At 61.6% G+C, this 57,671-nt stretch carries 40 protein-coding genes and 1 pseudogene (1 of these 41 running past the window's edge); 10 read left to right on the forward strand and 31 right to left on the reverse strand.

Annotation, left to right across the window (positions count from 1 at the left end):
• The 8 genes from AC1DZU_RS21835 to AC1DZU_RS21870 all read right to left on the reverse strand — a co-directional run.
• The coding region (locus AC1DZU_RS21835; RefSeq protein ID WP_477288228.1) for an adenosylmethionine--8-amino-7-oxononanoate transaminase at positions 1-1,131 on the reverse strand (1,131 nt) is incomplete at its 3' end.
• The gene (gene bioD, locus AC1DZU_RS21840) at positions 1,131-1,766 is read right to left on the reverse strand and encodes a dethiobiotin synthase (protein ID WP_477288230.1); all 636 of its coding nucleotides are present in this window, start codon (positions 1,764-1,766) and stop codon (positions 1,131-1,133) included. The genes bioD and AC1DZU_RS21835, both read right to left, overlap by 1 nt.
• Entirely contained in the window at positions 1,763-2,902 is a 1,140-nt protein-coding gene (locus AC1DZU_RS21845; protein WP_477288232.1) for an 8-amino-7-oxononanoate synthase, read from the reverse strand. Before AC1DZU_RS21845 ends, bioD begins: the two co-directional genes overlap by 4 nt.
• Entirely contained in the window at positions 2,899-3,873 is a 975-nt protein-coding gene (gene bioB, locus AC1DZU_RS21850; RefSeq protein WP_477288234.1) for a biotin synthase BioB, read from the reverse strand. The genes AC1DZU_RS21845 and bioB overlap by 4 nt, the downstream gene beginning before the upstream one ends.
• A 127-nt stretch (positions 3,874-4,000) precedes the next feature.
• Positions 4,001-4,855: a carboxylating nicotinate-nucleotide diphosphorylase gene (nadC, locus tag AC1DZU_RS21855; RefSeq protein ID WP_477288236.1), complete on the reverse strand. Its 855-nt coding sequence runs from the start codon at positions 4,853-4,855 to the stop codon at positions 4,001-4,003.
• Positions 4,855-6,396, reverse strand: a complete 1,542-nt coding sequence (locus tag AC1DZU_RS21860; RefSeq protein WP_477288238.1) for an L-aspartate oxidase — start codon at positions 6,394-6,396, stop codon at positions 4,855-4,857. The genes nadC and AC1DZU_RS21860 overlap by 1 nt, the downstream gene beginning before the upstream one ends.
• A complete protein-coding gene (nadA, locus tag AC1DZU_RS21865) occupies positions 6,393-7,355 on the reverse strand; it encodes a quinolinate synthase NadA (RefSeq protein WP_477288240.1) in 963 nt (320 codons plus the stop codon). Before nadA ends, AC1DZU_RS21860 begins: the two co-directional genes overlap by 4 nt.
• A 68-nt stretch (positions 7,356-7,423) precedes the next feature.
• Complete coding sequence (locus AC1DZU_RS21870; RefSeq protein ID WP_477288458.1) at positions 7,424-8,374, reverse strand: NUDIX hydrolase; 951 nt, start codon at positions 8,372-8,374, stop codon at positions 7,424-7,426.
• Positions 8,375-8,505: 131 nt separating this feature from the next.
• Here AC1DZU_RS21870 and AC1DZU_RS21875 point away from each other — a divergent pair.
• Positions 8,506-8,881, forward strand: a pseudogene (locus AC1DZU_RS21875) (alpha/beta hydrolase); the annotation flags it as partial.
• Positions 8,882-9,026: 145 nt separating this feature from the next.
• Here AC1DZU_RS21875 and AC1DZU_RS21880 read toward each other — a convergent pair.
• Positions 9,027-9,728, reverse strand: a complete 702-nt coding sequence (locus AC1DZU_RS21880; RefSeq protein ID WP_477288242.1) for a hypothetical protein — start codon at positions 9,726-9,728, stop codon at positions 9,027-9,029.
• Between the two features lie 538 nt (positions 9,729-10,266).
• Here AC1DZU_RS21880 and AC1DZU_RS21885 point away from each other — a divergent pair.
• On the forward strand, positions 10,267-11,058 hold the full coding sequence (locus tag AC1DZU_RS21885) for a class I SAM-dependent methyltransferase (RefSeq protein WP_477288244.1): 792 nt from the start codon (positions 10,267-10,269) through the stop codon (positions 11,056-11,058).
• Between the two features lie 59 nt (positions 11,059-11,117).
• On the opposite strand, the gene AC1DZU_RS21890 is transcribed toward AC1DZU_RS21885, so the two are convergent.
• Positions 11,118-11,807 (reverse strand): class I SAM-dependent methyltransferase, encoded by a 690-nt coding sequence (locus AC1DZU_RS21890; RefSeq protein ID WP_477288460.1) that lies wholly within the window; start codon positions 11,805-11,807, stop codon positions 11,118-11,120.
• Positions 11,808-12,261: 454 nt separating this feature from the next.
• On the opposite strand from AC1DZU_RS21890, the gene AC1DZU_RS21895 reads away from it, so the two are divergent.
• Both AC1DZU_RS21895 and AC1DZU_RS21900 read left to right on the forward strand, forming a co-directional pair.
• The gene (locus AC1DZU_RS21895) at positions 12,262-13,698 is read left to right on the forward strand and encodes an MBOAT family O-acyltransferase (RefSeq protein WP_477288246.1); all 1,437 of its coding nucleotides are present in this window, start codon (positions 12,262-12,264) and stop codon (positions 13,696-13,698) included.
• A 2-nt stretch (positions 13,699-13,700) separates the two neighbouring features.
• Positions 13,701-15,209, forward strand: a complete 1,509-nt coding sequence (locus tag AC1DZU_RS21900) for an alginate O-acetyltransferase AlgX-related protein (protein ID WP_477288248.1) — start codon at positions 13,701-13,703, stop codon at positions 15,207-15,209.
• A gap of 60 nt (positions 15,210-15,269) precedes the next feature.
• Here AC1DZU_RS21900 and AC1DZU_RS21905 read toward each other — a convergent pair whose 3' ends face one another.
• Genes AC1DZU_RS21905 through AC1DZU_RS21915 form a run of 3 tightly spaced genes read right to left on the reverse strand, consistent with a single transcriptional unit; the run spans position 15,270 to position 20,690 of the window.
• Positions 15,270-18,056, reverse strand: coding sequence for a rhamnan synthesis F family protein (locus tag AC1DZU_RS21905; RefSeq protein WP_477288250.1), 2,787 nt, complete (start codon positions 18,054-18,056; stop codon positions 15,270-15,272).
• A gap of 17 nt (positions 18,057-18,073) precedes the next feature.
• On the reverse strand, positions 18,074-19,654 hold the full coding sequence (locus tag AC1DZU_RS21910) for a class I SAM-dependent methyltransferase (protein WP_477288252.1): 1,581 nt from the start codon (positions 19,652-19,654) through the stop codon (positions 18,074-18,076).
• A gap of 28 nt (positions 19,655-19,682) precedes the next feature.
• On the reverse strand, positions 19,683-20,690 hold the full coding sequence (locus AC1DZU_RS21915) for an NAD-dependent epimerase/dehydratase family protein (protein ID WP_477288254.1): 1,008 nt from the start codon (positions 20,688-20,690) through the stop codon (positions 19,683-19,685).
• A 364-nt stretch (positions 20,691-21,054) separates the two neighbouring features.
• On the opposite strand from AC1DZU_RS21915, the gene AC1DZU_RS21920 reads away from it, so the two are divergent.
• The 3 genes from AC1DZU_RS21920 to AC1DZU_RS21930 all read left to right on the forward strand — a co-directional run bounded on the left by AC1DZU_RS21920 (position 21,055) and on the right by AC1DZU_RS21930 (position 23,900).
• Complete coding sequence (locus AC1DZU_RS21920) at positions 21,055-21,849, forward strand: class I SAM-dependent methyltransferase (protein WP_477288256.1); 795 nt, start codon at positions 21,055-21,057, stop codon at positions 21,847-21,849.
• A gap of 11 nt (positions 21,850-21,860) precedes the next feature.
• Complete coding sequence (locus AC1DZU_RS21925; protein ID WP_477288258.1) at positions 21,861-23,021, forward strand: acyltransferase family protein; 1,161 nt, start codon at positions 21,861-21,863, stop codon at positions 23,019-23,021.
• 324 nt (positions 23,022-23,345) lie between these two features.
• Entirely contained in the window at positions 23,346-23,900 is a 555-nt protein-coding gene (locus AC1DZU_RS21930; protein WP_477288260.1) for an Lcl domain-containing protein, read from the forward strand.
• Positions 23,901-24,126: 226 nt separating this feature from the next.
• On the opposite strand, the gene AC1DZU_RS21935 is transcribed toward AC1DZU_RS21930, so the two are convergent.
• The 11 genes from AC1DZU_RS21935 to rocF form a co-directional block, all read right to left on the reverse strand.
• Positions 24,127-24,777, reverse strand: a complete 651-nt coding sequence (locus AC1DZU_RS21935; protein WP_477288262.1) for a hypothetical protein — start codon at positions 24,775-24,777, stop codon at positions 24,127-24,129.
• 36 nt (positions 24,778-24,813) lie between these two features.
• On the reverse strand, positions 24,814-31,269 hold the full coding sequence (locus AC1DZU_RS21940) for an RHS repeat-associated core domain-containing protein (protein ID WP_477288264.1): 6,456 nt from the start codon (positions 31,267-31,269) through the stop codon (positions 24,814-24,816).
• Positions 31,270-31,292: 23 nt separating this feature from the next.
• Positions 31,293-34,133: a leucine-rich repeat domain-containing protein gene (locus AC1DZU_RS21945; RefSeq protein WP_477288266.1), complete on the reverse strand. Its 2,841-nt coding sequence runs from the start codon at positions 34,131-34,133 to the stop codon at positions 31,293-31,295.
• A 64-nt stretch (positions 34,134-34,197) separates the two neighbouring features.
• Positions 34,198-36,318: an RICIN domain-containing protein gene (locus tag AC1DZU_RS21950; RefSeq protein WP_477288268.1), complete on the reverse strand. Its 2,121-nt coding sequence runs from the start codon at positions 36,316-36,318 to the stop codon at positions 34,198-34,200.
• Between the two features lie 20 nt (positions 36,319-36,338).
• Positions 36,339-38,384 carry a hypothetical protein gene (locus AC1DZU_RS21955; protein WP_477288270.1) on the reverse strand — a complete coding sequence of 682 codons (2,046 nt, stop codon included), beginning with the start codon at positions 38,382-38,384 and terminating at the stop codon, positions 36,339-36,341.
• A complete protein-coding gene (locus tag AC1DZU_RS21960) occupies positions 38,381-39,721 on the reverse strand; it encodes a hypothetical protein (RefSeq protein ID WP_477288271.1) in 1,341 nt (446 codons plus the stop codon). The genes AC1DZU_RS21955 and AC1DZU_RS21960 overlap by 4 nt, the downstream gene beginning before the upstream one ends.
• Complete coding sequence (locus AC1DZU_RS21965) at positions 39,718-43,566, reverse strand: coiled-coil domain-containing protein (protein ID WP_477288273.1); 3,849 nt, start codon at positions 43,564-43,566, stop codon at positions 39,718-39,720. Before AC1DZU_RS21965 ends, AC1DZU_RS21960 begins: the two co-directional genes overlap by 4 nt.
• Positions 43,563-44,891 (reverse strand): hypothetical protein, encoded by a 1,329-nt coding sequence (locus AC1DZU_RS21970; protein WP_477288275.1) that lies wholly within the window; start codon positions 44,889-44,891, stop codon positions 43,563-43,565. The genes AC1DZU_RS21965 and AC1DZU_RS21970 overlap by 4 nt, the downstream gene beginning before the upstream one ends.
• On the reverse strand, positions 44,888-46,018 hold the full coding sequence (locus tag AC1DZU_RS21975) for a hypothetical protein (protein WP_477288277.1): 1,131 nt from the start codon (positions 46,016-46,018) through the stop codon (positions 44,888-44,890). The genes AC1DZU_RS21970 and AC1DZU_RS21975 overlap by 4 nt, the downstream gene beginning before the upstream one ends.
• 368 nt (positions 46,019-46,386) lie before the next feature.
• Positions 46,387-47,442 (reverse strand): ornithine cyclodeaminase, encoded by a 1,056-nt coding sequence (locus AC1DZU_RS21980; protein ID WP_477288279.1) that lies wholly within the window; start codon positions 47,440-47,442, stop codon positions 46,387-46,389.
• 2 nt (positions 47,443-47,444) lie between these two features.
• Complete coding sequence (gene rocF / locus AC1DZU_RS21985) at positions 47,445-48,377, reverse strand: arginase (RefSeq protein ID WP_477288281.1); 933 nt, start codon at positions 48,375-48,377, stop codon at positions 47,445-47,447.
• A 132-nt stretch (positions 48,378-48,509) separates the two neighbouring features.
• On the opposite strand from rocF, the gene AC1DZU_RS21990 reads away from it, so the two are divergent.
• The 3 genes from AC1DZU_RS21990 to AC1DZU_RS22000 all read left to right on the forward strand — a co-directional run bounded on the left by AC1DZU_RS21990 (position 48,510) and on the right by AC1DZU_RS22000 (position 50,671).
• Positions 48,510-48,950: an Lrp/AsnC family transcriptional regulator gene (locus AC1DZU_RS21990; RefSeq protein ID WP_095197976.1), complete on the forward strand. Its 441-nt coding sequence runs from the start codon at positions 48,510-48,512 to the stop codon at positions 48,948-48,950.
• Between the two features lie 261 nt (positions 48,951-49,211).
• Positions 49,212-49,934: a glutathione binding-like protein gene (locus AC1DZU_RS21995; protein ID WP_477288283.1), complete on the forward strand. Its 723-nt coding sequence runs from the start codon at positions 49,212-49,214 to the stop codon at positions 49,932-49,934.
• Between the two features lie 41 nt (positions 49,935-49,975).
• Positions 49,976-50,671: an SDR family NAD(P)-dependent oxidoreductase gene (locus tag AC1DZU_RS22000; protein WP_477288285.1), complete on the forward strand. Its 696-nt coding sequence runs from the start codon at positions 49,976-49,978 to the stop codon at positions 50,669-50,671.
• Positions 50,672-50,712: 41 nt separating this feature from the next.
• Here the strand turns inward: AC1DZU_RS22000 and AC1DZU_RS22005 are convergent, their stop codons facing one another.
• The 7 genes from AC1DZU_RS22005 to AC1DZU_RS22035 form a co-directional block, all read right to left on the reverse strand.
• Positions 50,713-51,513: an SDR family oxidoreductase gene (locus tag AC1DZU_RS22005; RefSeq protein WP_477225656.1), complete on the reverse strand. Its 801-nt coding sequence runs from the start codon at positions 51,511-51,513 to the stop codon at positions 50,713-50,715.
• 17 nt (positions 51,514-51,530) lie between these two features.
• Entirely contained in the window at positions 51,531-52,178 is a 648-nt protein-coding gene (locus tag AC1DZU_RS22010; protein ID WP_477288287.1) for a glutathione peroxidase, read from the reverse strand.
• Between the two features lie 121 nt (positions 52,179-52,299).
• Positions 52,300-52,995 carry a 4'-phosphopantetheinyl transferase family protein gene (locus AC1DZU_RS22015; RefSeq protein ID WP_477288289.1) on the reverse strand — a complete coding sequence of 232 codons (696 nt, stop codon included), beginning with the start codon at positions 52,993-52,995 and terminating at the stop codon, positions 52,300-52,302.
• On the reverse strand, positions 52,988-53,410 hold the full coding sequence (locus AC1DZU_RS22020) for a hypothetical protein (RefSeq protein WP_477288291.1): 423 nt from the start codon (positions 53,408-53,410) through the stop codon (positions 52,988-52,990). Before AC1DZU_RS22020 ends, AC1DZU_RS22015 begins: the two co-directional genes overlap by 8 nt.
• Positions 53,407-53,754, reverse strand: a complete 348-nt coding sequence (locus AC1DZU_RS22025) for a hypothetical protein (protein ID WP_477288293.1) — start codon at positions 53,752-53,754, stop codon at positions 53,407-53,409. The genes AC1DZU_RS22020 and AC1DZU_RS22025 overlap by 4 nt, the downstream gene beginning before the upstream one ends.
• Positions 53,754-54,656 carry a hypothetical protein gene (locus AC1DZU_RS22030; protein WP_477288294.1) on the reverse strand — a complete coding sequence of 301 codons (903 nt, stop codon included), beginning with the start codon at positions 54,654-54,656 and terminating at the stop codon, positions 53,754-53,756. The genes AC1DZU_RS22025 and AC1DZU_RS22030 overlap by 1 nt, the downstream gene beginning before the upstream one ends.
• Positions 54,647-57,671, reverse strand: the 3' portion of a protein-coding gene (locus AC1DZU_RS22035; protein WP_477288296.1) for an amino acid adenylation domain-containing protein. It continues 326 nt past the right edge of the window; 3,025 of the gene's 3,351 nt are visible here — the last part of the coding sequence; its start codon lies beyond the right edge, outside the window; its stop codon occupies positions 54,647-54,649. The genes AC1DZU_RS22030 and AC1DZU_RS22035 overlap by 10 nt, the downstream gene beginning before the upstream one ends.

The raw sequence follows: 57,671 nt of genomic DNA on the forward strand, positions 1-57,671 counted from the left end.
GAGGAAAAAAGCGCGCAGTTTTGGCCCGATCTCGGCCAGATAGCCGGCTGAGCCGGCGTGCAGATCGAGGGCCGCGATCGTGCCGGTCACCCGACTGTCGGTGAAGTTGGCATTGTCGCGAAAGCGCTGAAGCCCGGCGGCCTGCATCCTGCTCAAGGCCGCGATCCGCTCGGCCACTGGTTCGTCGCGCCAGATCTCGACATTGGCGAGCGCTGCCGCGCAGGCAATCGGATTGGCGGTGTATGAGCTCGAATGAAAGAAGGTTTTCTTACGGTCTTCGGAATAATGGGCCTGGAAGATGGCATCGGTGGCGAGCGTGGCGGCTAGCGGGATGGCACCGCCGGTCAAGCCCTTCGAGGTGCACAGGATATCCGGAGAGATCGCGGCCTGCTCGCAGGCGAACATGGTTCCGGTTCGTCCCCAACCGGTCATCACTTCGTCGGCGATCAGCAGCGTGCCGGAGGCTTCGGCAATCTTCTTCAATTCGGCCAGAACCGAGGCCGGATACATCAGCATACCGCCGGCGCCAAGCACCAGCGGCTCGACGATCAGCGCGGCGGCGTGCCGGTCGCGGCTGACGGCCTCGAACCGATCCAGCGTCTCCTGCTCTCGCCCGGCGGCCGGGAAGGGGATGGTATCGACCTCGAACAGCAACGGCTCGTAGGCAGCGTTGAACACACCGCGGGCGCCGACGCTCATCGTGCCGATGGTGTCGCCATGATAGCTGTGCTCCATGACGACTATGCGCGAGCGCGGTGCGCCGATGTTGCCGAAAAAGCCGAGCGCCATCTTCAGCGCGACCTCGACAGAGGTCGAGCCGCTGTCGGAGTAGAACACCCAGTCAAGGCCGGCCGGAGCGAGGCCGACAAGCGCCTTGGCGAGGCGCTCGGCCGGCTCGTGGGTGAAGCCGGCGAAGATGATCTGGTCGAGGCTCGCCGCGGTCGTTTCGATGGCCTTCATGATATGGGGATGGCGGTGGCCGTGGGTGACGACCCACCAGGAGGAAATGGCATCCAGGATGCGCGTGCCGTCGGCCTTGTGAAGGTAGGCGCCGTCCGTCCGGACGATTTCAGGGATCGTCGGTTCGAGCGCGTGCTGAGTGAACGGATGCCACACACGGGACTGTGACATCATTCGCCTCCAGCGATAGCAGCGAGGTCGAAGCCGGCAACCATCGCTTCCCTCAGCGTTTCACTCGTCAGCGGATCGATGTGCGGCAGTCTGCCAAGCTGGCGCACGCCGCTGAACTCCACGATTGTTCGCTGCGTATCGGCCACCTCATCGCCGATGAAGGCAATGCCGATGAGCGGGATGGAACGGGCCCTGAGCGCTTCGATCGACAGCAGGGTGTGGTTGATCGTGCCGAGCGTGGTACGGGCGCACAGGATGACCGGCATCCGCCACTGAGCGAATATGTCGATGAACTTTGTGCGCCGGTTGAGCGGCACCATCAGTCCCCCGGCACCTTCGATGACGATCGGACCCGGCAAATCCGGAAGCGAGAGCTCTGCGACGTCTATCGCGACGCCGTCGAGTTCGGCTGAACGATGCGGCGACAGCGGCTCGTTCAAGCGGTAGACTTCCGGCAGCACGCGCCCCGGCGGAAGGCCGGCAAGCCGTTCCACAGCCTCGCTATCGGTTTCGCCGTCGAGGCCCGACTGCACCGGCTTCCAGTAGAAGCCGTCGAGCAGGCCGGCCAATCCCGCCGAAAACACCGTCTTGCCGATGCCGGTATCCGTTCCGGTGATGACAATGCGCTTGGTCATGCCGAGGCCAACACCTCGACCAGCGCCTCGACCATGGCCGAAATGTCGGCTTCGCCGACGTTGAGCGTCAGCGAAATGCGCAGCCGCGACGTGCCCTCGGGCACGGTCGGCGGACGAATGCCGCGTATGTCGAAACCGCGCTCCTGCAGCGCCGCCGCCACCGCCATGGTGCGCCTGACGTCGCCGATGACAAAGGGCTGGATCTGCGAGTCGCTGGGTTTCACGCCGCAGCGCTCGGCCAATTGGCGGCCCGCGAAGGCAACGCGCTCCTGCAGTTGGACACGGCGCTGGGGCTCATCGGACAGCATGGCAATCGCTTCGCGCACTGCCACTGCCATCAGCGGCGATGGCGCGGTGGAATAGATGAATGGCCGGCAGCGGTTGACGAGATAGTCGCACAGCAGTCCCGGCCCGGTGACGAGCGCGCCGGACGCGCCGAGCGCCTTGCCGCATGTGTGAAGTGCGACGATGTTGTCGCGACCCTCGAATGCGGCGGCCAGCCCCCGGCCGTCCGGTCCCCAGATGCCGGTGGCATGCGCTTCATCGACGACGATGAATGCCTCGTGCCGATCGGCAAGCGCGACCAGGCTTTCCAGCGGCGCGCGGTCGCCGTCCATGCTGTAGAGGCTTTCGACCACGATCCAGACCCGCCCGATACCACCTTCGGCGCGCCAGCGCGTGATCGCATCCTCGAAAGCATCGACGTCGTTGTGCGCTGCGAGCTTGAATTCGGCGCGGCCAGCGCGGGCCCCCTCATGCATGCTGGCATGAGCGAGTTCGTCGAGGACCAAAAGGTCGCCCTTCTGCGGCAGGGCGGTCAGCAAAGCGAAGTTGGCGATGTAGCCGCTGCCGAAGAACAGCGCGCGTTCAGCTCCGAAGAACGCGGCAGCGTCTGCCTCCAGGGCCTCGTGTTCCGGCGCATTGCCGCGCAACAGCCGCGATCCGGTCGCGCCGACCGGCGTGCCCTGCGCGATCGCCGCCGCAACCGCGTCGCCTAGCCTTCTCGAAGCGGCAAGCCCGAGATAGTCGTTCGACGAGAAATCGAGGCCGGCGCGCGGCGACAGTGTCCGCAACCGGTCCTTGCGCGCCAGCCCCTGCAAGGTCGCGTCATAGCGGGCAAGCGGTACCCCGCTCATTGCGCCTCGAGGTCCATCGGCTCGATGCCGAGACGCCGGAACAGAAGGCTGTCCTTGTCCTCACCGGGATTGTCCGCCGTCAGCAGCGTGTCGCCGACGAAGATCGAGTTGGCGCCGGCAAAGAAGCATAGCGCCTGCATCTCGTCGGTCATGGCGGTGCGGCCGGCTGAAAGCCGGACATGCGATTTCGGCATCATGATGCGCGCCAGTGCGATCACGCGCACGAATTCGATCGGCTCGATCGGCCTGGCTTCGGCAAGCGGGGTGCCGGCGATCGGGATAAGCATGTTGATCGGAACGCTTTCCGGATGTTCCGGCAGATTGGCCAGCGTCACCAGCATGTCGATCCGGTCCACCGGCTCTTCACCCATGCCGACAATGCCGCCGCAGCAGACCTTGATGCCGGATTGGCGGACAAGCTCGAGCGTTTCGAGCCGGTCGGCAAAGCTGCGCGTGCTGATGATCTCGCTGTAGTAGCGTTCCGACGTATCGATGTTGTGGTTGTAATAATCGAGACCAGCCTGTTTCAGGCGAGCGGTCTGCTCAAGATCGAGCATGCCGAGCGTCATGCAGGTCTCCATGCCCAGCGCCTTGACGCCTTCGACCATCGCTACGACCGCATCCATGTCGCGCGCCTTGGGGTTTCGCCACGCGGCACCCATGCAATAGCGGGTGGCGCCGGCGTCGCGCGCCTTGGTCGCCTCGGCGATGACGCGCCTGACCTCCATCAGCTTCGACGCCTTCAGGCCGGTTTCGTGATGCGCCGACTGACTGCAATAGCCGCAATCCTCCGGGCATCCGCCTGTCTTGATGCTGAGAAGCCGGCTGAGCTGGACCTTGTTCGGATCGAAATTCTGACGGTGAACGGTTTGTGCCTGAAACAACAGGTCATTGAAAGGCGCGTCATGCAGCGCCCGAGCCTCTTCCAGGGTCCACTTCCGGCCGCCGTCGAAGGATTGTGCTTCAGACATGGTCTTTTCCGAAATCGCTGCGTGCATTTCCATCCTGTTCCTTGCGTTGTGGCGACATGGGCGCCTTCAAACTGGCGGACCGCGTCGAGAGGAGCTGGGTCGAATGTAGATGGTCAGGTTCTCACCATCAAAGCTCACGGTAATCGAGACCGATATCGAGGATCGGCGCACTGTGAGTCAACCAGCCAATGGAAATCAGATCGACACCGGTTGCGGCAACGGCTGGCGCAATCGCGGCGGTGATCCTGCCAGACGCCTCGGTGATCGTCCGGCCGGCAACCAGTACCACCGCCTGGCGAAGCTCGTCGACCGACATATTGTCGAGCAGCACCGCGTCGGGAGAGAGCGCCAGAACCTCTTCCAGCTGGGCCAGCGTATCGACCTCGACTTCGATCTTGACGAGATGGCCCACGCTGCCTCGCACGCGTTCTATTGCGGGGCGAATTCCGCCGGCGATGGCGATGTGGTTGTCCTTGATCAGGATCGCGTCGTCGAGGCCGAAGCGGTGATTGGACCCGCCACCGGCACGCACGGCGTATTTTTCGACAGCTCGCAAGCCGGGTGTCGTTTTGCGGGTGCAGACGATCTTTGCGCCGTGCCCGCGAACCGCCGCGACGACCGATGCCGTCGCGGTGGCGATGCCGCTCAGGTGACAGAGGAAATTGAGCGCCGTCCGTTCCGCGGTAAGAATGGCCCGGGCCGGCCCGCTCACCGATGCAATGATCTCGTCGGCCTCGACTTCGCTGCCGTCCGCATAATGTATGGTCACGTCGACGCTCTGGTCGATGAGCCGGAAGGCGAGCATGGCCAGATCGAGCCCGGCGACGGTCCCGGCCTGGCGCGCTGTCAGCGCGGTTATCGCATGATGGTCTTTCGGTATGACGGCATCCGAGGTCACGTCGCCAGCCCTGCCGAGATCTTCGAGAAGAGCTGCCCGCACCAGAGGCTCGAGCATGATTGCGGGGAGTGGCGAGAGGCTCATCACGAGACGCTTTCCAGAGTTGGGGAGGATGTGAGTTCCCGCGCCGCGGCAATGGCCGCGTCGAGCGTGATTTGGGAGCGGCGGGCGAGAGCCGCATGATGCGGAAAGTCGGTCCGGAAATGAGCCCCTCGGCTTTCCCGGCGCTGCAAGGCGGCAGCCGCGATCATCAGCCCGACGGCCGCAGGATCGGACGCCATGTCGCGCCGCTGCAACAGCAGCAACAAGGCCCTTACGGCCTCCTCCAACCCTTCGCCATCCCGTATGACGCCGAGGGCTCGGGACAGGAGAGGACGCACGGGCCTTGGATCGGGGGCGAACAGGCGAGGTGCCATCGCTGGCTTTCCGCCATCTCCGGGCGAACCGGCAACACTCTCGGCGACCCAGCGCGCGCAGACGACGGCCTCGATCAACGAATTGCTGGCCAGCCTGTTGGCGCCGTGGAGCTTGGTCGAGGCGACTTCGCCGCAAGCCCAAAGTCCCGGAACTGATGTGCGCCCGGCCAGATCCACTGCCACACCACCCATGTGATAGTGCTGCGCCGGCCGGATGGGAATGGGATCACGCGTCGGATCGATGCCCGCCTTGCCGCAGGCCGATGCGATCGTCGGGAACTGCCGCCCGAATGCCGGGCCGGGCTTTTCCCGCACATCGAGAAAGACCCGATGGCCATCGGCAAGATGCTTCCAGACGGCGCGCGCCACGATGTCGCGTGGTGCGAGTTCCGCCCCGGGCACGCCATCGAGGAAACGTCGGCCTGTCTCGTCGACGATCATCGCGCCTTCGCCGCGAACCGCCTCGCTGATCAGCGGCATCGGACGGCAGGGCCCGTCAAGCACCGTCGGGTGGAACTGGATGAATTCGAGGTCGGCAAAAATTGCACCGGCGCGTGCGGCGAGTGCCAGGCCTTGTCCGCAACTGCCGAGCGGGTTTGTCGTGTCGTGGAACAGGCCGCCGATCCCGCCTGTGGCGAGAACGACCCGTCCTGTGGCGACGAACACCGGGCCTGTCGAACACCTTGCCAGCACGCCAGCGATCCTGCCATCCTCCACGACCAGCCGGCGCGCTTCGATGCCCTCGACGACTACAATCGACGGCGTGGAGCCCACGGCGGCGGCAAGGGCGCGCATAATCTCGCGACCGCTGCCGTCACCCCCGGCATGAACGATGCGCCGCCGGCCATGCGCGGCTTCCAGCCCGAGACGTAGCGCGCCTTCGGGTATCCGATCGAAGCGAACTCCAAGGCGCGACAGATCCTCGATCGCGGCCGGCGCCGCGTACACGATGCGCCTTGCTGCTTCCGCATCGCAAAGGCCGTCGCCTGCGGCGAGCGTATCGGAAAGATGGAGCGCCGGTTCATCATCGTCGCCCAGGCTGGCGGCAAGTCCACCCTGCGCCCACGCACTCGACGCATCCGCGCCAAGCGGCGATCTCGACAGCAGAAGCACCGGTTCGGGCGCCAAGTGCAGCGCGGTCATCAACCCGGCTATGCCACCGCCAATGATCACCGGCCGGCCGCCGAGATCGCGGACGTCCATGCTCATACCGCCAGCATCCGCTCGACGGCCAGCCGCGCCCGCCCGGCAATCTCGGGTGCGATGGTTACGACATGGCGGTTCTGCTCGAGTGCCGCACGGATGTTGGCGAGCGTTATCCGCTTCATGTGCGGGCACAAATTGCAGGGCCGGATGAACTCGACCTCTGGGTGGTCGACCGCGACATTGTCGCTCATCGAGCACTCTGTCATCAAAACGACGCGGGGCGGTTTTTGCCGCCCGACATAGTCTGACATCGCAGCGGTCGAGCCGGAAAAATCGGCCTCGGCCACCACCTCGGGCGGACACTCGGGATGCGCGAGCACCGTCACGCCGGGATGGTCCTCGCGCAACTGGCGGATATCGGCTGGCGTGAAGCGCTCATGGACCTCGCAATGCCCTTTCCAGGCGATAATCTGCACCTCGGTCTGGGCCGCGATGTTCTGGGCCAGATATTCGTCCGGCAGCATGATCACCCGGGGAACACCCAGCGACTCCACGACGGCCTTCGCATTGCCGGAGGTACAGCAGATATCGGACTCGGCTTTCACTTCGGCCGATGTGTTGACGTAGGTGACGACCGGTACGCCGGGATAGCGCTGCCGAAGCAGGCGAATGTCTTCGGCGGTAATCGAGTCCGCCAGCGAACAGCCTGCGCGCAAATCAGGAATGAGCACCGTCTTTTGCGGATTGAGCAGCTTCGCCGTCTCGGCCATGAAATGCACGCCGGCGAGCACGATGATATCCGCTTCGACCGTCATCGCCTTGCGGGCAAGTGCCAGGCTGTCGCCGACGATGTCGGCGACGCAGTGGAAGATTTCCGGTGTTTGATAATTGTGCGCCAGGATGACGGCGTTTCGCTGCCGCTTCAGATCGAGAATGGCCTCGATATCATCGGCGAATACCGGCCATTCGATGGCCGGAATGACCGTCCGTACTCGATCGTACAGCGTGGAACTCAGCGTCATTTGTGTCCCTCACATATGCTCGTTTTGAGTATATATAGGGCATATGCTTATATGGAGTATAAGGGATGTCAAGCACGCGAAAGTGGCAATTTCGTCCCGGCGACTGCCCGCTCGGCCAGCACGCCGTGCCGGAAGCGAAACAACTTGGCCGGTCGGCCGCCAGTGTCGGTTGTTGATGCGCCAGTCTCTTCGACAAGTTCCTGCTGCTCCACCAACCGCCTGAAATTCTGCTTGTGGACGAGCCGGCCGGCCAGTGCTTCGACGCTGCGCTGGAGTTGCAGGAGCGTGAAGACCGACGGCATGAGTTCGAAAACGACAGGACGATATTTGATCTTGGCGCGCAACCTTGCGATGCCTGTGGCCAGAATACGGCGGTGATCGGCCGCCATTGCCAGTCCGAAGGCCGATAGCGTGCCGTTTTCCCCTCGCTGGTGATGCGCTTCCCCGACAAGACCCGCTTCGTAGAGCAATTCGTAGCGTTGCAGCACCAACTCCTCGTTCCATGAATGTTCATCGAGACCGAAGGCAATCGCGGTTCGTTGCCGGCGATCGAGACGCACTTGATGATCGTCCGCGGCATCCGCCCATGCCTTCAGGCGCGGAACGATCACGTCCGGTAATGTAGAGGGAACACCCGCACGATGATCTTCCCAAGGGAAATAGTCGTACCAGTTGCGCCAGGCGGCTTTGTCGGCAGGTGCAGCCTGCTCCTCCCGGGTCAAGGCGAGATAGCTGATGGAAACCACGCGTTGCGCGCTCCCGTTTGCTGTCCTGTCGCGATCGGCGAAAGTGTAGAGCTGCTCGATATAGCCCAACGGGTGGCGTGTCTGCTGTTCGACCCAATCCCTAAGGCCCGACTGCAGGGAACGATGTCCAAGTTCGAATGGGCCGGAAGGCAAGGATTGACCACGCTCGATGGTCATGACGCGCGGGTGACCAATCGTCACCGCGACCAACACCGCAATCAGTTCCGCCGCGATAGAATGCTGTTGGCCGCTTTTTGCGGGCTGCCTCACAATGTCTTCCGCCTCATTTTTGCGTAGTCCTCGATCAGGGTGCGCTGGCAATTGTCTGCCCTACGGCCAAGGGTTGATTCTGAGCGTGAACCGGGCCGTGGCGGCAGTCAACGTTTCAACCCAGGCGTATTCAGCGCCTGATCTGGGAACTCGCCTCGCCCGCAATGAAAGTTCGACGACGCCACTTTCGCGCGGTCGGCAACAGCTTTCGACAATCCCGATCATGTCGCGATCACGATCCACAGTTACCGTTGGCGGCTTGGGCTAGCAGAGGGCGAAGCACAGTACGATGACCTGGAGAAGCGGCTCGCCGCGGCTCCCGTGATCGGTGTCCCCACGATTACGCTCGAGGGTGACGCCAATGGGGCGCCTCATCCGGACCCAAGCGCGTACGCCAAGATGTTTTCGGGCAAATACGAGCACCGATTAATCAAGGGAGGCATCGGCCACAACCTTCCCCAGGAAGCACCACAGGCCTTTGTCGACGCTGTTGTCGCTGTCGCCGCATAAGTGATTTGCACCCTGCGTGACAACGTCCGAGGCAATTGGCACCTTCGGCTCTCGCGGAACGCCGATGTGCGCATTCGAGCGCCTGACAGCAAGCGTCTGTGAGAAATCCGAGTATCAATGGAAGGCAAAGAAGCTCGACCGAATTTCAAGTCGATGTCTCGAGATGCCCAATGCCAGCGCCTTCCCGCTCTGCCAGTTTGATGATTTCGGCGAATCTGGCGTCGTCGATCTGTCCGGCCATGCACACGCCGTCCGTATGCCATCCGGGCCGCGACATTTCCTCGAATTCAGGATCCCGCAGCCGGTCGGCCAGCCTGCGATTGCAAACGAGATAGGCGTCTTCAAACTGCTTTGCGACATATGCCGGCAACCCGAACGGCGGCCCTGGCAGGTGTCGTTGAAGAGCCAAAAGCGCTTCTGACATCGGTGGCAGACCCCGCTCGTTGAGCATTCGCGCAACCTCGGTCATTTCGGCGTTAAGGCTCCGGTTGGCATGAATTTCCTGCACCTGATCGATCGTTTCGATGCAAATACCCAGCCGCACCTTGAACGCGCTCAGCAGCGAACGCGGGCTATAGTTGATCATCCGCATGGCGGCATCGGGAAATGCGCCGGTCCAGCTCTCGTAGAGGCAATTCCAGTCGAGATGGGGAAGATATTCGGCGCCGTCTACAATATCGCTGCGCCCGAGCGACTTGATGTCTTGCGCGTAGCCGCTAGCTGACAGGATGTCCTGCCGCCTCAGGACACAGACGATCGTGACGACGTCCACATTCTCCTGCCTGAAATATTCCGCCACATGCAGCGGCTCGCAGATATGAAAGTATTCTGACGATATGATCGACACCAGATCGGGCTCGGACGAGAACAGCGTCTCCTTCTCGTCAGGAAGGTTGGCGAGACCCCTGATATCGTCCATGGCGCGCCGAGACACGTCCTGGACCAGGCTTGCGGCGACTTGATGCGAGGCCATGTCAGGAGCGACGTAAAAGCCGGCCGGTCGCAGGACAACACTGTTGTATCGGAGCCAGTTCTGCAGGAACGTGGTTCCAGTCTTGGCGAGGCCGATATGAAGGATTGCCCTAGGCATGAATGCCAGCTCTATGGAGGACTTGTTCACTCTTCCTACGCCTAGTCGGCCCGGTTGAGCAACGGTCCACTCTGCCTGTCCGTTCTCGCGCTACGCTTTGACCGATAAGCGATTTCCGCAGCGCTCGGATGCCCCGAACTCGCCGTGACGCAAATTCGTGTCGGAGCTCCTCCACGCCAAGCATGCGGGCACAAACGCGACCTAAAAGCAGGCTGCAGATTGTTTAATTGTCTCCAGATTGTAAGTTGGCGGCAGGCGGCTTGTGGGTTGGCGGCGGACGGCTCAGAGAGAATCGATGTCAGATATCGATATTGCCAGCATACTGGCAGAGCATGAACCACTCGCCCGGTCGATCGCCGAAGCGAAAAAGGTCGCCTATGAGATCAGCAAGGATGACATGCTGCTCGATTTCTTCGTCCGGGCCGTGTTTCCGACAGATCACCGCAAAGCGATCGAAGCCTATTTCACAGGGGGAGAAGATTGCGCCAAGCGCTTCGCCAACCTTTGCCGCGAACACCTTTCATCTGGTCCATCCAGCGTCCTTGAGTTCGCGTCGGGTTATGGGCGCGTCGCGCGCTACGCGATGCATGTTCTGCCGGATGCAGCATGGGTTTCCAGCGACGTTCACCCTAATGCCGTCGAATTCCTATCAAACAAGATCGGCGTTAGGGCACACCTCTCGTCCACAAAACCGGAGGACTGGAGCATCGACGACGAGTTTGATGTTGTCTTCGCCCTATCGTTTTTTTCGCACATGCCAGACGCCACCTTCGCGCCTTGGCTTTCTCGCGTTTTCACGGCGGTGAAGCCGGGGGGCATCTTTGTTTTCACAACGCACGGAGCCGTCACTCTCCGAAATATGAGAGCCGGGGGGGTGTCTGCGCAATTTGATGACACCGGATTTTATTGGAACTCGAAGAGCGACCAGCGCGATCTGGACGCTCGCGACTATGGAACAAGCGCCGTTTCCCTCGGTTATGTTCAAAAAGCAGTGTCCGACATCGAAGGGGCCGAGTTGATCCGCTTCCAGCAGGCGTTTTGGTGGGCGCACCAAGACCTTTATGTCGTCCGCAAGCTCGATCAATAAGCTGCCGTACAAACGGGATGTCTCATGAGGAAAATGACTATACGAACTTAGAAGTAATACTACGCAGTGAATAGTTTTTTACGAGCAGTTATTGCCGTGGCGTCTGGATATGAAACCGTATTTACGTTGACCGATGTGAAGCCGGCTCGAATTGGAAATGTCCAAGCGTCGGCCCCAAACTCGGTGTGCACCATGAAGTCATACCCCCCTTGGTTCGAATCCCCATGGTAACTTGGCGGAAGCCCCTCTCTGTCGCGCGTCAAACGACCGACAATCGTTGGGACAGTATAACACAAGCATCCATCATCTGAGAGAACACGCCCGCATTCCCTCAGAGCTTCAATCGGAAATGGCACGTGTTCCAGCGTATCGGAATGAACGACGAGATCAAACTGATCGTCCTCATAGGGCATGGACTGCATATCTACCGAGGGGTAGTCGGCACGGGTATACAGTGGGAGAACCGAAAGTGTCGCAGACAATGACGAGCCGTTGATATCGAGAATGCGGAGACGGCGCGCTTCACTTGTATTGACAAACTCGACCAAAGTGTTGGGGGTAGAGACGGCTTCGCGAATTGCGTTGGCTAAGGCAATCCCCCTTAGATTTGAGCCGCATTGCGTGCATTGCGTGCCTTGCTGACGGTCGATATAGGCAACCTCGGCCGACGATAAATTCCACTCAGCGATCAGTCGAGGCCAAAGAACTTTGCTGTCCCGAAACTCATCATTCCCGCAAACTGTGCACACCAACAAAGGGATCCTCCATAAGGCACGGACTCAGGGCATTCGCACACAGGGCGAGACGAATAATAGTAGCAGTTCGCCACTGGACCAGGCTATCGCCATCATGCACAGCGTGGTTTCGAAACTCTCCAATTGCCTGAGGTGTGGTTCATGCCGCGGGGATAGGTGTAGGTGGTGACGGTGCCCGCGGCATCCGTGCTGTCGAATCCAATGGTGCTTCGGCACGAAATCGCCATGCACCACGCCGGCAAATCAATTATTTTCTTGCTGCGGTGGACCTGATTCCGCCCAGCTTGGGTTATCGCGAGACAACTCCCAAGCGGCGCCGGCCAACTTGCCGAACTCAATTCACAGATAGCCCGTTGTCACTGGGAAGCGCGGCGCTGGTTCGGGAAGGAATCCAGGCCAAGTCTTGCGTATTGACTCCATTCCGTCCATTTGCGATCCGGAAGGACAAGTGGGCGAAACCGATCGGCGCACAATGGTATTTTCCGACCAGGCATTTCTCTTCCTTTACCTGCCGATCACACTCTTGCTAGGTTCGCTCCTGAGTCGAACGAGATTGTTCTCGCCATTTATCTTTATATCAAGCCTGATATTCTTCTACTGGTCTTCTGGCCTTTACGTTCTGCTGCTGCTCTTCAGCATTGTGCTGAATTTCGCGGGCGCGCTCGCGGTGGAGCGCTGGCATCACAAACTAGTGGTCACCGCCGTCGTCACACTGAACGTGTTGGTCCTCTGTTATTACAAGTATACGGCCTTCCTTCTTGGCTCCGTCGGTTTCTTCGGGTCCGAGAGTTTGCAACACTTCGCGCAAACCATCATTCTCCCGATTGGGATCTCGTTTTTCACGTTCCAGGGCATCTCCTATGTGATCGACGTATGGCGTGGCGAGGTGAAGGCTGAGCGCAACTTGGTGGTGTTTGGCGCTTACAAAGCTTTCTTCCCGCAGCTGATTGCCGGCCCGATCGTACGGTATCGGGACGTCGAGAAGGACTTCCACCATCCTGATCTCAATGCCGATATCTTTGCCGCCGGGGCCGGTCGGTTCATGGTCGGCCTTTGCAAGAAGGTCCTTATCGCGGACAGCGTCGCGGGCGTCGCAGACGCGTCCTTTGCTCTGGCCGGCGCCGAGCAAACCTTTGCCTCTGCCTGGCTCGGGGCAATCGCCTATGCGATCCAGATCTATTTCGACTTTTCTGGCTATTCGGACATGGCGATCGGCCTCGCTATGATGTTCGGAATCCGATTCAAGGAGAACTTCAACCACCCCTACGCCGCGTCTACGATCACCGAGTTTTGGCGTCGCTGGCACATGTCGCTGTCGAGCTGGTTTCGTGACTACCTCTATATCCCCCTGGGGGGAAACAGGATGGGCCCGGTGCGAACTTACGCAAACCTGATGATCGTGTTCCTTGCGACCGGGATATGGCATGGGGCGGCATGGACGTTCGTCCTGTGGGGCGCATACCACGGAACCTTTCTCATAGCGGAACGCCTGATCCTTGCAGGAAGGGCGTTTTCGTCTCAGGTCGTTCGGATGATCTATTTCTTTCCCGTCGTGATTTTCGGATGGGTCCTGTTCCGCGCAAACGACCTGTCAGTCTTCGCCAGCCATGTACGCGCCATGCTGTCGCCGCTGGCACGCGGGGCGTTCGGGTTGCCCGGGTCGATGGACCTCGCGCTTTCGCCTCAGAGCAAAGTCGCTATGCTGTTGGCGTGCCTCCTCATCGTCATCCAGGGGCAGGTCAGCCCCTTGGGTGTGGTCGTAGCCGGGGCAGCGGGCAGTGCCGCGCGCTTCGCCCGGCTTGTCTTCGTCAGCGTCGCAGCAGTCATCTGCGCGATCTACATTGTACCTCAGGCCTTCTCGCCGTTCCTCTATTTCAGGTTCTGAGTATGAAATTGGCGAATCTCGCAACCATCGGAGCCTTCGCAGTCTTTCTCGCTGCGCCCGTCGGCAGCCTCGTAACGATGGGACTCGACCCGGCCGCCGAAGGAGCGATCACCTTGACCGAACTAACGTCGGCAAAACTGCTGACGTTAGTTGACGAGAAGTACCGGAACGACGTAGCCAGAAGGCTTGTCAGCAGTTCTCCTGTCGGAATGGACGCCATCCGCGCGAAGAATGCCCTGGATGTTAAGGTGTTCGGCTTCGTCAATACATCCCAAGTCATCTCTGGCGTGGATGGATGGCTGTTTTACAAGCCTGGGTTCCAGAACGGCGCATGTATGTCAGAGCACGATATTGGCGTCATGCTGGCGCATGTTGAAGCGTTGCGAATGATAGCGAAGGGGATCGGCATAGACTTTCGTATGTCGGTCTCGCCAGACAAGGAGGTTGTGTATCCCGAGAAACTCGGGCCTGCCGCTGCGTCCGCTGCCGGCTGTAAGATCCTTTCATCGCGTTTGTGGCGCCGCATCGCAAAGACCAGCAAATCGAGCATAATAGACCATTTCGATGTGATGGGTCACGACGTAGCCGATGACCTGCTCTACTTCAGAACGGATACCCACTGGAACGAGCTTGGGAAACTCAAAGCCGTCAGGCAACTCGTCTTCGAGTTGACCGGCAGAAAAGTGGATGGCCCGATCCTCGCAAGCGGCCAAATCATGCACGACACCGACATGCCGAACAGGCTGCTGAGAATCGACCACGAGGAAGCCGAAGAAACTTATGACGACTACGCATCTCGAACATTTACGGATGATAGCGATCAAAAGATTCCAGATACATTTATACTTCACGACTCATTTTATCGCGTAAGCTATGATTTGATAAAGCGCGTCTTCCTGAACCCTCTTTTTGTATCCTACGGGAGCAAGAATATCGAAGTGGAAGTCCCCAATGCATTGGCGAAGTCCCCGAAGCATGTCCTGGTGAACTTAGTCGAGCGGAACATGCTGTCCCGAATTCTCCACGGCGAGTTGTCCTGGACAGGGGTGTTCGGCAAAGCGCTTATGGACGCCAACGCAAAGGCCGCTGGCGGGTGCAGAATGTCGGACGTTGCGGAAGATGGGCTGAAATTCGAGAACCTGAGCAAACAGTCATCGGGCGATCTCACTGCAGGGGTCGATCCCCAAATCCTCGTACGATTGGCAGAGCATGGCAGGCCTTGCGTGCGGATCTCGTTCGAAACTGCTGTAAGACAGAACACCTACGTCTATTTGCCGATCAAAGACCAGGTCAATCAGAACGGACCATACTTCGAGGGGTTCTCGTTGATGCTCACGGACGCGCCGGGGGCGCGCGACTTCTGGCTTGTTTTGCCGGAGGATTTTGCCGGCATGACGTTGAGGGTTGATCCGATCTACTCCACCGGAACGCTATCCCACCTCAAAATACAAACCGGGGCACTCCCCTCATTCTCAGAGCAGGCTCATCAACCAGTAGCGATGGGGCGATGACGCAGTCCGCCCGTTGAACACCCTCGATGAAGGCATTTTCTGCTGCCAGCTCAATTCCTGTTACCAACTCGTGCGGGGCGCGCGCAAACCAGCAGTATCGAATCCGGCCTTGCGCGCAACAAACGGCATCAAGCGCTCGATCGCATGGAGGACGGTGCCGTCATAAGGAACGGGCTCCGATGGGTAATCATTCCAATCGAGACCCAGTTCGCGTAGCGGAAGCAACACGCTTGGACGGCACCAGAACATGGTTCCCAGCGGGAAATCGAAAAAGTCCGCCAGCGGCGTGGCGATGCCCATCCGTCTCGCCAAGTCTTCAGCGATTTTCCTGTTGTCGTTCCAACCGACGAGGTGTGGATCCTCGGCCATCAAAAGACCTATCGCCGGTTTCGATGCGAAGACCTCGGCAGCGAGATCGAGCATCGCGTGTTCGCCACCAACCAGGTTCTCCCAAAGGAAGTGGCGCCATGCCTCCCCCATAGCCGCGTCCGTGCCCACGCTCCTCTTGGCGTGCACATGACCAATCAGGTCGTAGCGGCCATCAAGCAGCCGTGGCAGGAATTCAGTAAGAAGCGGTCCGACATCGCGCCCCCTGTTGGGAACGATTACCATTTCAACGGAACCGTGGTGGTCGTCAAACACCGCTCGAAGATGTCTGGCTTTGGCGTCGGTGTCCGTGGACAGGAACAGATCGCAGCGCGTGCGGTTGCGCTTGAGCCGGAAGGCCAGATCATCAGCCAGATCTTCATAGTAAAAATGGGCATGAAGGGCCACACGCTGCTCCAACGGCCGGTCAGTGCCGTTGACAGGATTGAAAACGTCCCGGGACCAGGGGCCGGCGGGGCGCCCGGCGCGGAGCCAATGGGCTAGGGGATAAGCCTTTCCCGGTCCGCACTCGTCTGGATTGGCTTGCGCATAGCTTTGCGGATTGAAGCCTGCACAAGGACGACGGAACTGTGGATTGGCTGTCGAATCGGCCGAAAGGCCCATGATGCTCCATTGCTGGAGCGTGCGCCGCCCGGCTTCCAACTCGGCAATTGGCGCGGTACCTGGAGGAAGAACCATTTCGAGATCGACAGCAGCGGCTGCGATCAGGGTGGCAAGATCCTCGTCATGAAGTGCTGCCGCGGATGTTTTGCCCCACTCGTCGATTTGTTGAACATAGGCACTCATGTTGTAGACCGCATGTCCTACTCGCGCCACTTCCGCTCCCAAGGCCTTTGCCTTGTCGCGGTCGTCTGCCAGCCCGCACAAGATGACAGCTGCGGCATGGGTATCGAGGTGAGGTGCAATGAGAGGACGTGTTGCAGCGTCGGCCGCTAAGATTTCCGCCGTTCCACAGGCTCCCTGGAAGCACACGGTCGGTATCCCGCGCACAACCGTATCGATGGCCACGTTTGGCTGCGGATCAAGGCGGGAACTGAGAAAGAAGGCGTCTGCAACGGCATATGCGGGCTCCAAATCCGATACCGGATCAAGCATCACCAAGCTATCTCCCAGATCCGACTGGGCTATCTGGTAGGCGAGATACGCGGAGTAGCCACTGTCATTCTCCGGATCGTACCCATCACCGATCCAGACAAATCGAAAGCGAACATCCGGTCGCAGCCGTTTCGCTATGGCAGCTGCGCTTATGAAAAGATCAACGCCTTTACGAATGTGCACCATGCCGGCGCCGAGCACTAGAAAGGAAGCCTCCTCACCCTCGGGCCGCAAACGAAGCAGGAACTCGTCTTCTTTTTTGTCAGCCGGCTCATCGGCTGAGGACACTGGCGGCGGATCACTGCGCCCCTGAGCCATGATATGAATTCCGGGGCGCCTTTCGAAGCCGGGAAAGGCATCGTACGAAGACTGCGCAACGATCTCGGCAGGAAATACGACATGCTGCGCCCAGTCATAAACGTTACGCATCTTGGCTACGGGGCGCGTGTAGGCGGCAAACTCATGCACCAAAGCAACGCTCGGCACTCCACAAGACGCCAAGGCAGGCACCATGATCTGCGTTTCTATGCTGTTGGCGATGGCATAAAGCGGCCTGAATTCCTCGGTGATCCGCTTGGCCAGCCGGGCCGCATCCACCCAGTTCCAGTCCTCCCATGTCAACGGACCGACGGACGAGGCGGCAACGGCGATGAAGTCGCTTTCCAGTTCTCCACCGCGCATCATCAGGGAAACCACCGTTGCGCTTTTCGCGAGTTCCCGGGCTAGGTTCCAGCCCAACATAGGCGCGCCGGTTCTCGAAACCTCATGCGAAATCAGAAGCACAACCGGCTTTTCCGACTGCGGCAAGGGCGAAAACTCTAGCCTATCGACGACAGAAACTCCTCGGCGACCTTCGCGCCTGCCATCGTGCTGGTAATGCAGTAATGGCGACATCCCGGCGCTCACGACATCAGGATAACGCTCCCTATAATAGGCCGAATCAAAAAGAGGCGATGCGCGCCAGCCCATCGGCTCACCGACCACTGCATAGTGCAACGCTGGGTCCATACCGGCGGGCAAACGGTCAGCGTAAAATTCAGCATCGAAGCACGGCGACCGTCGGAAGGCTGCAGCAAGTTCCTCGGCTTCGTGTTTGTTCGCGGGCAGCGGTTCCCCGAGAGCCGAAAGTTCTAGCCAGACATAAGCAGGCGGCTTGAACATCCCTGCCGTCTCGTAGAAGGGACGCAAGAAATCGCCGTTGAATCGCGCATTTGGCTCCAATCCAATCCGCCAGCCAATTTCGGCATAGTGCCCCACTGGATCCCGCAGTTCCGGCCGGTTAAGGGAGGAACGATAATAGTCGGCATCTACGAACCCGGTCATTTCCAGCATAGCGACGAATTCACGGCGAATTTCATCAGCCATTACGCTCTCGCGGCTATTCATTGTGTGCGTCCCGGTCCAAGAACACGATTGCGGACAAAGGCGCGGAGCGGGCGAGGAAAGAGCCGTGACGCGCCAAGTATCCCAAAGCGTTTCAAAATGGCCTCGAGGCGGCTGCGCAGGCCCAAGTAGCGTTGCTCCCATTCGGCGGCCTTGCGCTCCAACTCCGCAATCCTGGCTTCGCATTCAGCATTTCGCTGTCGCAGTTCTTTGGTCTCGGCATCTTGTCTAAGACGCGATTCCGTGAGGAGGCTTGCGTGGCTCCGGAAAGACGTTCTCAACACGTCTCGCTGCACAGCTGCCGCAGCGAGTTCGGAGCGTACTTGCGCCAACTCGAACCGCAGCCGCTCGAGTTCAGCCCAGCGTGCCGACGCCGAAGACTGAATTTCGGTTGCCGTCGCATCAAAGGTCCCGGTGGGGTGCTGCTTGTCCTTAAGAGGTGCGAAGGTGCCCAGCGGCCCCTCAATGTCAACACGGCTTCCCGATTGAACCGAGGCCAGAGCGGCTTCCGCTTTTTCGGCCCGTTCGACTTGAGCTTTGATGGTTTCACTAGCCGTTTCAATTTCGCGGCGGAAACCGGAAGCCAGCAATTCCGTCTGCTCCATGTGACTGCGGAGCTCTGCGCTAGCGGCATGGCTTCCAGACTGAGCCAATGCCAATGCGGCTTCCGCTTTTTCGGCCCGTTCGATTTGAGCTTTGATGGTTTCACTGGCCGTTTCAATTTCGCGGCGGAGCCCGGAAGCCAGCAACTCCGTTTGCTCCATGTGATTGCGAAGCTCCGCGTGAGCGGCAGCGCCACTTTCTGCTCGCGCCAGGATTTCACCGATCTCGCTTGTTTCGATGAACAACGAATTAGGAATAGTCGGAAGTTCTGATTGGGACGCAATCGCAATATTGTAAGGCGGTCGAGGCAAGCCATGACTGACCTCGTAGTGCGTCTCTCCTCGTCGCTCGAACGTTAGCGTTCTCGATATTCCGGCCTCGTCATCCGCGATAAGCGTTGATCCGAGCAGCGGTCTTTGAAGGAGTATCAAGACGTGGCGGAACGCCCCCTTCAGCAGGGCCTCGAACTCCACACGCGAGAGCTCGTGCACATGATAGGGATTGGCAGGGCTTCCGAGTGGGGAATAGACATCTCGTTCAGGCGACGAAAGGATGAGAAAACCGGTTGGCCGCAAAACGCGCTGAACCTCTGCGATAAACAGATCATGCTCAAAAAAATGCTCTAGCGTTTCGAACGACACGACCACGTCGGCACTCGCATTTTCCAACGGCAACTTGCGAGCGTCTCCTTGCTGATAGCGAAGGTTGGGAGCGACATAGCCCCGCTGGGCGTGCGCTACCGCCTCCTCGGACAACTCGATACCGACAACCGATCGCGCGACCTGGGCCAGAAGAGCGGAGCCGTAGCCTTCGCCTGAAGCGACATCGACAACATCAAGGTCGCGGCAAAGAGCCCGGGCAAGAAAATAGCGATGAAGGTGCTCGATCTCCACCTGACCCGCCGTAGCGGTTGTCAGCCGTTCGCCGGTCCACTCAAGTGCTTGCCGCGGCAGGACCCGTTCGAATATTTCTCCCATTTGAGTGTCGCCAATTCCTCTCGCTGGTCTAGTGTGCGGAGCCACCTGCCGCTGACCTGTCACGATGCACTACGCTACCACCAAGATCGGCGAGTGTTTGGCTCAAGCCTTCAGAAAATGAGAGAGTAGGTCGCCACCCCAGCGCCTCCCGAATGAGCGAGATATCGAGCACGCTTACTGGAACATCGAATTTTCGTCCGCGCTCATAGCGGACGTCCAATCTTTGGGAGAGTTTTGCTTCAAGTTCCGCAATGACACCGTTAAGGCTGACGCCTTCACCACTGCCGATGTTGAAAACCTGATGGCCGTCGAGCGGTGCTGCGCGTGCCAGTGCAACCAACCCTGCTGCGGCATCGGAGATGTGGATGAAATCACGTACGACTTCGCCATTTCCCCAGACGACTATAGGCCGTTGCGACAATGCGTGGTGCAGGAACGTCGTTACAACACCCTGGCCTCTTGCCAAATTCTGCCCCGCTCCAAAAGGATTAGCCAGACGCGCGACACGACAATCGAGTCCGTAGAGAGCTCGATAGGTACCCAGATACAGTTCAACAGCGGCTTTGCCAGCGCCGTAGGCGGTAATCGGGTTTAAACGGTGGTCTTCATGCACCGGAACGCGCAGCAGTTTGCCATAAACCGTACCGCCGGACGAAGCGAAGATCAGCCTTGGCGCCTCCGCGCCTTTTTTCCGAAGCGCATCCAGCAAACCCAGCGTCGGCACGACATTGGTCGACAAATCAAGGGTGGGATCGTTGTTGGCGGTGGCAGGGACGGATGACCATGCATAATGGTGAATGACGGTGATCCCGTCGATCAAGCTATCCCATTGCGCGTTGGCAAGGTCGAAACTGCGCCATGCGACTCGCTCGTCAAGTGCAGGGGTAAATGTCGGCTTCGAAAGTGAGCGCCCGGCTAAAACGACCTCACACCCGCTTTGCACCAGGATTGCAGCAACGTGTCGGCCAATGAAGCCGCTTCCACCAAGAATCAGATGTCGTTCGACGATGTCCGATTTTTCTGTTTTGGATGACATCCGGATATGCTCGGCCGCTCCCGAATACGGTTAACTGCGGTTGAGGAATCAGAATAGCGAACCGCAATTCCCACGTAGGTCCGTACTCTGACTTCGCGAGTGCGTCAAAGCTTATCGGGTTGACGGAAAGGATGTGTTGCTATTGCGCTCAGCATTTGTTCGGCTGTGCCGTAGATGACGACTTTCGCCGCCTACCAGCCAGAGCATGCGCCGGGGCGGAAGCGTCGGATTAAGTGCATCGCCCGCACCGCCCTCGCGGGCAGGTTGTTCATGGTTTACTTGTTCATAATTTACTAATCTAGATGCCAGGTGTTTCGCGTGCTATGCCGTCAGCGGTTATGGAGAGCGGCGATTTCGCGCCAAAATGCAAAACCTGGACCGACAGGACCATACTGCTTTCAGCGGTTTCGCTGCGACACTGCATGAAATGGTGTCGCTGAACCTCCATGAGAGCGACGGGATGTTTCATGGGAACGGCCGGCACTATCTAACGTGTGGGGGATCAGCGCTGAACGTTATCGCGGCGGCGGTAAGCCTGGCTGGAATAGAGCCAAAAGAAATCCTCGATTTCGGGGCTGGTGCCGGACGCGTCACCCGTTGGCTGCGGGCCGCGTACGCGGACGCCGAGATTTCGGCGACAGACAAGCACTCTGAGGATCTCGAATTCTGTGCACGCGAGTTTGGTGCGCGGACGTGGCTGTCTGGCACCGATGTCGACGGCCTCGACGCTCCCTCGCGCTACGACGTGATCTGGGTCGGCTCGGTTCTGACGCACCTGTCCGCGAACATATCCGAGCGTCTGGTCAGGAAGCTGCTCTCATGGCTGCGACCGGACGGCGTCCTTATCGTCAGCCTGCATGGGCGTTTTGTCCATTTCCGGGGCCCTCAGTTCAACTACTATGGCGTCGCCTCTGGGTGGGAGGAAATCGAGAGGCAGTATCTTGCAGAAGGCTATGGCTACGCCGACTATCCTGGTCAGGACGCATATGGGATCTCGCTCTCGAAGCCAAGTTGGGCCAGTTCGCTGGCGGAACGGCTAGAGGGCACTCGCCTTGTCCTGATGAGTGAACGAGCGTGGGATAACCATCATGATATTCTCGCACTGCAAAATCGACCGGTGACCGCGCCGCTGTCCGTTCGAACCAGCCAGGCAAGTTGATGCGAGCGAGTATGGGCGGACAAATACATCCGAAGGCGTTGATCTTTCCGCTCACTGGACTGCGGTTCTTCGCCGCTTTTGCCATTGTACTCCATCACATCCAGGGGAGTTTCGGTGTATCGCCCACTGCGTTTCAAGGCTGGAACCTCGCCAATGGCGTCACCGTCTTCTTTGTCTTGTCAGGGTTCGTACTGACCTATTCCTATCCTGCTCTCAATAAGCCGGGCGAAACACGTCAGTTCTATATCGGCAGAATTGCCAGGATTTTGCCAGCTCATCTGGTGACATTGCTGGCGGCAGTCGCGCTAGGCGTGCCATTCGCGGCTCCGTATTTCCTCGCAAATGCCTTGTTGCTGCAAAGCTGGATTCCGACCGGCGATTACTTTTTCAGCTACAATGCGGTCAGCTGGAGCATCTCAACCGAGATGAGTTTTTATCTCGTTTTCCCATTTCTGATCCGCAATTTCGAATCGACATGGCCTTGGAAACTCGCCGCATGCTTTGTCGCCTCTTCGGCGATGGGTCTCCTTGCCTGGCAACTCGGACTGCCTTTTTACAGTGGCGGAAAAGATGCCGTCATCCAGGGCATCGTGATGGTCAACCCGGTCGCAAGGGTCTTCGAATTCTGCCTCGGCATGACGGCGGCGTTGCTGTGGACGCGCTTCCGCGACCGTCTTGCCCATCTTCGCTTTGGCACATGGGCCGCGATCGAGTTGATCGGCGTCCTGCTGCTGATTTGGGGATCCGGCTGGATCAACGCGATCCTGCAGCCCTTCATGCGCTCGGGTGCTATGCAGTATTGGACGGCCCAGACACTTTCCCCTGTCGTGCCGGCGGCCTTGCTGCTCATTATTCTCGCATCGAGCACCGGGCCGTTGGCGAAGGTGCTCGCCTGCCGCCCCGTGAGGTTCCTTGGCGAGATTTCGTTCGCCATTTACCTGACACACCAACTCGTCATCAGGTTTTTTGTCATGCACCCACAGATCTTGGAAGGGGTGTCGCAGCGGACGGCGATTGGGGTCTTTCTGATTACGGTTCTCGCCGCATCAACCGCACTGCATCTGGCCGAGGTTCCAGCCAGAAGGATGATTGTGGGATTGTTCGGTCGCACCCTAAGGACGAACGCCGTGACCGTCGACGACCATTCTTTGATCAACCAGAGCCAAACTTAGAGTAAGTTTGCCTTGTCATCGTGACCATGATGCCGACGAGATCTTCGTCACTCTGCCTGGCACTTCACGTTGAAGGGCTGATGGATTATCGGCAGAGAAATCGATCCGATCAGATTATTGATTTTTCGTAATTGGTTTGGGGTAGTGGCTGCGCCGTTGTTCGTTGTGATTTAATTTAAATTAGTAGCCAGCGGGCTGATATCTACCTGAAAAGTTGACGCATCGGGAAGTGATAGGACTTTCCATTGTTCGCCGCTTCAAGTATACTTATCCGGTTGCCATATCGAACGCCCGTCATGATGCCAAACCAGCGAGGAGGAAGGCATGTTTCGGATAGCGTCTCTTGCGACTTTCAACGCTGCGCTTGCCCTTTTCGCCATGGTGTCAGTGCCGCCATCCCAGGCCGAACCATGTGGCACCGTCCACAAACTGACCCGCCAGCCGCTGAGTGACCAGAATTTCTGGCTGCTCGCTGAGCATGAGGGCAAGGCCTTTGTCGACCAGCGCACATGCCTTGTCGCCAGGCTGGACAGGCTTGATCAGCCGCTCACGCTGAGCGATGCGATGGGGCACTGTGCTACCCTCGGACAAGGCGGTCCGAACGGCGACATGGGCTGGCAGCTTCCGACGATGGCGGAACTGACCAGTCTCGATTCGGCGGACTGGCCAAGGCAGCACGACGCGTTCGCGGAATACAAGCTGCCACCGCTCGAGCGCAGCGAAACCGATTATTGGACCCGCACTGAATGGCCCGGGGCGGCAGGCTCCTTCGCGGTCGTCACGTTCAGCGCACGTACGACTGTGGTGCATCCGCTTGAAGCGACCAAGAAGGCCGGGGTATGGTGCGTCTTCGGGGTGCCGGCCACAGGCGTGGAGTAGACACTCTTACGCCAAGTCTCCCTCGGGCAACCAAGTCTCCTTCAGGCATCAGACAATCGCCGCGGCGGCGCACGCAACGGGCGGCTGGCGCTCGACACCCAAATCATGACGGAGCTCAGCTTTCGCGATGTGACGCCTGGCTGCTCAGCAGCCAGGCCGCGGGACAGAGCGGCGGTCTGGCTTGCCTTCACCGGCGCGGCCATTGTGCCTGCTACGTTCTAGCCGCCTACCGCAGATCCAGCTGCAGCAGGCCGCTATAGTCCTCCGTGGTCAGGAAGAAGCCCTCGTCGATCGCCTTGGCCTTGAAAGCAGAATCGTCGCGCAGGTCCCGGAATTCCGGCTTCAATGTGCCTGACGCGTTGAAGTAGTGATCGCGAAAGGCCGCCCGGTTAAGCTCGGCATAGTCTCCACCCTTGCCTGCGACCGTGCAGGATTTCAGTTCGGTTTGGTCGGCGGCCTCCGCCGGAAACGACGCCCTCGCGAAGTCCATCGGCCCGATGTCGGGGGCAATGCTAGTCGGATACTTTGTAATGCACCGGACCGTTCTATCCGCGGCCGCCACCTGCAGATCGAAATAGGGGGGCCGCAGCCCCTTGGCCGCGAGGTAGGCGAAGGTCCGTATGCGGTTGGCCGCCTTCAGCGCGTCAAGGTCCGTGGTCTCAAGCGCGGTAGCGCCGATCTTGATACTGCTGGAGCCGCTGATCGCGAGAATCTGCTGCTCCAGCCAGGCCCGATCGCGATCGATCCAGGCCAGGAAGTCCAATGGCACAGCAGCCGGCGGTCGAACTTCCTCGCCCATCGATTGCGTCGAAACTGTCGCTGCGGTCATGAGTGTGACCCCGGCGAGAATGGCCGGAAGCCATCGGTTCTTGAGCATGTCATGCCTCCATTCCTCTATGGCGACCAGCCACCACTAGTAGTTGTTGCGCGGCCTGATACCGAGCATGTCCCGCAACTGGTTCTCTGTTATGTCGTCCGTCCGCATCGTACCGCCGACTCCGACGGTGCGAGCTTCGGCGTCAGGGGCTTTGTATGGCTTGCCGTCGACACCGGTATAGCGGACTTCTGCCATGCCGGTGTCCTTACCGGCCATCATGTGCGTGGCGTGAATCTGTTCGTGCGCCAGCACGATACCCGGATCTGCCGGCGCATCGAGCACAACTTTGCCCGTCGACTTGTCGAATTCATCCGAGGTTCGAGTTCTCGCTGTCGCCGGGTCATACCTGATGACGACGTCCCCGGCGGTCGTCTCCGGGTTGGTTTTCGGATCCTTCACGTCGGCTTCAGTGTGGCCAGCGACATTCGTAATCGTGGTCGTCTGCGGGTCGTCGATCACCCGGCGCGTGAGCTCGCGGCCCGCGTCGAACGAATTCGACCCGGTAACGAAGCTCTTCACGTCCAGCCAAACGCCATGCAGGAAGCTTTGCGACACTTCGCCGGTCTTGCTGTCGACACGAGCAGTTGGGTCGGTTCGCTGTAGATCTTGCTCCACCTGGCGTTTGTAGGCAGCATCGTCGGCCACGATCTCCTTGAGACCTGTTGGGTCGACGAAGGCCATCGGGTTGTTGTTGGCGTAGGCGAATAGATTGCACGACGTTGGGTTGCTCGTGCATCGCTCTGGATCACCGACATACAGCGGATCGGGCGAGATGAAGCGTCCGAGCGCCGGATCGTAGTATCGGGCACCATAGTAGTAGAGGCCTGTGTCGTCATCGAGATACTTGCCGGTGAAACGATGATGGGTCTTTTCACGCGGCAGGTCGGCCGCGACATCCGTCAGATGCGTCGCCCAGGCGGGAGACAGCATCTCGGGCTTATGTTCCGTGCCGTAGGCTTTGTAGAGCATCTGCTCGACCGGGACGCCGTCTGAAGCAATGACGTAGTCGCTGCTCTCAATGTGATCCTTCAGGTAGTAGAACCACTTGCCTGTGCCATGTTCCAGCCGCACAAGCTTGGAGTCGGCGATGTTGACGTAGCTCTCCTCGCCTTTGGGGCCGATTTCGAACGTCTCGACCGGGTAGAGATAGAGCTGTTCCGGCCCATTCGTCGGCGTCACCTTCTTGTAGAGGCGACGACCGGTCTGGTCGTAGCCGTAGAGCACTTCGTTCGTTGCCGTCTGCGCGCGGATCAGCCGTCCGTTGATGTCGAACACCGTCCCGGTCAATGTCGGCGATTTTGCCAACTGCGCGAATCCGTCGAAAGCATAGGGCTTTGCCGCGGTTCCAGTCGGTATGAGCCCTGTTGCCGAACCAGTCGCTGGCGCGATTGGCGCGCCAGGTTCCAACTCGTCATTGCGCGCGAACGTTCCGGCGGGTGAATAGGCGAATTCGGCCGGCTGGCCGTAGCGATCGATGCGGACGAGCTCGTTCTTGAAATTGTAGTGGAACGTTCCAGACCGGTCGACATGCCCCTGATCGCCCGCGCCTTGCGGCAGTCCATCGACGATCTGGGTGATCGATCCATTGCCGTTGAAGGTCATGGTCAGATCCTGCAACGGCTTGTCTCCGGCCTGCGTTACGATGTGGGTGAGGAACAGGGTCGCCGGATCGTACGACATCTGCGTGAATGCGCCGAGGCGGTAATCGACCCGCTCGATGCGCGACTCGGCATTGTAGGTGATATTCTCGATGATTTTTTGGGACTCCGAAAAATCGGGATGCGTGACCGTCACCGACCGCAGGTTCTTGTCCGGCCCCAGCGCGAATTTCGACGTCAGGCCGCGCGGACCCTCGGACGAATCGATGCGTCCGTCGAGCGTATGGTGGAAATGGTCGGCGTATTTCGCGCCGTTAATCTCCACTTCATGCGTCACCATCCGGCCGTTCCGGTCATACGCGTAACGCTGGATCGCATCGAACGCGCCGTTGGGATCGTGAATGGTAATCTGCGTCGTGTCTCCGAGCGGTAGATCGATCGGCGTGTCGAAACCGGCCGCGGATGCGACCTGGACACCTCTGTCGTACTGATATTCGAGGTGAAGGACGCCGTCGTTCACTTCGGTGAGTTTTCGGTTGAGGAAGTCGTAGGTGTAAGTCTGGATCGAGCTTTCGCCATTGGTTCCCACGCGAGCGATCACCGACTGCCTGCCGCGCCCGTCATAGAAGGCGTATCGGTCGCCCATCCCGGGGATCGCCTGGAATTCGATATCGCCGACCGAGTTGTAGATAAGCTTCCGAGGCGTTGCTTCGCCTGGTAGCCAGATCTCGCTCAAATAGCCAAATGTATCGCGCACAAAACGGGAGATATGTGTCGTACCATTGCCGTCGGTGGCGACGAAGGCAGTCACACCATTCTCGTTGCGCAAGGAGTACTCGCCGCTGTGAACGGTGCCGTCGAACTGATCATTGTAGGTTGTGACGGTGTGCGTGCCCCACGGACCGAAGTCCATGTCGGATATCTTTCCCGAAGGGTGGGTTTCACGGACCATCCGATCGGCTGCGTCGTAGGTGTATGCGTTGCCGACTTCGTGATCCGGGCGCGGAATTTCGCCAAGATCGAAAACTTTTTGCAGGTTCAAGTCGTCGACCCCGCCGAAGCTCTTCACCACGAAGGGCGTCCAGCGGAAGACCTGCTTCGCGTTTCGGTTGTAGAGCGAGAAATGGAACACCCGCACGCCGCCTTCCGCGACGTTCTCGAGGTCGGCGATCTTCTGGCTGCGCGCATCATAGGCGGCGAGATCGGCTATGAACTCGCTCTCTCCCTCCGGTGTCTCGGCAGCGCTCGCGTAGCGCCGGCGGGCGGTCAGGATCAGCGACGGTCGTCCATTCTCGCCGATCTTGTAGGTATAGAACTTCTCGGCGCCGTCTGCGGCCGCTTCGCGGGTCTTGCGTCCGAGCGCGTCGTAGCTGGTCGTAAGGACCATTCCCAGCGGGCTAGTAGTCGTCGCGACCGCACCCTGCCGCGGGCCGTCGTAGGTCATCTTCGTCGTCTGGTCGAGTTCTGCTGCGACACCGGACGGCTTGGTGTGGCTAAGCAGCAGCGTGCCGGTGGCGTCGTAGACCGCAAGCTCGGTCGTTCCGAATTCGTCGGCAACCGAAATGCTGTTGCCGAAAACATCATAACCCATCGTCTTCGCCAGCTTGCGGCTGGCGCTGCGGAACTGCTCCAGTGCGGGCGGCAGCGCGCCCAGGCCTGAAAGGACCTCAAGCGAGCGCGATCCCATCCTGCCGCCGGAATTCGGCAGGTAGGTGAAGCTCTCGCGGCTGAGCAGCCGCGTCCCGGCGAGGATACGCCGCTCGGACGCGGCATTGACGATGCCGAGCGCCGCGAGATCGGTGCGCGACTGAGCGTAGTCTGTCTGGGTCGTGCGGCTGAAACCGGGAACTGTAAGGTTTTCCGGGCCAGGGACGTCTCGCACCCGGACCGTCTCCGACGCTGCCATGTTGAACGCGTCGAAGTCGGCATAGGACTGGGTCTTGACCGGATCCTTGCATTCGGGATCGGCCGGATCCTGCTGCTCGGCCTGACCTGCGGATTCGGTCAGCGTGTCCTTGACCTTCCTCAGATAGGACGAACCGTCGCCACGCGAAAATGCCTCCCATACCGACGATTCGCATTTCAGCATCATGCCGGTCGTCGGCAGCTTCTGGCTGCGCGTAGCGGTCGACAGCGAGTGCAGCGCCGCCGCTGACGGATCGAGCGTCTCGGTTGTCTCAGCGCTCGCGACGAGCGTCGCCTCGGGCTTTACTTCGTATGTCTTGCGGATCTTCAGCTTGCCGGCAAGGTTCAGGTCGGCCGCCCTCTCCGCGAAGGTGTAATACTGTTCGCGATCGAGGCGGGAACGCTGCGTGACGCGCTGGCCGGCCGCGTTCTCATCGCCGTAAGCGACCTTCTCGACCTCCGAGAAGCCGATGAAGCGGCGATTGATCACGTCATAGAAGGGATTGTGGTAGAAATATTCGTCCGTCTGCACCTGGGCGCGAACCTGGCCGGGTATGCCCTGCGACGTGACGAGTTGCTTGGCGACGACAACAGGGAAATGCAGGTTGCGCGTCGGCTGGCCGTTGGCGCGGTCGCGCAGCATCTCGTCGATCGAGGTCGCATAGCGAATGTCGTGCCGGCGTCCGGAATCGAAGTCGACAACCGTCAACAGGTTCGCTTTGACGAGTTGCATGGTTGCGGTTCGGTTGAAGTCGATGATGACGACGGGCTTCACCTCGTCACCGGACGGTTTCTGGAACACGATGATTTCGGTCTGGCCGTCGCCGTCGATGTCGGCGACGCGCGAGGCGAAGGTCTGTGTCGACGTGCCGAGTTGAACCCGCAGATTGAGCGCGATGCTGAGCGGATCCTTCAGGTAGGTCCCGTCGCCGAAGCCGAGCCAGATGCGCATCTGGTCGGTGCGCTCGCCCATCGACGCGAAATCGATGATGCCGTCGCCATTGGCGTCGATGTACCACATCGTGGCGAGGTTCTCGCCGGGCTGCATGCCGCCAATCTTCGAGAAGGTGCCGTGACCGCAGACCGGATCGTTGATCGCGGCGTCGCCAAACAGCAGGGCATTCGGGTCCGTCGAGAAGATGTTGCCCTGGTTTTCGTAGAGGCAGAAGCCCTGGTCGGCTGGACGGATGACGACGAGATCGGGCAGCCGGTCGCCATTGATGTCGACCATCCGCACGTTGTTGCGGCCGAGTATCTGGCCGTCCTGGCTGTTGAATGGGAACGCCTTGGTCAGCGCGCCGAAATTGACGCTGTAACCGCCATCGGGCTGGCGCCGGGTGAGATTGAGAAATATCCGCCATTCGGTGCGGCCATCAGCGTTGAGGCGCGTCGTGACGATGTCGGACAGGCTGTCCATATTAACGTCGGCGAAGCGGCCGTTGCCGCCCGCGAATGTCGTCGGCGAGACGCCGGGCAGCGGAATCGAGCGGCCGAGATAAGGGAAGGTCCCATCGGCCTTGCCGTCATAGACGTGCATCAGCCCGTCTTCGATTTCGACGATATCGACGAAGCTGTCGCCAAGGATGTCGGCAAAAGCGAAGCGATTGTCGGTGAGCCGGGGCGCGATCTGGCGCATCAGTCCGGCCTCGGTCGGACGCGACAGCACGAGTTGGGTGGTGTCGCCGAAGGCGCTGTTCAGGTCGCCGCTGCCGAGATGCACGGTCGCGCCGTCATCCTTGGTCTGCACGATGTCGACCAGTGCATCCATGTTGAGGTCGGCCAATTCGAAATTCTGAGGGGGGATGTCGCCGGCGAACGCCATCTTCGGCGCTTCGAACACGACGGGGCGCGACGCCAGTTCGGCGCTTGTCCACGACGAATAGCCGAAATTGATGTCCGGGAACTTCAGCGTCGATTGCGCCAGAGCCCCGCCGCCGGTGTCGCCATACCGATAGAGCACCCGCAGTTGGTCGAGCACATTGACTGACTGCGTGTCGATGAGCGGCGTCAGGTCTGCCTGAGCCTTCGCCAGGCAGTCCGGATGCGCTCTGACGACGAACTTCGAGGTGTCATTGGTGTCACGGCCGACATATCCCATGCACCATTGGGCGTAGACGGTGTCCTTGAATTTCGCCGTCACCTTGCCGTAAAGCCGGGCGTTCTCCTGTTTGCTGCCATTGGTGTGGCTGACGAGGGTCGATTGCGTCTCGATCAAGTCGAACTGGTAGCTGCTCTGACCGCCGGCGAAGCTGGCCTTTGTCAGGTAGCTGCGTCCACCGAAACGCTGGTAGTCGTAGCGGACGGCTTCGCGGTTGGCGTTGAGCTGCAGGACCAGCGGCCATTTCGTCACGTAGGGCTTGGCTATGTCGAAATTGCCCTCCGCCACGGAGGGATCGCCGCTGAAGATCAGCCGCGTTCCATCGGCGTTGGTCACGTCGAAGCCGGAGGGGATGGTGTCGGTGTGCAGGCCGCCTGACAGGTCGAGCGAAACGACGTCGAACGCGCCGGTGTGATAGAGAATCTTGACGAAATCCTCGGCGTATTCGGGCTTGTATTCCCAGACGCCGTTCTGGTTTCCGAGAAACACGAGCCGCGTGCCCATGTAGGACAGGCGGGAGAAGAAATCGCCGCCCGGCTTGGTGCCGGGCACGGCCGTGCCGAGATCGTCGTTGACGGCGATCTCCTGGGTGTTGAACCGCCAGCCGATGCCGAGCCCGTTGCCGGTATCGCCCGCGAACTGGCTGTAGGTGAGGCTCATCTGCGGCCCGAACTGGCCACGCGTCGGCAGGGTTGGTAGTGGCAGGCTGAAGTTCGCCGATCCCGTATTGTTGTTCAGCGAGAAGCTGCCTTCCTCCTGCGTGACGGTGCCGCCCGCGGCGGGCAACTGCACGATCGATGTCGCTGATTTGTCTTCGGCGCGAGCCGGGGAGCCGAGTACTGCGGCGCCAGCGGTCAGGGCTGCGAGGGCGGTAAGGGTCTTGGCGAACATGGGACTACCTCCGGGTGCAGGCATTACTGGTGAATGAGCGGGCCCACGATGACGTGGGGCTGGAGCTGCAGGCAGCTGGGACGCGGACAGACGACCAAAGGCTGGACGGCAATCTCATCGAACACGTGAATATTGACGTCCCAGATGCGCGGCGGCTCGCGCTTGCAGGCTTCGGCGACTTGCGGGGTGAGCGGCTGCGGGAACGAGCAGATCGGATTGTTGCCGAGATAGGACTTTCCGATCACCGGATGAACGTGAACGAAGTTCTCGATCCGGTTGCCTCGCAGATCGACGATCGACAGTGCCGGAAGCGAGCCGAGCGGCAGCGCATTGAAGACCCGATTGTTGCGCAGATCGACATTCGACAACGCCGGCATGTTCGACAGATTGCCGACGTCGGTGATCTGATTGTCGTTCAGATAGATGTATTTGAGCCCGCTCGAGCTGAAGCGCGGGATCGCCGACAGCCGGTTGGTGGCGAGGTTCAGTTTCTGGAGTCCCGTCAGCGAAGCGATCGGGGACGCGTCGGTGATCACATTGTCGAACAGGTTAAGTTCTCCCAGCGCCCGAAAATGGACCACGGGGTTGACGGCGATGATCGACTTCTTGTTCAGCGTCAGGCTGGTCAGTGACTGCGCCCAGCTCTGCGCAGCGCTGCAGTCGGCGCTATCGACGTGATCGGCCTGCATGCGGCTGTCGAGTGCCGCCATGAAGCCTCGCGCGTCGCCGAGCGCGATCGAATCGAACCGGTAGACGATGCAGTATTCAGCGAAGCTGGCGTATTGCAGCGGCAGGTTGCGCATACCGGCGTCGTCGAGCAGCGGCAGGTCGGCCAACGGCGTCACGGATTGCACGTGTGTGTTCGAGAAATAGAGTTTGGTCAGTTTGTTGAGCATCCCGATGCCGATCAGGTTCGACACGGGATTGCCGTCGATGCTCAGTTGTTCGAGGCGGCGCAGTTGCAGGACGCCCTGGATCGAGGGGATCTGGTTGTTGCGGATCCAAAGCTTCGTCAGCCCCGGTATCGCAGACAGCGCCGAGACGTCGGACAACTGGTTGTCGGACAGGTCGATGGAGATGAGATTGGCCATCACCGGGAAGAGCGAGACGCTGGTCAACCCACGGTTCTTCGCGTCGGCGAACTGGCGTGAATTGAGATCGTCGTAGGCTTTGCCGCAGGCAGCCTTGCCCGAGATCGAAAGCAGCGCATTCACTTCCGTGGCTTGCGCGGGAGTCAGAAAGTCAGTCTGGTTCCGCATCAGGCATGCCGACAGGAAGTCGGTCGCCTGCACGGGATTGTCGGAAAGATCGAGATTGATCAGGCCCGACAGCGCTGCCAGCGGCCTGACATTGACGATCGAATTCTTTGACAGGTTGAGTATGCCGAGGTTGGTCAGGCCGGAAAGCGGCGCGACGTCGGTGATGGCATTGCTCGACAGGTTGAGCGAGGTGAGTTGCGGCAAGGTCGCGAGCGGACGCAGGTCGCTGACGATCTTCGACGAAAGGTCGAGCGCCGTGGTTGCCAGCAGATTGTTGCCGACCGCGGCGCACGTGCCGCCGCCCTCCAATTCGACCATGGCGCGGATGGTCTGCCCAAGCGGGGTCGGCGCGTCGCGATGCAGCACGCACAGGTCAACGAAGCTCTGCCCGCCGTCCGAGACGATTGGATTGCCGCTGAGGTTGATGGCCAGCGTCGAGGGGAAGCTGCCGAGATTGGCGAAGGTCTCGATCTTGTTGTTGGCGAGGTTGAGGCTGGTCAGGCCGCCGAGGGCGCTGAGCGGATCGAGCATGTCGCCTGTCAGTCCATTGTTGGCGATGGACAGTGTCGAGAGCGCCTGCAGGAATTGCAGCGGCTCAAGGCTGGCGATCTTGTTGTTGTCGAGCGTAAGGTTGGTGAGCAGCGCCAGCGCCGACAGGGCGCGGATGTCGATGATGTCGTTGTCGGAGACGTCGGCTCGCGTCAGCGCGATGAGCGGCGCCAGCGCGTTGATGTTGCCGACGTGATTGCCGGAAATGTCGAGGAAGGTCAGCGTCTTGAGCTTGGTCAGCGGCCCGAGGTCGGTGATCGAATTGTCGGCGATCGACAGGCTCGTGAGGTTCTTCAGCACGGCAATCGGCTCGATCGACTGCACGCCCTTGCCGTTCAGGTTCAGCGTTGTGATCGATTCCAGAAAGGCCTGTGCCGCGGCGCAGGCGGCAGGGTCGCCGAGCGCCGAGACCCCGCCGGGCGTTGAATCGAGCACCGCCATCACGGTCGCGGTTTCAGCCGGCGTGCGGTCGCCCTTGACGCACCACTTTGCGAAGGTCGTCGGCTTGTCGACCAGCGGCGCGCCGGAGAGGCACGTGATGGTGTGGATCTTACCGGCGAAGAACGGCGTTGGGTCGGCGTTCAGAGCCTGGTCGAGATTGAGCTTCAGCTCGGTGACCAGGGGCGCGCAGCTCGGAATGTAGAGCCGGTCGGAAAAAGTCGTTGCGCCGAAGTCGGAGGGGAATTGCAGGTAGTAGACGAGGCCGCTGCCACTATCGTGCGCGAAAACCTTGATCGGATATGTGTCGCCCGACGGGCACAGCAGTGGATTGGCGGCGGGATCCGCGGCGACGATCGCGCTGTCGACGGCGGTCAGTACCTCCGAAGGAACCGTCGCGAACCCAAGTCCGCGGATCACCGCTTCCTCGTCCGCCTGATCCTTGCAGCGGATGCGGTAGCCGCGCCCGTCCGAGATAAGCAGCGGATAATGCAGCCGGTTAGCCTCCAGCCCCGGATCCTCGAACAGCACAACCTTCGGCTCGTCCGCGCGGGCCGGGCCGGTGCCGGCGGCCACGATCATGACCACAACAAGGAGCAATTGGGCGATGCGGTTCATCGGATCTCTCCTTTCGAGCTCAGGCTGATCGATGCGGCTCAATCAGCCCGGGCGACTGGCAGCACTACCTCTCGTCCGCCGCCTTGATGGTCCAGTAGCCTGACGGATCGCGGTCGCAGGTGAACTGAAGGGCCGGGATGTTGTTCAAGTTGCTCACTCCGCCGGCAATGGTCAGGCACTTGCCCGTCTGGGCGTTTTCCGCCTGAACGCCGTCGCGCGTCTCGACCAGGTTCCAGCGGCGCGAAGGGTCGCTGTCACAGTTGAACTGCAGGGCCGGGATGTTGTTTTCGGTGCTGATCCCGCCGGCAATCGTCAGGCACTTGCCCGTCTGGACGTTCGCCACTTGGAATCCGTCGCCTGTCTCAACCAGCCTCCAGCGCTGCCATTGACTGCCGTTGCAGTCGAATTGCACCGTCGGTGCGTTGTTGTCGGTTCGTCCTTCCGCGACCGAAAGGCACCTTTCGGTTTGTCGGTTCACCAGCATTACCTCGGGGTCAGCCGCCCGGATGCTCCAGAAACGCGACGGATGGCGGTCGCAGTTGAACTGGAGGGCAGGGACGTCGTCGTCGGTGCTCTCCCCGCCGGCAATGGTCAGGCATTTCCCCGTCTGCACGTTTTCAGCCTGGAAGCCGTCGCCGGTTGCGGTCAGCTTCCAATGTCGCGATGCGTCCCGGTCGCAGTCGAATTGGAGGGCAGGGACGTTGTTATCGGTGCTGACCCCGCCGGCAATCGTCAGGCATTTTCCGGTCCGTACGTTCTGCAGCTGAAAACCATCATCCGTCTCGACCAGTTTCCAGCGACGCCACTGGTCGCCGTCGCAATTGAACTGGACGGCCGGGGCGTTGTTGTCGAGGCGCCCCTCGGCCACAGCCAGGCACTTGCCGGTCTGCATGTTTGCCAGCACCACGTCGCCTTCCTTCACTGCCGTGATGCAGGCTTCAAAAATCTTGCCGGAGGCCACGGTCGATTGCTCGGGTCGACTGATACAGACCGGATTGCCGTCCAGCGATGGATTGAATGGCAGGATGGCGCTGACGGATTGCGCCGTGGCCAGGCGGTTTGCGCGCAGGTTCGGAGCGGCGAGTTTGGTCAGGCTCATCAAGGGACGCGCATCCGTGATCCGGTTCTTCGACAGGTCAAGCGCGGTGAGCTCTTGCAGAAACCGTAGTGGCGACACGTCGACGATCTTGTTGCTGGCCAGAACCAGCCGGGTCAGCGCCCGTGCCGAGGCGAGCGGCCGTAGATCGGCGATCTGGTTGGAGCTGAGGTCGGCCTCGGCCAGATCCTTCATCACCGCCGTCACGCTGATGTTGCTGATCCGATTGCGCGACAGGTCGAGGAACGTAAGCTTGGTCAGCTTTTCCAGGTCGCGCATGTCGGTAATTTCATTGCCGGACAAGGTCAGGCTCGTCAGATGGGTAAGTGTCGCCAGCGGCTCGAGGTTTGTCAGCCGTCGCCCGGCGAGGTCGAGCGTCGTGCTCGACGCGAGAAAATCCTGTGCGCTTGCACACGCCACCGGATTGCCAAGGGCCGCGGCGCCGCCGGGTGTCAGGTCGAGCAGTTGCTCGACCGTCGCCTGTTGGGCCGGATCAAGGTCATCCTTGATGCACCAACTGACGAAGGTCGTCGTCCTTCCGACAACCGGCGGCCCCGCAACGCATGCGATGGTATGGACCTTTCCGGCGAAGAATGGGGTCGGGTCGGCGTCGATCGCCTGATTGAGGTCGAGCTTCAGTCCCTCGACCAAAGGCCCGCAGCCGGGAATGTAGAGTTGGTCGGAAAGGGATGCCGAACCGAAATCGGTCGGGAACTGCAGATAGTAGACGATGCCGCTGCCGCCATCATGCGCAAAGACCTTGATCGGGTAGTTCTCGCCCGATGGACACAACAGCGGATTGGCGGCTGGGTCGGCCGCGATGACAGCGTTGTCGACGACTGTCAGCACTTGCGAGGGGACGGTGGCAAAGCCCAGTCCGCGGATCACCGCTTCCTCGTCTGCCTGGTCGTTGCAGCGGATACGGTAGCCGCGACCTTCGGAGATGAGCAGGGGATAGTGCAAGCGGGTGGCGTTCAGCGTCGGGTCTTCCAGCAGGACGACCTTCGGTTCCTCGGCGCGGGCCGGGCCGGCTTGGATCACCGCGAGCAGCGCCAGCAGGTGGAGCAGCAATCGGGCGATACGGTTCATCTGCCAATCCTCCTTCCGCTTTATTCGACAAGGCTGAAGCGGCCCGGCCCGCAGGCCCGGCTGGTATTGTCGTGTGCGATGTCGTTGCCCGGCAGCAGGAAACTGACGCTGGAGGCGCTGTCGGCGAAACTGACCGCGCAGCGGAAGCCGGACACCGTCGAGGTGGTGAAATTCGCCGACGAACCGCGCTCGAGCTGGATGGCGGAGCCGACTGCAAGGCCTGCTGCCGTCGGCGCGAGCCCGTCCGAGCGGCCCGCCACGACCGCCCCGCGCAGCACCAGCGGATTGGCTGCGGCGATGTCGGTGAAGTCCATCCGCATCAGGCTGTCGGAGGTGAGCACCGCGCCGAAACGCGCGCGCACAAGGGTTGAGCGGACCGGCGCTTGGGCAGAGATCAGCAGCCGTGCCCGAACGCCCTGGATGGCCAGCATGTCCGCTTCGACCCTGAGCCCGCGCGCATAAAGGTCGGCCAGGCACAGCGACGCGCCGCGCGCCATCGGTGACAGTCCATCCGCCACGGTGCCGATGGTCACATCGTCGAGCGCGACCGCGCCGTTTTGCGCGATCACGGCGACGACCTCGTCGGTCGTTTGATCGGCCGCCCGCGCCAGGTCGATCCGCTCGAGTTCGAGCCGAGGCAACCCGTCCGCGACGATGATCACCCCGGTCGCGGACAGGATGCATGACGACGTGCCGGCCGGCACCCGGTTGGCGGTGCCGACGAGCCGCGTGCGGGCGACGCCGGGGGCCGGCGCCATATGCACGGTCTTGAACGGCAATCCCTTCAGGATCAGCGTCTGCGGCGTCTTGACCGATGCGGGCAGTTCGAGCCTGAGATTCGCCCGCCCGGCGCAATCGCCCTCGGAGGAGAATTGCGCCAGCGTCAGCGTACCGCCATCATTGACGCGGCGAACGCACGTATCGCTGGCCGATCCCCGACAGTCGAAGCTGGTACCCGGCGGCGGAGCGGCGGTCAGCGCGCGATCCGTCTCGCCCATCCAGTCGCCAATGCCGGGGGCGGAGAGGCCGAGCGCCGATGTTAGAAGTGGGCAACCGGTGAAGGACAGTGTCCGGCCTTCCGCGAAGGTCCAGTCCAGCCGCGCGTTGCCGAGGGGGTCGAGCGAGGTGATGGACAGGCCAGCGGACAGCGGCGACAGGCCGAGGTCGATGCCAGGCTGCGCGAAGGCCGCGTGCTCGCGCTGATAGCCATCGCAGTTCGACAGACACAGGTCGACGAAGGGCGCCGAACGAAGCGCCGCTACCGCGTCGGCGCCGAGCAAGGTTACCGCCTCGGCCTCGTCGATGCCGAAGAACGCCCGCAGCTTCGTCTCCGCAGCTTCGGCCGCGGCCGCATCGGCGATGATGTCGCGCGTCGCCTTGCCGTCGAGGCGCGCAATCGGCAGGTAGGAGGGCCGAGCGCCTTCGCCCGGCGGCGTGTAACGCACGACATAGACCGTGTCGCCGATGCTTTCGGCGCTAAGGAAGGTTTCGAACCGGTGCAGGCTCCAGCGGGCGACGCTGGCCGCCGCTATGTCCGATGGACCGCCGAGATCGCCGCGCCCGCAATCGAGTACGAACGGTGTCCCGACATCGGGCGGCGCGGCAAAACCCTGGAGCACGCCGGGCAGTTGCAGCCGCTCGCGGATGGCAAGTGCCGCCTTGATCTCGGCACAGGCGGTGGGCACGACGAAATAGCCGGAGCCCGAGGGGGAAGGCAGATAGTAGTTGCCGGATGCCTCGACATCGGCCCAGATAGCTGTCGTCGCCGGCCAGTCGATATTGAATGCCGTCCCGGGGCATGGCAGCCGCGGCTGCGTCCCAAAACTGTTTTCAGTTTGAAGCTTGGCGAGCGTCGCCTCCGAGACAAGCGCGGTGTCAGGCAGGTGCAGCAACCTTTTCGCCTGGCCCGGGCTGGAGCAGCCGGCGAGTTCCACTGCCTTGCCGTCGAAAAGCGCGACATAGACGTCGTGGTTCTGGTCGGTGACGAAAGCGGCAAGCTGCGGCTCGGCGCGGGCCACTGACGTGCCCGCGAGAACCAGGGTGAGCAACACGACCGCCTGTCTCATCTCAATTCGCTCAAGCAGCTTGCGGCGCGGGCGGGGTCCATATTGACCTCGGTCATCAACGGATCGAGGCCGGCTGACTGGCACAGCGCCTTGACCGTGATCGAATGCGGCCCTTGGAAGTCGACCGTAAGAGTTCCATTGGTGATCTGCCCGTTCTGGCCGACGCACAGCGGGTTGTTGGCAAGCGCCGGCCGACGGCAGGTCCGGATGACGTCGGCCATCGCCCGGCGGTTGGTCAGTTCGCAGAAATAGATGCGGCAGAAGGCGGCGACCGCGGCGCGGTTCTCGGCGTCGGCATTGATGATGCGCTTGATGTCGCCGACCAGCGCGCTCGCCTTGGCCTCGAAGGCGAGGCCGTCGACGCGCGTCTTCTCGCCCGCGATCTCGCCCGATCGTTCGGTGATCTTCGGCATCAGGTTGATGTTTTCCGAGGTTATGAACAGCCCGCCCTTCCACCGGTCGAACTCGTCGAGGATCGAGGTCGCCCTCAGGATCGCCTCGCGGTAGGCGTTGTAGATCGGCCCCATCTTGGTGTCGCGCGCCGCCTCGTAGACCTGGTTCAATGCGGCGTATTCCTTGTTCACTGTGTCGGCGCCCGCCTTGATGTCATCGATGCCGGCGCGCGAACTCTGCACCAGGCCCTCGGCTCGTTTCAGCTTGCGGGAAAACATCGCCGTGATCGGGCTCTCGACGCTGGCGAAGTAGCTCTCGATCACTTTGCCGGCAGCCCCGTCGGCGAAGGCATCGATCTCGGTGTCGGACAGATTGGAGATCAGGCCGCACTGGGCATCGAAATCGGCGCTCAAGGGCCCGGCCTGGCAGGCGCTCATCTCGGCCAGCCTCTGGTCGAGCGTTCGGTTCGAAGCGAGCCCGTCGGCATATTCGAACAGCGCATGGTTCCATTCGATCGCGTTCAGGTCAGCCTGGCTGTGCCGCCGGTCGCGGCAGAAGAGCGTCTGCTCCATCCGGTTCTGGTTGCCGGAAGCGCGGTAGGCGTCGAGGTGACGTGTCGCCTCGGCGCAGGTCGCCAAGCCTGAAATCAGCCCGGCGAGTTGCTGGTGGACGGGCGGCAGTCCGCGTGTCTGCGCCTCCCGCATCAGGTTGGCCGCACGTTCGCTGTCGCTCGGACTGCGGGCCGGGCGGTGGAAGACGCAGAGGCCTTGCTCGAAGGTCTTCAGCGTGCCGTCCGGAATGGCCGGCCCCTCGCAGTTGGGAGCGTCGAGAACGCGCGATTCGATCGTATAGCCGGCGAGATTGTCGACGAAGAGGTCGCGCGCGGCTGCTCCAGTCGTGCTGAGCGCCAGACCGAGCGCTGCTATGGCGACGACGGCTCTCATGGGGCGCTCGCGAAGATGAAATAGAGGGTGAACACGGCACCGTCGAACGGGCAGTCGCTCGGCTGCAGCGACAGCCGGTACGAGCCGATCAGCGGCGCGCCGAGATAAGGCAGGATCAGGCTGGTGTCGTTCGACGGTCCGGGCGCGCGCGGGAATTTGCGCGCCTGGTAGCGATCCTGCACCCAGTAGCGGATGATCCGGCTGATCTCGTCGCCACTGTCGGCCTGGTTGAAGAAGGTCTGCAACGCGACACGCTCGGGCCCGACCGAAATGTCTGCGCGGACCTCGCTTGATCCCTTGGTCAGCGGCTTGAAGACGAAACCGCTGCCGCGGTGTTGCAGGGCGAAGCGGTTCCACTGCGCCCCCGTGCACTGGTAGTCGGTGCCGGCGAAGACATCGATCAGGGTCAGGTTCTTGCGCTCGCGGAATTTGTTGGGCGCCCACAGCGCGAAATAGCCGTTTGCCTTCATCAGCGCGTCAGTCGACGCGAAAGGGGAAACCTCGAACTCGACATTCTCGTCGAGCGCCAGCTTGCGGGCGAAACCTGAATTGGCGGGCACGACGATCTGGGCGACATCGATATTGATCTGCCGCTCGTCGAAGAAGCGCTTGGCAACGATGTCGTCGATCATCGCCTGGAGCTGGGTTGCGTTGCGCACATAGACCGCGGGCACTGTCGCCGCGTCGCCGGTGAAGGCCTGCACCACTTCAAAGCGGCGGCGCATCAGGTGCATCAGCCGGTTGGCGGTCTCGAGCACGCGCCGCTTGGTCACCAGATATTCGGGAATGCCCTTCATCAGGTCGGCGATGGTGTCCTGGGTCGCGATGAACAGATTCTTGCGCGTCGCCGGATCGTCGATCTGGGTGACGAGCTTGGTCATGTCCTCCTGCTGCTTTGTCACCTCGGCCTGAACGTTGCTCTGGAACTTCAGGATGCTGTCCTGCAGCGCGCGGCTCTTCAGGCCAAGGTCCTTGGCCTGGTTCAGGCCCGCGACGAGTTCCTCGGTGTTGCCGCGCGACTGCGTGATGCGCTGCTCGACGAAGGCGAGTTCGGCATCGTTCAGTGCCAGCATCTTGTCCTTCTGCCGGTCGCGCAGTTCGTTGATCAGGTTGGTCGAGGCGTTTGATTCCTCGGCGAGGCCTGTCACGGTCGTCTGCGCGGCGCGGACGCGGTCGATGCGGCCGTTGGTTGCCGCGACCAGTTCGGCGACACGTGCATTGTCCTGGTTGAGCTGGGCTTCCGACAGGGACAGCTTGTCGAGTTCGAGATTGAGGATCGCGATCTCGTTGGTCAGCCGGTCGATCGTGCGCTGCTGGTCAGTGATCTGGAAACTCAGCATGTCGTTCTCGCGCGCCTGAAGATCGAGCCCGGCGAGTATGCGTTCATGGTCGGACTTGAGCCGCGCCACTTGCTCGTCGATGCTGAGATCCTGGCTCTGGCAGTCAACCGCCGCCATCGAGCCCTGCAGCGTCAGTTCCTTGATCTCCTCGGCCCCTTGCGCCAGCCGGCCGGCGAGTTGGAAGTGCGTGTCGATCAGCGCCCGGGCCTTGAGCGCCTTGTCGAGGTCGAGTTGCCCGATCGCCTGGCGCAACTGCGTGAGGCGCTGTTTCATGCTATTGATTTCGTTGATGTTCGCCTGAGTGATCTGGCCGGTGGAGATGATCGTCGACAGGATCGATTGGGCCGCTTCCAAGGCCGCCCTGACCGGTTTCGAAACGTCGGTCTTCGTACCGGCGCCGCTGGCCAGGCCGCAGGCGCAGACGATGATTTCGGGGACCGCCGCGGCGGCCGAGTAGGCGGCATGCACTGAAGTCAGGATGACCTGCGCGGCTTGTGTGGTGCCGTTGAACGCGACGAACCAGGCGATCACTTCCGACAACTGGCCGTCGACCTGGTCACGCGCTTCCTCAAGGTCCGCCTTCCTCTTCGCATAGAGGTCCCGCTCGGCTTCGTAGAGTTTCTTGGCGAAGTCCGTTTCTGTCTGGGAAAAAGAACCGCAATCGACGTTCGCAAGTTCCTGCGGCAGCGAAATGTTCGATGTGATCATCTGCTGGTCGGCGATCAGCGGCTCGACATCGGCGAAGTCGGCGCTGCCGATGACGCACTTCATCAGGAACGCTTTAGCTTGTGTCTGCGAGTTCAAGAGCTGGGCCCTGAGGCCCGACTGTCCGTCCGGGCCGCACATCTGGGCAACGTATTGGTTGCGCGTGAAGGCCGGCGTCACGGTCTGGCATGCCTGTTCGCCCGCGAGCAGCGGCGTGAACGGATGGTCGGCCGTATCTCCGATCAGGGCGAGCTGGTTCTCGATGCCGCAAAGCTGCTCGCGGTCGACCGCCCGGCGGCGCTGATAGAGATCAGTCTGGCGCAGTTGCAGTTCTGTGATTGCGTCATTGGCGCGGGCAATCGCACTCTGGTTGTTGGTGATCTGCGTTTGAAGGATCTGCCGCTGGCGAACCGCCTGTTCGAGCTGGTTGGCGTTGCGCTCGGTCTGGCGGGCATATTCGGTGATCTGGCTTTCAAGCGAGGAAATCTGCAGATCGAGGTTCATCTGCGTCATTTCCCAGTTCAGTAGCCAGCGCAGTTCGTTGCGGCGCTCGACTTCGGCCTCCTTGGAGAGGACGATGAGGTCGAGTTCCTGCCTGTCGTTGATCTGACGGCGCTGGTTCTCGAACTCGGCGATCTTGGTGCCGAGCTCGATCTCCAGCGACCTGATCTGCTGGCGATAGCCGAATGTGTCCTTCTCGGCGTCGACCGCGTTGATCTCTTGCTGGACGGTGGTGGCGAAGGTCTGAGCTTCGTGCTCCAGCTTGCCGATCTTGTGGGCGATCAGGTTGACTTCCTGGCTGCGGATCGTCCGCTCCTCGTCGAGCGCGCGCGTCGCTTCGCCTTCCTTGTTGGCGTACCACCGCTCGACCAGCGCCTCGACATTGCGCTCGACCTCGGTCAACCGCTGCTCGCTCTCGGTCAAGGCCTCCTGCAGTTCCTCGAACGGGATCGTCGTGAACTGCATCGGGTCGATGTTGAGGAACAGGAAGCCCTTGCGCACGCTGTCCATGCGCGCATCGAGGTCGCTCTGCTGCAGCAGCAGGTCGGCGCGCAGGTCGTCGTAAGTGGACTCGCCCGGAATATCCATCTGCGTCTCGACCAGCACCCACATGGCGGCCTCGTAATTGGTGTAGGCCTTGGAGAGGTTGGGTTGGCTGTCGAGGCCAGCGCCTCCGACGGCGCCCAGCGTATCGTTGACCAGGAAGTCGAGCGCCTTGACGCGTGCCTCCGAGACGGTCTGGTACCAGACGTCGCCGGTGTTCATCAGCAGCTGGATCTTCAACGAGGACAGGGCCGTCAGCTGCCGCACGAAGGTGCGGTAGCTCGCATCTGCTCCCGCCGCGGTGCCTTGGTCACCGCCTTGTTGTCGGGCGAGAATGCGAAGGCCTCGGTCGACGATCTCGATGCCTTGCCGGCCGAATTCCTGCGCCGCTTGCGGCGAGACGGGCGTGTCGTTGCGGCTGACGCCGCTCGCCGACGACAGGAAGGGCATGTCGGCGGCGAGGAACAGGCGATAGCGTCCAAGTTGCAGGTGGCAGTCGAAATCGCACACGATCGCCAGCCGTCCGGTCGCCTCGTCGCCGCAAGTCGTCAGCAACTGTTCGAGTTCGGTGGCGACCTCGCCCATGTATTTCACGTCGGCGCGGAAATTGGCGATCTTGAGCAGCGTCGTCAGCTGGCCGGCATGGCCGGCCGCCGCGTCGACGTCGAGCGCCATGCAGTCCTGCCCGCGCGCCATTCCCGCAGCGCCGAAAACGATGCTGGCGACCAGTCCGCAAAGCAGGATGAACCGTCTCATGGCTGCCCCGTCGACAGAAAGACCTCGGAAATCTGGCGAACGTGCCGGGCAAGTTCGGCCATCTGCGCCTTGGAAAGCGATGGATTCTGGAACCGCCCGACCACCGCCCGGGCATGGTTGATGCAGTCCTCGTAGGGGCCGTTGATCGTCGCGGTCAGCGCGCCAGTGTCGAGCGTGAGGTCGAGCCTCGAATACGCTCCGGCCAGTCCTGCGCAGGAAGAAAGCTCGGCGGTGATCGCCGGATCGTCGACGACATGCGCGAGGCCGGACAGAGCCGTCATGACGCCTTCTATCTGGCCGACGATCTGCGTCATCCTTGCCTTGCCGTCTTCGAACTCCTTCAGCGATTCCGGCTGGTTGAGGCTGGAGAGGTCGACGGCCTGCAGCGTGGCGATCGTCTCGGCTGCTTTCAGCTGATCCTCCTTGACGAGGACCATGTTGGCCTGCGCGTTGCCGAGCACACGCTCCAGCTCCATCACCTCGGCCGACTTGATCGACACGTCCATCTCGTTGACCAGTGACTGGTATTCGGTCGAAGCGGCGTTCATCAGGTTGAGCGTGTCGTCGACCTTCGTCCTGACCGCCTTGACGATTTGCGCGCGCACCCGCGTCTCGATCAGGCCAGTCGTCTCGGCCCGCCCGCGTACCGGCTTGACCGAACAGACCAGTTTCGCCAGCGCGTCCGAGCCGAGCCGAGCACGCACTGCCTCGACGATCGGGAACAGCGGACGCCAGGCCGCGGGCAGTGCATCCAGGCTGGCGCCCGACAAAGGCCCGGCATTGATCTCGTTCATCCGCGTCAGGTGCCGGCATTTCTCCGGCAGGTCGGCCCCGGAGAAGTAAAGCCGCCCTGTAATCAGATAGGCTTCGACGGCGGCGGCGTATTGTCGGCCGACGAGCGCGGCGAGCTCATCGGCGCTGTCGGTCGAGATCGGGGCGAAGAAGCGGTAGCGGCTGAGGTAGATTTCTGACCAAGCGAGCCTTCGCATCAGCACCGAGGCGTCATCGGCCGAAAGCGGGATGACCGGGAAACCGACGCTACGGCTGCCGCCAGAGGCCCCTGACGCCTCACCGACCACCTCGCCGGTGAAGGGCAAGCCGAAATCGGGCTGCGTCGCCTCGTGGCTCGGTTCGACGGCGGCGGGACCGGGGGCGAGCAGGCTGAACCGGGTGGCGTCGGGCGTTGCGTTCGAGAGCGTGGCGTTCCAGAAACCGTCGAGTTTCTCGGATGTGTAGGCGCGCTCCAGGATCGATGCGGCGCTGGCCGCGCCGGCCAGGACGCAACTGACAATCACGGACAACGCGATGGCTCGGAAGCTTGTCATCGGCAGTACCACACCCTGTCGGCAGCGCCCGCCTGGGCGCAGATGCCGGTGGCCGCGCCGTGCGCCTTCCAGTCCGCCTTTACCTTGGCGAGATCGTTGAATGCGCCTTGGGCAGCGTTGTCGGCATGAACCTCGGCGTCCAGCCGCCAGAAGGGCTTTGCCGGATCGGTCGGCAGCAGCACCCCGATCATGTTGATGTGGAAGGCGGAGACCTTGAGAAAATCCTCCGCGCTGGCGACCGTGTTGCGATTGAGATTGGCGTATTGCTCCGGCGTGACGTTGCCGAGCGCCCGCTTGAATTCTCCCTCCGACACTTCCACCGAGCGCAGCATCTGCGTCGTCTTCGCGGCCAGGCCGTCGAGGATCGAGGTGTTGGCGACCAGCGTCGCGCCCGCCCCGGTCACCGGTCCGAAGATATCAGCGAAAATGACGCGGATCGCCTTCAGGTGCGTTTCGGCCGACTTGATCTCGACGCGGCGCAGTGCGATCCCCGTTTCGAGATCGGACGCCCGACTGACGAAGCTTCTCAGCGCCAATTGCAGCGTTTCGAACGACGAACGAGCTTCCGGCGGCGGCTGCAGGAACACCGAGCGTGCATAGCGTACGGCCTCGCTACGGGCGATGTCTTCGACGGTGGCGCGTGTCAGCGCCGATTCCGGGCAGCCGGTGATGTCGCCGAGGTCGGTCAGCATCTGCGCAGCATGATAGATTTGATCCATCTGGCGCATGGTGCCGAACGAGCCGCTGGTGGTGAACTCGGCCTCGACGCCGGACAGGTAGTCGGTCAGGTATTCGCGCGCGAACTTCACCATCTCGCACTGCACGCCGGCAGCGCGTTCGCGAATGTGGCGGCCATAGAACGATGCGCCGACGAAGTATTTCTGGTCGGGCGTCGGTTCGAACCGCTCGACGAAGAGCGACTGGATAACGGTATCATATTCACCGCACGCATAGGTGCGCTCGAGGCATGCGGAGTCGGTCTGCAGGTCGCACTGTGACAGCGCCTGGCCGCACATTTGCTGAGCTGCGGCAAGATTAATTCCTTCGCCGTAGACAAGAAGCGCTGCCAAGATGATCGCTGGATTGAAGACGTGTCTCTTCAGCAAGACGAGCAAAAGAAAATGCACGAAAGCCCCCCGGCCGCCGAAGGGGCAGCCTCATCGCTCTTTACAGGCAATATCTTTGCAAGATCAATTTTGTATTGAATCGTTACAGCGAGGATCCACCACAAAAAGCGTGGCTAACTCAAAGTCAACTTCGCCGAATAACGCATTTATAGAATGTAAACTAAAACGGATTGGCGACCAATGCACCTGGTTTTTGGCTTCCGTAACGGAAATTTGTGCCAAAGTATCGACGCGGTTAACGGATCGTAAAGAATTGTCTTTCGCACCTTCGATCCAGTTTCCTGAACGTCTAAACTTCTGTTCAAACGTAAAAGGAAATCCGGCTCGGCTGGCAAGGCAGGGACCTGCTGTTCTCGGGGCGAGCCTCGTTATGCTGCCGGCTGCATGGCCGCTCTTAGCAGCATGCCGAACAGATCTCGCGGTTCGTCCGGATCGGCGAGCAGGTCGAGTTCCTCATAGAGGCCAGTCGCCTGCAGCTGGTCACGCACATAGCGCAGCGCGGAAAAATCCTCGATCGCGAAGCCGACGGAATCGAACAGGGTGATCTGCTTGGCGTCTCGGCGGCCTTGCGCCTTGGCGGCAATCACCTGCCAGAGCTCGGTCACCGGATGGTCGGGATCCAGCTGCTGGATCTCGCCCTCGATGCGTGTCTGGGGCGGGAATTCGACGAAGATGTCGGAGCGCAGCAGGATGTCCCTATGCAGTTCGGTCTTGCCGGGGCAGTCGCCGCCGACAGCGTTGATGTGGACGCCGGAGCCGACCATGTTGTCGGTGAGAATGGTGGCGCACTGCTTGTCGGCGGTAACGGTCGTGATGATCCCGGCACCTTCGACCGCTTCCTGCCCGGTTTCGCAGATGGTGATGTCAAAACCCATGCCAGCCAGGTTCTTGGCGCATTTGCGCGAGGCGGACCGGTCGATGTCGTACAGCCTCAGCCGATCGACGCCGGTCAGCGCCTTGAAGGCGATCGCCTGGAATTCCGATTGCGCGCCATTGCCGATGATGGCCATCGTGCGCGAGCCGCTCGGTGCCAGATACTTGGCCGCGACAGCGGACGTGGCGGCGGTGCGCAGTGCGGTCAGGATGGTCATTTCGGTGAGCAGCATCGGATAGCCGCTCCCGACATCGGCGAGCACGCCGAAGGCGGTGACCGTCTGCAAGCCCTGGCGCATGTTCTTCGGATGGCCGTTGACATATTTGAAGCCATAGAGGCGACCGTCGCTTGTCGGCATCAGCTCGATGACGCCGTCATGGCTGTGCGAGGCGATGCGCGGCGTCTTGTCGAACAGGTCCCAGCGACGGAAGTCTTCCTCGATGTAGCCAGCGAGTTCGGTCAGGAAGCGCTCGACACCGATGACATTCACCAGCTTCATCATGCGGTCGACGCTGACGAAGGGGACGATGTTCAGCTTTGCCGTGGTCATGATCAAAAGCTCCCGGAATGGCTGCGGGTCGGCCGGTCCATGATACGGCGGCCCATCAGGCTCGCGGTCAGGTCGACCATCAGCGTCGCGGTGCGGCCACGCTCGTCCAGAAAGGGATTCAGTTCGACCAGGTCCAGGCTGGAGACGAGGCCGCTATCTGACAGCATCTCCATCACCAGATGCGCCTCACGGAACGTCGCGCCTCCGGGAACCGTGGTGCCGACTGCGGGCGCGATCGACGGGTCGAGGAAGTCAACGTCGAGACTGACATGCAGCAGCCCGTTTTCATCAGACACCCGCGCCAGGAAGGCGCGCAGCAGCGGCGCGATGCCATGCTCGTCGATGGCGCGCATGTCGTGCACGGTCACGCCCGCCTGGTTGAGCGCGCTGCGCTCGGCCGGGTCGACACTGCGCAGGCCCATCGTGCAGATACGCTTGGGATCGACCGCTGCCGGTAGATCCGGAAAATAGCCGTGGAAACCCGGCTGGCCGCTGGCGTAAGCGAGCGGAACACCGTGCAGATTACCGCTGGCGGTGGTGTCGAGCGTGTGGAAGTCCGGATGCGCGTCGAGCCACAGCACGAACAGCGGCCGCCCGGTCTCACCGGCACGGCGGGCGAGGCCCGACACGGTCCCTGCCGAGATCGAATGGTCGCCGCCGAGAAAGATCGGCATCGCATCCTCGCTCGCCGCGTAGGCGGCCGCGGCAATGGCGGATGTCCAGGCCGATATTTCGGGCAAGGCCTTCAGCGCCAGATTGCCATGCGAAATGCGCCTCGCCGGCATCGCCTGTACGGCGCCCATATCCTCGACAGCGTGGCCGAGGCCGGACAGCACTTCAACAAGTCCGGCGGTCCTGAGCGCACTCGGCCCCATTTCGCAGCCCATTCTGCCGGCGCCGTCCTGCACCGGTGCCCCGACGATTTTGCAACGCATTGTTTTTCCCACGGCCAAGTTCGAATGCCGTGAGAGAACCATGGCGAGCCGGCGATATGAACAGGCAGAATTGGCAATTCGAAATGCATTGTTTATCGTATTGGCAGCAGAACTGGTCAAAATGGTAAGCTGATGGATACGCTGGACGAACGGCTCGTAACCTTGCTGCGGCATGACGCGCGGCGCAGCGTGTCGGATCTGGCTATCGATCTCGGCGTCTCACGCGCCACGGTCAGGGCGCGTATGGAGCGGCTGGAACGGTCCGGCGACATCATCGGCTACACGGTGGTGCTGCGCGCCGACGCCGTCGATCAGCGCATCCGCGGTATCATGCTCATCGAGATCGAGGGCCATGCCGCCGACCGCGTGGTCCGGGCGCTGGGCGGCTTCCCGGAAGTCTCGACCATCCACACCACCAATGGCCGGTGGGATCTGGTGGTCGAACTCGGGACGGCATCACTGACTGATTTCGATGCTGTGCTACGGCGCATCCGATTGATTGCCGGCATAACGGGCAGCGAAACGAGCCTGCTCCTGGCCACGCCGCGCACGACGCGAGCACGACTAACGTAAGCAAATTGTCCATTATCCAGCATCAGGCTGACGGTGTTTATTCCGGCTTAGGCGGCGCTGGTGCCGTAGCTGCTCGCGGGCCACGGTCAAGCGCGTCCTGACGCTTGCTCAGCCTCCGTCCTCATACAGACAATTTTTCCTCAAAATCGTGCATCCGTAGATCGTCGCTTCGTGAACCGGATCTCGATTTCGTCTAGCTTGCCTATGAGCGAATGGCGCGAAGCTGATGCCGCTTCCCCAACAGCGCAGGCAGGACGCAGCATGATCGATCTCTATTACTGGCCGACGCCCAACGGCAAGAAAATTTCGATCTTCCTGGAGGAGACAGGCACGCCTTACACATTGAAGCCCGTGGACATCTCACATGGCGACCAGTTCACGCCTGAATACCTAAAGCTCAATCCCAACCACCGCATGCCGGCCATCGTCGATAACGAACCGAAAGACGGCGGCGCGCCCGTCGGCGTGTTCGAGTCCGGCGCGATCCTGTTCTATCTTGCGGAGAAGACCGGCAAGCTCTGGCCGCAGGACCTGCGCACCAAGTACGATGTCGCGCAATGGGTGATATGGCAGATGGCCAACCAGGGGCCGAAGCTGGGAGAAGCGGGTCATTTCCGCAGGCTGGGCGACAGGGAAGGCGACCAGTCGTATGCGGTGCGCCGCTTCACCGACGAAGCAAACCGGCTCTACGGCGTCCTCAATATGCGACTTCGCGATCGCCGCTACCTTGCAGGTGAAGACTTCACCATCGCCGATATCATCAGCTATCCCTGGACCGTCAACTGGCAGGCACAGGGCCAGGACATCAATGAGTTCAGGCATTTCAAACGCTGGTTCGAGGAGGTCGGCGCGCGCCCGGGCGTGCAGCGCGGCCTTGCGGTGGGCGCGGACTTGTCAACCGACCAGAGCAAGCTTACGCCGGAGGAACAGGCCCACATCCGCAAGATCCTTTACAACCAGCGAGCTATTCATCTGCCTGACTGAGGGCTTATCCCCATCACAAAGGCGCAACGCCGGAGAAAACCATGACAAGCAAAGTTGCCGTTATCGCAGGCGTGGGATACGGCCTTGGCGCCTCGTTGGCGAGGGTATTCAGCCGCCAAGGATTCAAGCTGGTGCTGGCGGCGCGCAATGTTGCGAAGCTCGAGGCGCTTGCCACCGAGACCGGGGCCGAGGTGATCTCAACCGACGTGTCGGACCCGGCGTCGGTGGAAAACCTGTTCCGTGCGGTGGATGGCATCGGCCCGCTCTCGCTGGCGATCTTCAATGCGGCCGGCCGCGTGCGCGGCGGCATTGCCGATCTCGATCCGGAGGAGGTGAAAAAAGCACTGCTCGTGGGTGCCTATGGCGGCTTTCTGTTCGGTCAGCAAGCAGCACGTCGGTTGCAGGCCGCAGGCGCCGGATCGATCCTGTTCACGGGAGCCACGGCCAGCGTCAAGGGCTTTGCCAATTCTGCCGGTTTCGCAATGCCGAAGTTTGGCCTGCGTGGGCTGGCGCAGTCGATGGCGCGCGAGCTTGCGCCAAAGAACATCCACGTGGCGCATTTCGTCATCGATGGCGGCATAGCATCCAGCGACCCGGTGCGGTCGCCGGACTCGACCCAGCCCGACCGTTGGCTTTCGCCGGACGCGATCGCCGAAGCCTATCTCGCGATCCATCAGCAGCATCGAAGCGCCTGGACGTGGGAGATCGAATTGCGGCCTTGGGTGGAGAATTTTTGATGCACAAGTAGCCGACCGCAACAGCCGCCGGCCGTTGCCGGCTAATAGTGTATCGGCCCCTTGACCCCGCCGCCGCAGGCGATCGCGTCGCCGTTGATGGCAACGCTTCGCGGCGAAGCGAGGAATGCAACGACGTCGGCGATCTCGGCCATATCGACGAGGCGACCGATCGTGACATTGGCGGCAAGACGCTGTTCGATCTCCTCGGGCGAAACGCCTGCCGAAGCCGCGCGGGCGGCGACCAGGGGAGCGGTCTTTTCGGTGCGGGTGAGGCCAGGATGGACCACCGTCACGTTGATCCCCTTCGGGCCCAATTCGTCGGCGAGATTCTTGGTCAGGGCAGAGACGGCAACATTGCGGATCGAGCCGATGATCGAGCCAGTCTGGCGAGCCGCGAGGCCGCTTATGTTGATAATTCGGCCCCAGCCCGCGGCAGCCATGTGAGGAGCAGCCTCGCGCGCCATGCGAAGATAGCCCATCACTTTGACGTTCACGTCATCCCAGAACAGGTCGTCGGTGATCTCGGCCAGTTTCGGCGGCGGTGCCTGTCCGCCCGGCTTGGCCGCGGCGTTGACCAGAATGTCGAGGCCGCCGAGCGCCGCGACCGTTGCGGCCACCAGCGCTCTGACCGAGCTGTCGTCCTGCGTGTCGACGGTCAGTCCGACGATCTTGCGTCCGGTCTCTGCAGCCAGTTCGCGCGCGGCAATGTCCACATCGGCAACGTTGCGTGCGGCGATGACGAGATCGACGCCTTCCAGGGCCAATTGCCGGGCGATGGCACGACCAATTCCCTTGCTGCCGCCGGTGACCAGGGCGCGTTTTCCGTCCAGTTGCAGATCCATGGCCTACTCTCCTCGGGTTAGATGGGTGGCTTTACCGCTGAAGCTGCAACGCAGCGGTGCCAAGAACCTTGCAGCACGCAGCCATGGAAGGGCCGCACCAAAGGGCTGTATCTTACGTCACACCGCCAGGAGCTTGCGGAGAGGGCCGACGATCGCCTCGTCCTGCGGCTCGGTGTCGGAGCCAAAGCGGGCGACAACGATCCCTTGCGGTCGACCAGAAACTTCTCGAAGTTCCAACTCACCTCGTCGGGTTCGGGCGCGTCACCTTTCCCCGCCATCCGGGCCGCCAGCTTGCTTCCGGGTTGGAAGACAGCCTTCGGCAGCGCCTCGATCAACGCTCGATAGAGCGGATGCTTCTGGGGTCCCTTGACTACGATCTTGGCGAACACAGGGAATTCGACACCATAGGTCAGCCGGCAGAATTCCTGGATTTCGGCGTCGGTGCCCGGTTCCTGGCCGGCGAAGTCATTGGCCGGAAAGCCGAGCACCACCAGGCCACGCTCGCGGTACGACCCGTAGAGCGCCTCCAGCCCATCATACTGCTTGGTGTAGCCGCATTTGGAGGCGACGTTGACGATCAAAAGGACGCAGTCGGTATATGCACGAAGGCTTGTGGTTGAGCCGTCGGCGCGGCTGAACGGAATATCGTAGATCGAGGCTGTCATAAGCAAAAGTTCCTGCAGACAAAGATGGCCTCCGTACATTGGTGGCTTAGCCGCTCCCGTCAAGGAAAGCTGTTCTCCAGAACCAAATTGCTTCGCATCTTTCGAGACAGCCGGGTCGGTCTTACGCAGGCTGGACCATGAACGAGGCCGTACAAGGTGCCCCGCCTTCGACTGCGAGCGCCGCAGTCCAGGAACTGCCTACCGGCACATCGAGCACTCGGCAGTTGGGTCGGTGCAAGGCCGTACCGACGACGATATGTTCCCCGGCCGTCGCACTCATGGGTACGTCGAGCTCTTGAGGCGCCACGGAAAATCCGCAACCCCACGCCTTGAGAATGGCCTCCTTGCGCACCCAGCCGCGGTAGAGGGCGGCCAGGCGGTCGCCGGGGGAGGCGGCTCTCCAGGCGGCATAGTCGCGTGGCGATGCCCATGTCGTCAGGATTTCGGCGGCATCGATGGTCTCGATGCGTTCCAGATCGACGCCGACCTCGCACTCAGATGCAAATGCGAGGAGCGCCGCCCCACCCGCATGCGAAACATTGAAGCGCAACCGTCCGCACGGCATCCGAGGCTTGCCCTGAGCGCCATACGCAATGGGGACCGACCGTGGCGGCACCGCCAGGTAACTCGCCAGGATGCGGCGCAATCCCGCTCGCGTGCGCACGAATTGTGCCCGCGCCCGTGGGCAACGCAGCCGCTCCGCGCGCCCGCGTTCTTCATCGTCGAGCAGCTCCAGCGCATCGGCTTCTGCCGCAATGCACGGCCGCACGTCGAGCAGCCACAAGTCGACCTTGCCGACGTCCGGCGGCTCAGGCATTTTCGATGTCGACCGCCACATTGGCGATCCAGCTCATGCTTTGCGCGATCGCCACAAGATCCGCAGCCGCCAAATTGTCAGGCGGGACCGCAGCCCAGGCCTTGATGAGGTCGGCCACGTATTCGTGCAGTGCCTCCCTCACCATCTTTCGCGCTTCCGGCGTCAGTGTCGCTGCACGCAGCGCCTCGTGATAGGTGGCAAATGACTGAGCTATGCGTTCCGCCGCCTCGGGGGCCTGGAGCGGCTCCTGCATCGCCTCGGCACAGCGGGCGAAGGTCTCGGCAACGGCCGCGCCATCCTCTGGCGAGGTCCAGGCAGATTCCAGGACGCCGCGAAAGCGCGCGAAAGCACGGGCGAAGTCAAGCTGGGGACCGTCATGGGTCCATTGCCAAGGCGATTGTTGCTCCGGGTTCATGACACAGCTCCAGAGTTGGTCCGTTTGCGCGCTTCATCCAGCAACGCGCCATAGCCATGACGTCGCGCAGACGCCTCAAGCAATACCTCGATACCGGTGCTGTCCTGCCAGGCGCCACGTTGCATCTCGACCACCTTTTCTTTGACGCGCATCCAGATCGGCTCCGAACCGGGCAGGCCGTCACCCAGGACGACGAACCCTCGCCAGCCCGCCTGAGGCCTGGCTGGCGCGGCGCTTGGAACCGACAACGCCCGCGCCCGGCCGGCCAGTTCCGCGACCTCAATGGGTGCCAGCCCGAACGAAGGATTCGGCCTGCCAGAGAACATGTCCAACACCACGCGCACTACAAGACCTCCACGCCCGGTGGTACGAACAGATAACTGCAAAATTGTGTGTAGGGGCCGCGGTCGCACGTCGCCGGCGTCAGTGCGCCGGCGATGACGCGGCCCTGGTTGTCGATGTTGCGGGCACTGTAGATGCCCAGTTTGTGGGCCCAGAAGGCGCCATGCGAGCGGTACCAATGGAAATCGTGTCCCGGCCAAACAGCCAGCGCCGCCAGCCGCGCCGGGCCGTCGCAGTTGGCCCTGAACCCATCGGCGATTGCAGCTCGCGCAACCGCCTCGCAGCTGAACTCGTCATACTGGCGGCCAACCCTGCGTCCGGGCTGCGCCACGAAATTGGAAACATAGTTGCTGGCATAATTGTAGCAATTGTTGCGAAGGCGCACGGAAGCTGTGTTCCAGAACCAGGGGCTATAAGCGGCGAGGATCGGCTCACAGGGCGGGCCGACCTCCGGCTGTTCGGCAGCTGTGGCCGCGTCCGCGTGGCTGGCGCGTAGCGCGGCGCTGCGGCCAGCACGTGGTGCCACCCCGTCGCCCCGCCATTCGACGGAGCGCGCTGCTTCATCGATCACTGTACGCGCAACGATCGGTCGGGCGCTTTCCAACAGCGCCAAAACGGCCTCGCGCTCGTCATCCGGCAGCCGCGCCCGTCGTGCGGAGACGAGCCCCTCTCTGGTCTCCACTGTCGCAAGCGGTGGCACGCCGACATAAAAGGCTGCTGGCGCGTCGGCGTCTTCCGGACCACTCCCGACGAGCAGACCGCGGTAGCCAAGCGCCGGCATCGGGGTGGCAGAGACCGGCCCGCCCTGGCGCGACATCAGCTGCCTGAAATGCTGGGCCAAAGCCGGCGGCACCTGCCATGTCGGGTTGGGACGACCGGAGAATACATCTAGCATCACACGCATGCGCCATCTCCTTGCTCATGCAATTGTTGGCGTACATCGGCATCGCTCATTTCAAGCACCTGCAGCACGATGGCTGCGGCCGCTTCCAGCCGCTGCCGTGCCGACTCGTCAGGGGCAATCGCGCGTGCAAGCTCGCGTGCGCATCGGGCCTCGAACACTCGACGCAGCGGAATCTCGATCTGCAACAGCTCCCGCAGTTGCGAAACCAGTCGCGTAGCCAGGAGCGAGTGGCCTCCGAGATCGGCGAAGAAATCGTCGGTCGCGCCGGCTTCCGGCACCTTCAACACGTCGCAAAAACACCTGACGAGCAATGTCTCAAGGGCGTTTTGCGGTGCCACGCGCCGCCGCTGCCTCGGGGCGGCGCCGGCAAGCATCTCGGCGATACGATCGCGGTCTGCCTTGCCATTGGCGGTGAGCGGGATCTCTTCGACGATCTTGAAGGCGCTCGGGATCATGAACGGCGGCAGTTTATCCTGGAGATGGCTGCGAAAAGCCTCGGGCAAGTCGGCCTGATCGAGGTCGCACCCCGGCGAAAGCAGCACTGCCGCATGCAGTCGGTCATCACCCGGACCGGCGCGATAAAGTACCACGGCCGCTTCAGCCACCGCCGGGTGTGTGCGCAGTGCAGCCTCCACCTCATCTGGCTCGACACGGTGGCCACGCAACTTGATCTGATTGTCGGCGCGGCCGAGGTATTCGAGCGTGCCATCACGACGATGCCGCACTCGGTCCCCTGAACGGTAGACCAGGGCTCCGTCCGGTCCGCGTACGAAACGCTCCGCGGTGAGACCGGCCTGGCCGACATAGCCCAGCGCAACTCCGGCACCGCCAATTCGCAGTTCGCCAACCACGCCGACCGGGACCGGCGCACCGGACCCGTTACACACATTCAACCGCGTGAGGGCAATTGGACGGCCAATCGGCACCGGGCCCGGTCGAATGTCGCCGGCGCGCAGAAAATGCGCGCAGCAACCAACCGTGGTTTCTGTTGGCCCGTACTCATTGACGATCAGCAATCCCGGCATGTGCGTGCGCCAGGGCTCCAGCGTCTCGCCGTGCAAGGCTTCGCCCCCAACGATGAAACAGCCGGTTGCGCAGGCGGGCGCCCGCCCTCCGGCAAGCTGGCGCAAACCTTCGAGGTGGCTCGGGGTCAATTTGACAAAGCTGTAGCGCCGGCCCGAGTGAAGCGCTTCCTCGAGCGCTTCGAGGCCTCCCCCGGCTGGCAGCAAGAACACGGTCTTGCCGCACAAGAGCGGCACGAAAAGCGTGGTGACCGACATGTCGGCGGTGATCGAAGTGCACAGCGGTGCCCCTTCGCCATCGTTAACCGGATAGACGCTCATGCACCAGCGGAGGTAGTTGAGCAATGCACGATGCGGCACCGAGACGCCCTTGGGCCGTCCGGTGGAACCGGAAGTGAACAGTATGTAGGCCGGGCTCTCGGTGTCGCGCCGCACCTTCGGGGGCGGTACGCCGGGTTGCGGTGGTTCGCGATCCACCGCGATCGAGGTGAGCCCCGTTTGCAAGTCGGATTCCGTGCCCTTGGAAACAAGAAGCACCGTCGCCCCTGCATCGACGAGCATGTCGCGGGCGCGCTGAACTGGCAATTCAGGCCCCAGCGGCACATAGGCAGCGCCGGCCTTGAGCACGGCGAGCAGTGCCATCGGCAGGTACGTGCACGGCTCGATCGCGACCCCCACGCAATCGCCGGGCTCCACGCCGTGCGCTATGAGCTGATAAGCGAGACTGTTGGCGCCGCCGTCGAGCTCCGCATAGCTGAGGCGTCCGTCGGGTGCTTGGCAGGCGACTGCGTCCGGGCTAAGACGCGCCTGTGCTTCGAACAGCCCGCACAGGTCGGTTTCGGCCGACGGCATCACAGGGCCCCGCGACCAGGCTTCCAACTGACGCAGTTCGGCGGCATCCATCAGCGGCAGATCTGCCACCGACGCTTCGGGATCGGCCAGTGCCGCGCAAAGCAGTCGCAGGAAGCGCTCCACCAGTCGTTCGGCGCTTGCCTGCTGAAAGAGATCGGTAGCGTATTCCAGTTCGCCGACCAGGCACGATGCCGTTTCGGTAAGCTGCAGGGTAAGGTCGAAGGCAGAAGTGCCACGCGCGAAGTTGAACGCTGGCGCGGCATCCGTGATCGTCCTGCGCACCTGGCTGGAAGAGAGCACCTGGAACGAAACTTGAAACAGCGGGTTGCGCGACAGATCCTGTTCTGGCGCGAGGGCCGCCACCACCATGGAGAAAGGCAGGTCCTGATGGTTCTGCGCTTCACGGAGCCGGGCATGCGTACGTTCCACCGCTTCGTCGAAGCTGCAGCCGCCGCTGAAATCCAGCCGTAAAACCACGGTATTTGCAAAAAAGCCGACGACGTCTTCGAGCTCGGAATAGGGACGCGCCGCCATCGGAGTGCCGATGGTCACCTCGTCCTGTCCCGCGAGCCGGTGCAGCAGCGCGGCAAAAGCGGCAAACAGCACGGTGAAGCGTGTAGTGTGCAGGCGGCGCGCCAGTGCTTCGGCGGCCGCGGTTGCGGCTGCGTCGATGGTGATCGGTGCGCGCGCCCCGCGATAACTTGGCCGGGCGGGACGAGGATGGTCCGTGGGCAGCTCGAGTTGCTGCATGCCCTCCAGCCGCTGCACCCAGTATTTGCGGTGCTGAGCCATCCGTTCACCGGACATTGCCTCGCGTTGCCAGACGGCAAAGTCGGCATACTGCACCGGCAATGGTGGCAGAGACGGAAGCCTGCCGGTCAACAGCTCGGAATAGACCTGGCCGATTTCGGCCAGCAATTTCTCCAGCGACCATCCGTCGGCGACGATGTGATGGATCACGAGCAGCAGCAGTGATTCACCGGCAGAAAGCTCCAACAGCCGACAATGCAGAAGCGGGCCCTCGGCAAGGTCGAAGGGCTGCTGGCTGGCAGCCGAGGCAATCTGCGCGGCGCGCGCCTCCGGATCCGGCTCGCAGCTGAGGTCGTCGATCTCGCATCGCATGGTCGTTGCAGGCAGAATG

The organism is Mesorhizobium sp. P2_A12 (assembly GCF_056405075.1).

Excerpts from the sequence above, each read along its gene's own strand:
- bioD (WP_477288230.1), bottom strand. The coding sequence starts at position 1,766 with ATGACCAAGCGCATTGTCATCACCGGAACGGATACCGGCATCGGCAAG.
- AC1DZU_RS21845 (WP_477288232.1), bottom strand. The coding sequence starts at position 2,902 with ATGAGCGGGGTACCGCTTGCCCGCTATGACGCGACCTTGCAGGGGCTG.
- bioB (WP_477288234.1), bottom strand. The coding sequence starts at position 3,873 with ATGTCTGAAGCACAATCCTTCGACGGCGGCCGGAAGTGGACCCTGGAA.
- nadC (WP_477288236.1), bottom strand. The coding sequence starts at position 4,855 with ATGAGCCTCTCGCCACTCCCCGCAATCATGCTCGAGCCTCTGGTGCGG.
- AC1DZU_RS21860 (WP_477288238.1), bottom strand. The coding sequence starts at position 6,396 with ATGAGCATGGACGTCCGCGATCTCGGCGGCCGGCCGGTGATCATTGGC.
- nadA (WP_477288240.1), bottom strand. The coding sequence starts at position 7,355 with ATGACGCTGAGTTCCACGCTGTACGATCGAGTACGGACGGTCATTCCG.
- AC1DZU_RS21885 (WP_477288244.1), top strand. The coding sequence starts at position 10,267 with ATGTCAGATATCGATATTGCCAGCATACTGGCAGAGCATGAACCACTC.
- AC1DZU_RS21900 (WP_477288248.1), top strand. The coding sequence starts at position 13,701 with ATGAAATTGGCGAATCTCGCAACCATCGGAGCCTTCGCAGTCTTTCTC.
- AC1DZU_RS21905 (WP_477288250.1), bottom strand. The coding sequence starts at position 18,056 with ATGGCTGATGAAATTCGCCGTGAATTCGTCGCTATGCTGGAAATGACC.
- AC1DZU_RS21910 (WP_477288252.1), bottom strand. The coding sequence starts at position 19,654 with ATGGGAGAAATATTCGAACGGGTCCTGCCGCGGCAAGCACTTGAGTGG.
- AC1DZU_RS21915 (WP_477288254.1), bottom strand. The coding sequence starts at position 20,690 with ATGTCATCCAAAACAGAAAAATCGGACATCGTCGAACGACATCTGATT.
- AC1DZU_RS21920 (WP_477288256.1), top strand. The coding sequence starts at position 21,055 with ATGCAAAACCTGGACCGACAGGACCATACTGCTTTCAGCGGTTTCGCT.
- AC1DZU_RS21925 (WP_477288258.1), top strand. The coding sequence starts at position 21,861 with ATGGGCGGACAAATACATCCGAAGGCGTTGATCTTTCCGCTCACTGGA.
- AC1DZU_RS21930 (WP_477288260.1), top strand. The coding sequence starts at position 23,346 with ATGTTTCGGATAGCGTCTCTTGCGACTTTCAACGCTGCGCTTGCCCTT.
- AC1DZU_RS21935 (WP_477288262.1), bottom strand. The coding sequence starts at position 24,777 with ATGCTCAAGAACCGATGGCTTCCGGCCATTCTCGCCGGGGTCACACTC.
- AC1DZU_RS21940 (WP_477288264.1), bottom strand. The coding sequence starts at position 31,269 with ATGTTCGCCAAGACCCTTACCGCCCTCGCAGCCCTGACCGCTGGCGCC.
- AC1DZU_RS21945 (WP_477288266.1), bottom strand. The coding sequence starts at position 34,133 with ATGAACCGCATCGCCCAATTGCTCCTTGTTGTGGTCATGATCGTGGCC.
- AC1DZU_RS21950 (WP_477288268.1), bottom strand. The coding sequence starts at position 36,318 with ATGAACCGTATCGCCCGATTGCTGCTCCACCTGCTGGCGCTGCTCGCG.
- AC1DZU_RS21955 (WP_477288270.1), bottom strand. The coding sequence starts at position 38,384 with ATGAGACAGGCGGTCGTGTTGCTCACCCTGGTTCTCGCGGGCACGTCA.
- AC1DZU_RS21960 (WP_477288271.1), bottom strand. The coding sequence starts at position 39,721 with ATGAGAGCCGTCGTCGCCATAGCAGCGCTCGGTCTGGCGCTCAGCACG.
- AC1DZU_RS21965 (WP_477288273.1), bottom strand. The coding sequence starts at position 43,566 with ATGAGACGGTTCATCCTGCTTTGCGGACTGGTCGCCAGCATCGTTTTC.
- AC1DZU_RS21970 (WP_477288275.1), bottom strand. The coding sequence starts at position 44,891 with ATGACAAGCTTCCGAGCCATCGCGTTGTCCGTGATTGTCAGTTGCGTC.
- AC1DZU_RS21980 (WP_477288279.1), bottom strand. The coding sequence starts at position 47,442 with ATGACCACGGCAAAGCTGAACATCGTCCCCTTCGTCAGCGTCGACCGC.
- rocF (WP_477288281.1), bottom strand. The coding sequence starts at position 48,377 with ATGCGTTGCAAAATCGTCGGGGCACCGGTGCAGGACGGCGCCGGCAGA.
- AC1DZU_RS21990 (WP_095197976.1), top strand. The coding sequence starts at position 48,510 with ATGGATACGCTGGACGAACGGCTCGTAACCTTGCTGCGGCATGACGCG.
- AC1DZU_RS21995 (WP_477288283.1), top strand. The coding sequence starts at position 49,212 with ATGATCGATCTCTATTACTGGCCGACGCCCAACGGCAAGAAAATTTCG.
- AC1DZU_RS22000 (WP_477288285.1), top strand. The coding sequence starts at position 49,976 with ATGACAAGCAAAGTTGCCGTTATCGCAGGCGTGGGATACGGCCTTGGC.
- AC1DZU_RS22005 (WP_477225656.1), bottom strand. The coding sequence starts at position 51,513 with ATGGATCTGCAACTGGACGGAAAACGCGCCCTGGTCACCGGCGGCAGC.
- AC1DZU_RS22010 (WP_477288287.1), bottom strand. The coding sequence starts at position 52,178 with ATGACAGCCTCGATCTACGATATTCCGTTCAGCCGCGCCGACGGCTCA.
- AC1DZU_RS22015 (WP_477288289.1), bottom strand. The coding sequence starts at position 52,995 with ATGCCTGAGCCGCCGGACGTCGGCAAGGTCGACTTGTGGCTGCTCGAC.
- AC1DZU_RS22020 (WP_477288291.1), bottom strand. The coding sequence starts at position 53,410 with ATGAACCCGGAGCAACAATCGCCTTGGCAATGGACCCATGACGGTCCC.
- AC1DZU_RS22030 (WP_477288294.1), bottom strand. The coding sequence starts at position 54,656 with ATGCGTGTGATGCTAGATGTATTCTCCGGTCGTCCCAACCCGACATGG.